Here is a 57,671-nt window from a genome sequence, read left to right as displayed (position 1 = left end):
CGCCGACCCAGATAGGAACAGAGCCCTGCCGTATCGTCAGATTGTGCCGCTCGATGAAGGATGTGTTGATGGTCCAGGAATCCTCGGAATTGAACAGGGCTTCTTCCAGTTGAGGTTTCGTTCCAACAATCAGTTTCCGCTCGATCTTCACCACACGGTCTTTTCGGCGTGTTTTGACCTGTGGCTCGCCAAAACTAGATCGTGGGTGATTTCAACCTCGGTTTTGCGCGTTCATCTCGACAGAATAGGGATGATTTCGGCGTGGCCACAACTTGTTGATTTCATTGACGGATCAGTTTTGGCGAGGGACAGGTGGCAACACCGGTTATGAATGGCCTGCATCACAGCTATCGGCTCGTGGCGTAGGTAGCATTCGAATTAATCCGGATTCCCGATAAGGAACCGGTACAAATTAAGGTGCCGACCTTGCGTGATGGGTTTGCCAGTCGTGAAACGACGGAGAAATTTGTTGAAGGTAGCTACCGCCTTATGGAAGGTCTAGCCCAGCCGACCCGCGAAGCAGAGAAACAGATCGAGGACCGCCACCGGGCTTTATTACAAGAAGCCTCAAAAAGCATCCCGACCCCCGATGATGACGATTTTTAGTAGCCGTCTGGCCGTCCGGACGGCTTGCCTGAATGGAATGAGATCAAATTAATTACCGCCCTCGCGAAACATGCGATGGGAAGTCTACTTATTCGTCACGTAATCGATATGATAGATTCTTTCGGGCTCTTCTTGAGCTTTATAACCGTAGACCATGTGGATGTAGTCTTCGGAATCAAGCGCCATGTCGAATCGTCCGTCCATAAGGTTTCCTTCCATGTCGTACATTCTTTCAACAACCCAGTTGCCGTATTTGTTTGTGGCGTAAATGCCGTAAAAGCTTTTTCTCATGACGATGTGCGGAAAACCGTCCGAGTCAATTGCTATCGAAGACGCCAGCGCCGTACTGCTGATAAATTCAGGATCTAAATCGACCGATTCCCATGTACCACTCGCGTTGGTCGAGTAATAAGGGCCTTCCTCATATATTTCTTCTCCTGTATCGTAAAAGCTGACATGCGCCTTGTTGTAAGAATCCATCGCGATCGACAAACCTTGCGTATTCCTTAGAAAACCTTGCCCATCCCCTTCCCTTATCGTCTCATCTGACCAGGAGCCACTTTTATTGTTCGTGTACACGAGCCGTATCATCTCCGAGTAACAAATATGCACGTCGTTGTCCTTATCAATGGCGATGGCATGCTCATGCCCAATGTCCGAGATTAAGGTGACATCCCAGGAACCGGTTTTATTAGTAAAATACTCAACTCCAGTTCCCAAGAACCCGTGTGTGATGTGGTAATCGTCGTTGCTATCTAAAGCGAAGTCGATCTGGAAAATATTACCGGACTCTTTGATGGCTTCGGTTGCCCACGAGCCGGAGGCGTTGGTCGCGCGAAGCAACGTTGGAACGGTATCAACTTTCGAAACGTAGACGATGTGAACATGGCCGTCGGTGTCTAACTGAATGACGGGCTTATATAATATGTCCATACTGGTTAAGTCGAGGTCTGCTACTTTTTCTTTTTGCCAGGTCTTGGTTTTGTTGTTGGCGTACATCAAGCCTTCATAGTCGCTGTCGTAAAAGGCAACGTGAACAGCGCCCTGGCTGTCACAATCGATCGAGGCAAGATAGCCGCTGTCGTTATCGATCGTTTCCACTTTCCAGCTGATATCCGTGTCGTCATCATCATCCCCTGAATCATCATCGTCATCATCGCCGCTATCGTCATCATCATCCCCTGAATCATCATCGTCATCATCGCCGCTATCGTCATCATCATCCCCTGAATCATCATCATCGTCGCCACAGGCCACAACGAACAGGAACCCGACCAACAAAGCAAGGACCACGAGCAAGATCGCCCACCGAATATTCATGGCTTTTCTCCAAGAACGAGTTTGAACCAGAAGTTTAGCACTCCGGGCTTTTTATCGGCAAGGGAAATCTGATTACAGTTTTGCAAGCCGACGGTCATAAAACGAGCATGTCAACGCAGGCGTCCAGATGGCTGAATTGTCCTTATTGAGAATGACCAGGCCAAAATAGGGCCGTGGGTTCCGAAAATTTCGTCCATGTTGATTTCATTAACGGACGAGTTTTGGCGAGGGACAGGCTGGTCCGCTCCCAGTTTTAGGTTCGTCGTGCATGCGAGTTTCCCCGGGTATTTTTCCGGCATCCCAGGTCCAATAAAGGTAGTTTCATTTCTCGATTGACAAACAAATCGGTCTTTGTTACTCGTGCTCACAACCTATCTATTGTCGGCGCAGATTTTCAAAACAGGACACTTATTGGTGTTGAATAGATGGAGTTTATGGCGAAATCGATTTAACACTTGAAAGGGGGAGCAGATGGCAAACAGGTGGTTTTTTTGGCTGTTGATCGTTATTCTTTTTGGCGCGGTACCTTTCGTCGTCGGGTGTGCAGATGGCGGCGGCGATGATGGCGGCAACGCAGGTGATGACGACAACAACGACGACGACACGGGCAACAACGACGGCGATGACGATTCGATCAATCCGGGCGACGATGATGACAGCGGTGCAATCGTGCCGATCATCGAATTCATCATCGGAAATTCGCCCACCCACCAAGGGCGAATTGCTGATGGCGTGATCATCAAAGGAGAGAACCTCCAAAACGGTCGGGTCTTCGTTTTTCCGGCGAACCATCCCGAACTTGAAATGGAGTTGCCGGTTGTTGAAGCGAATTCGACTGACAAACAAATCGAAGCATTGCTTATTACAGAGAATTGGGATGTTGAGGAATGGTACTTCGACCAGGGCTATGACGACCTGAAGTTCTACATCGTGTCTCCGAACGGTGACGAATCTGATAAAGCCGACGCCAATTTGCTTCAAGGTGAGCCTGGTCCTAGTGGTCCCCAGGGCGATGATGGCGCATCCGGTCCTCAAGGCCCAAGTGGCCCAACAGGATCGCGTGGTCCTTCTGGTCCTCAAGGTTCTGCCGGTGCAACTGGTCCCCAAGGCCCGAGTGGTCCGAGCTCATCTTTCTCCACATACTTGACCAGTGAGGTATTGGCTTCCGTTTCGCCCGACGACTGGTCAGCAGTGCAATCCCCAGCATGTAATTCTGGAGATAGTGTGGTGGGGTGCAAATGCTGGTCTAATTCATCGAAATGGGTTCATCTAGGTAGTGTCCGTCCTAAGTACGCCGGTGAGAATTGCCGATGTACGTTTTACAATCGTTACTCGTCTTCGAATACGATATATGTACAGGCACTCTGTTTAACTGCGAATTAGTAGTCCATGCGAAAGGACGTAGTTCTCGAAAAATCGATCCGGCCCGAAATTGGGTATGGTGGAGAAATAAGTGAAGCGAATTAAGAGCATCCTGTTGATCTTGCCCTGCTGCTTCAGGATGCGGCAGGGCAATAAAGGAAAGTGAAAAATCAGCTTGACGAGGATTGCTTTACTTTTTTAAAGTGGGGGTGTATCGCATAGGACGATTTAACTTCCATACTGGCAAAGCTCGCAATACTAAGGGGGGGGGTAAAATGCAAACCGTTCGTTTTCTGATGTTGGCGGCAGTGGTTTTTGGGCTGTTGTTCGGATTTTCCGTCATCGTGGGTTGTGGCGAGGAAGGCAGCGCAGGCGATGACGACGCCAGTCATAACGCCGATGATGACGATTCCGACGACGACGACGATAGCATGGGAACGGGCCCAACCATCGAATACATCATCGGCGACTCTCCCACGCACCAGGGACGCATTGCCGACGGCGTGATCATCAAGGGTGACAACCTCGAAGGCGGTCGAATATTTGTTTACCCGGCGAACCTGTCCCTCGCCAAAACTCATCCGTCAATGAAATCAATACGTTGCGAGTGTGTCTGAAGCGGGCTACGCTGTCAATATGAATGCAAAATTGACCTCGTGGGTTCCGAAAATTTCGTCCATGTTGATTTCACTTGTTTTTTCGTGATTGCCTTGAAATGCTTTTGGCAAGAAAATCTTGCTCGAAATCATGATATTGACGGTCGCTGGTTTCGCGTCTTCATCCCGACAGAATAGGGAGATTTCGGCGTGGCCACAACTTGTTGATTTCATTAACGGACGAGCTTTGGCGAGGGACAGGCAATAAAAACGGCGCCTGAGACTTGTTCCCAAGCGCCGCTGTCTTTCGCTACCGGTCCGGCACAACTTTGCGGTCGAGCCGTCAAACCTGGATTGGACTATTCGACGGGATATTCCGCCTTTTCCCATGCTTCCCAACCGCCGTCCAGGTTGGTGACGGCGGAGTAACCCATTTTCATGAGTTGCACGCAACACAGGCAGCCCCGGCCACCCTTTTTGCAGTACACAAGGATCGGCGTGGCGGTGTCGGCGATTTTGTCAGCGATCTTGAACTCGAGCACGCCGCGCGGAATGTTGATCGCACCGGGAATGTGCCCCGCCTTGAATTCTTTGGCCTCGCGCACATCGAGAATCACAGCGAACTTGCCGGCGTCGACGGCGGCCTTGGTCGCGGCGACTTCCATGCAGTTCGTCAGGGCCTTTGCCTCGGCGGCGAGCTCGTCGGCTGTGTAGACCTTGGCAGCCTCTTCGGCGTGGACAATACTGGCCATCGCGAATCCAACGAATACGGCAAGCAACAACGTGGTTTTCAGGAATCGGTTCATGCTCTCTACTCCTTCGGTTGGAAAGGGGTTTCGTCGGTTACGGTTCTATTCTTGACGTGCGGGCACCTCGTCATCGCTCAAGATGACTTTCTTGTTGGCCTTGCGTAGCTCGGGGTCAACATCCTCCGAGCGCAAGAACAACTCTGGATGACCATGACAGGCATCGCAGCTTGCCGCTTGCGGCGTGTTTCTCTGGATGGTGTGCGGCGCGGCCAGTTTCCAGGTCGGCGCCGCGTCGAAATTCGTCAGGCCGTTTTTGACATAGTAGTCGAACAATTCCGGCGAGACCGGCACGTGGCGCACGACCGCGAAACGATACGGCCGCCGCGGGCTGATCCGCGTGTTTTTGCCGATTTTGAAGGCCATCCACGTTTTATCTAGCTTGAAATACGTCAGGCCGTGCTTGTCTTTGCCAACATGGCAACCGGCGCAGTTCTTGTACGGCAGGCTATGGCAGACCTGGCACTGCAAATTCCGGCCGTGCACCTGGTGCATTTCCACCGCGTTGTCGGGAGAGACGACGTCCTCATGGCAGTCCAGACAACTGGCGGCGTGGGAGGCGTCATGGCGGTCGCGGCCGTGTTCTGTCGCCGCGTGCATTTCGTCACCAGTGTGGCACTTGGAGCATTTCATCCACTTCTTCTTCTTGTGGACGTCGGCCGGGATGCCTTCGTTTTTGCCCTCGTATTCTTTTTGCAGGCGAGAGCCGTGACAGGCGGTGCATGTTTGGCTTTGCGGGGGCTTTTTCTGGAAGAGGTGTGCTTCCAAAAAACCGCCACCCAAAGCGTCGGGGCGACTAATGTGGCACTGCCCGCAACTGGCGTGGCATTGTGTGCAGTGGTTGGTGAAACCTGCCATGACACCGTGGATCGTCGTCGAGTCGGTCGGGTCGGTGCGGGCCATCACCTTGTTGAAAAACGGACGCAGCGAGAAATGGAGACTGTCGTGGCTGGTTTTGGCCTCATCTTCGTGACACTCGCCGCAGGCTTCTGCGAGGCGGCTGGCGGAGGGATCGCGATGCACACCGCGGTGAGCTTTGCGCCAATCGGCGAGGGTGTTGTCGCCGCCGTGGCACTGGGCGCAACCGATCTCGCCGTGGGTGGTATCAAGAAACTCGGAATCGACAAAGATCTTTTCGTGTAGCTCCAACGGAGCCAGCTCTCCACCTCACCCCTCTCCTTTGGATTCGGTTGACTTCGCCGGTTCGGGGCAGGCCTTGCGAATCTCGCGCGCGATCTTGATCAGTGTGCGGGAACTCGTGTGGCACTTGACGCATTGATCCACTGGTTCTTCGGCCGCCGGCGCCGACACCGCCGAAAAAAACGTCATCGGCAAAAAGACGAAAAAAGCGATGAAGAAAACGGCAAATCTTGCGCTGTGTCGTTTCATTGAATGACCTCCTATCGGAATCATGGGTCGGTCAGCGGAGCTCTTGGGCGAGGCGACCGGATTTTTCCAATGTTGAAATCAAAAAACCGCGAACGATCGAAAAAACTTGTCTGATCTCGTCTGCGGTCAGCCGGTGATAAACGAAATGGCCCGACCGTGTGCTGACCACCATGTTGCGGTTGCGCATCAAAGAAATGTGCTGCGAGATGTTCACGGCGCTGGCGCCGATGATCTCGGCCAATTCCTTGGTCGTGTGCTCCCTCTCGATCAGAGCTTCGACGATCTCGATCCGCACCGGATTGGCGAAGACCTGGCAGATGTTCGCATGAAGCTCGGAAATCTTTTTCATGAAAAACCCGATATTTACAAGATTACGTAATTACGAAATTAAGCGCGGCTAAGTTATCCGATTCGCGCTCGGATGTCAATTCGCCATTTATTGGCGTAAATGGTGCGTTTTTGTTTCGCCTGTCCCGGCTGACCGCCCCCGGTTACGGTATCATGCTCTGCTCCCACCTTCCGGTCCATTGTGCATGTGAGTTTTCCGGGGAGAACGCATCGCAACGGAGAGAAATACGGGTCAAGCGATTCGTGACCAAGTAGCGTGCCCAAACCGTGCCCAAAATGATGGGCCGTAGCGGGAAATGAAAGGAAATTACCGGAACTATCCGGCGTTCTGGATCCTCGTGCAACGGGTGAAGAAGATTGGAAAAGTACCGTCATGTCGTATGGTTAGCGGGTTGTTACCGGACGCCTTCGAGTCCCGTCCACCCTGTTCTAGTTAGAGGCCAGTAAGTCGTTGGATTTACCGGCTTTTTCGTTTGTACTTGTTTGCGAAAAGCCTCCAAATCGACCACCGGTTCACCCCCACGAAGACTCCCGCCTTTGGTTCGATCAGCCACTTCTCGAAGTTCGCCTGCAGCCAATGCGAAGCTGGTCATGTCGATTTGCCAGCCCCGATTGGGCGCGCTGGGCCGCATCTTCACCTCCCGCTTGGGACGCTGCATTTTGAAACGAAACTTCGGGCCTAGCCATCCCAGTCGAAGCGGCTATCGCCGAGCGAGTCACTGGGGGCGAGTCAGGGCGCTACTAACAATCGCCCGGCTTTTTTAAAGGGATATCCCACTTTTTCATGTACTTCCACACGGCGGTGCGGCTCACGCCCAACCGGCGCGCGACTTCGGCCTTGTTCCACCACGCCTCTTCCAGCAGCCGCACCAATTCCTGCCGCGTCAACTGCTTTCGCGAAAGCGGTGAAGAAGGCGGTAGCGCGCGCGCGGCGACGCCCGGGCGGTACTCGAATTGCCGTAACTCGACCGGCAGGTCAAACACGTCGATGTAGTGGTCGTCCACCAACACAAACGCGTGTTCAATGGCGTTTTCCAACTCCCGTACGTTGCCCGGCCAGGGGTAGTCGAAAAGGATGCGCATCGCCGCCGGCGTGACGTCGGTGACCTGCCGGCCGGTCTTTTCGTTTTGGCGCGCAATGAAATGGCTGATCAACAGTTGCAGGTCCTCTTTGCGTTTGCGCAACGGCGGCAGCGTGATCGGAAACACCTTGAGCCGGTAGAACAGATCCTGCCGAAACTTCCCGATCTCGACCAAGTGAAAAAGGTCCTTGTTGGAGGCTGCGATGATTCTGATGTCGATTTTCCGCTTTTTGGATTCGCCGACGCGCTCGATTTCGCGCTCTTGGAGAACCCGCAGCAGTTTGAGTTGGATCAGCGGGCTGATCTCGCCCACTTCGTCCAAAAACAGCGTGCCGCCATCGGCTTGTTCGACGCGGCCGATACGGTCGCGAATGGCGCCGGTGAACGCTCCCTGGATGTGTCCGAACAACTCGCTTTCCAGCAGTGACTCAGACAATGCCGAACAATTGACCGGGACAAAGGGCATTTCCGACCGCGACCCGTTGAAGTGAAGCGCAATGGCGGCCAGTTCTTTGCCCGTGCCGCTTTCGCCCTGGATCAACACGGTGGCCTCGCTGGCGGCGGCGGCTTCCAATGCGGTGAAGAAATCGCCCATCGCGCTGCTTTTGCCGATGATGTTGTCGAAGCTGTGCATCTCTTTCAACCGGCGAGAGGCTTGTTCGAGCTCGCGCCGCGCCGCGTACAAATCGGCCAGATCGGTCACGGTTTCGACCACACCGGTCACCGTGCCGTTTCTGTCGAGCAACAACCGCGCACTTTTGAGGACCGAGACATCGTGTCCGTCTTTGTGCCGCAAAAAGCATTCTTTCCCGTCGAAGTTGCCGTGGTCGAGGATTCCACATTCAGCGAAACCGGCAGGGCAGTTCTGGCCGAGGCAGCGGTTGAACGACAAGATGGTGCACGGTTTCCCAAGCGCCTCGTTTTCGGCGTAACCGGAGATTCTCTCCATAGCGGGGTTCCAGCGGGTGATGTGCCCCTGTTTGTCGAGGGTGAAGACACCATCAGCCATCGAATCCAAGAGAAGTTCCGCGAAATCAGGGGTTTGCGGGTCTTGTGGTGTTTGTGCCACGGTTGTCTCCCTGCGTTACGAGAACGTTACCGTAACGTTACCGTAACGCCTGCTGAGCGTAATTCGTTACCCCGGTCACTGTCAAGCTGACACCGGTTCATGAAATTTCTCCACTAAAACAACAGCTTTTATGAACGAAGTCTGCCGCGCCTCTCGTTCAACCCCTCGGCACGGTCTTTGTATACCTCAAGGCTAAGGAGAAACGAGGCGAATCCCGCGGAGGCCACGCCGCTGATCATGTGGACCATTTCGTCGAGCGAAGAATTCGAAAACGCGATGCACAAGGGTGCCGTCTTGGTCTTCTTCACGTCGCCATGGTGCGCGGCCTGTCACCTGCAGGAACCAATCATCGAGCGACTCGAAAGCCGATTCGCGGGAAAGGTGGTGATGGTCAGCGTCAACGTGGATCAACACGAGCAACTCGCCCAGCGGTTCGGTATCCATGCGTTGCCCACCCTGGCGGTGTTTCGCAACGGCAAAGAAGCACAACGGTGGATCGGCATGCAGCGTGAATCCACCTTGCGCACAGGGATTGAAACCACGTTTTTCGACAGACGGCCGGAACGGCCGGTAACGAAAACCAACAATTAGAAGGCAACCGAGGAGAATTCATGGAAGTGAAATTCGTCGAAGCACCGGCAACGCGGCACGTCGAGCATTTGATTATCGGCGGCGGCCCAGTCGGCATCCAAGCCGCCCGCTTGATCAAACACCACCAGCCCGACGCCGACGTACTGGTCGTACGTCCCGAACCGCATTCGCTGGTTTATTGCGCGATTCCGTATGCGATTGAAGGACTTTTCCCATTGTCCAAGACTCTAAAAAGCGACACTTTGATTACCGAGGTCGGCGCAAAGCTGGTGCGGGGAAAAGCGGTCGCGTTGGACGTAAAAAAACGTGTGGTCACCCTCGAAAACGGGGACGCGATCGAATTCAAAAAACTGCTGTTGGCCACTGGAGCCACGCCGTTTGTTCTGCCGGTGCCGGGCGTCGAACTCGACCACATCTTTACCGTCAAGACCGCTGCGGACGCCACGAAGGTCATCGAAGCGCTGACCGGCGATGCCGAATGCTATGACGATCAACCCACCGACATGCACACCGGCGCGAAAAAAGCGGTGGTCATTGGCGCGGGGGCCATCGGGCTCGAACAAGCATTGGCCTACCGCACTCACAACGTCGAAGTGCACCTCGTCGACATCATGGACCATCCGTTGCCCATGTTGATTGACCCGGACATGAGCGACCCGATCACAAAGGAATTGCGCGACGCCGGCGTTCATCTGCATCTCGGAACCGGGCTCAAGGCCTTCCACGGCGATACCGCGGTCGCTGCCGTTGAATTGAGTAACGGCACCGTGATCGATTTGGAAGAGGGCGTGGATTTCGTCATCATTTCCGCCGGTATGCGACCGGACATCGCGTTGGTCGCCGGTTCTGGCATCGAGACCGACAAAGACGGAATTGTCGTCGACTCGCGCATGGAAACCAACATCCCCGGGATTTGGGCCGCGGGAGATTGCACGCAGTTTCACTCGGCGATCGATGGCGGCACGATCGGCGGCAAACTCGCCACTAACGCCGTGCCGATGGCCAAAGTTGCCGCTCTGAACATGGTCGGCAAGCAGGCGGCCTACGACGGGTTTTTCAATGGTGCAATCACGATCGCCGGCAAGGTACGTGTCGGTGGCACCGGCTTTTCCGAAACGATGGCTGCCAAGCGCGGCATGGATGTCTACGCAACCTATGGCGCTTCGAAGACTCGTTTTCCGATGATGCCCGGCTCCGGCGACGTGCGCGTGAAACTGATTTTTCGGAAAGGCAACCACCGAATCGTGGGCGGCCAGGTCGTCGGTTCTGAAGGTGTTGCGGAGCGAATAGACCTGATCACCCTGGCCATCCAAACCAAATTGACCGCTGCCGATCTGGCGAAATTCAGCTACTCGGCGCAGCCGTGGCAAACGTTTTTCCCGGCCAAAAACGCCATCGTTGAAGCGGCGGAAAAAGCGGTTGGCGTGGTGTGAACAGCGTCACACGATCGCGAAGAGAGGAACGCGAAACGAACCGACCAAGGACCGCGAAAGCCATTTCGGATGGGCACCGCGCGGGCACCGGTTGGTGGGACTGATATTTTGATGAAGCCGGGTTTTCCGTGACCGGCGACGAAAGAAGAAAGGAACCCGAGGAAATGCAAATCATCGTGAACGAAAGCCAATGCACCGGTTGCGGAGCATGCGCGCGGGTCTGCCCGGTCGAGGCCATCACCGTCGACACCATCGCGCACATTAGCCACCAGGATTGCCTGTTTTGTGCCGCATGCGTCGCCGAATGTCGCGCCCAGGCACTGTCCATCGACGAGACCCCGCAAGCGGTGGTGTCGCCCCCGGCACCCACTTCCGATTCCGGAACCACCACCGGGTACAGGAAGGGAACGGAAAAGCATGGCGAACAACACCGCGGTCGCACTCGCAGTCGGTTCATGTCTTGGTGGAAATGAGGGCAGCGGCGGATGTTCGGTTTCTCCCTTGTTTTTTTAGGCGTCATCTTTCAACTCGGTGAAGGTCGGGAAAATGAAACCGTTGGAGGAAAAATTCGGAGGTCGTTGGTTCGGTATTTCGATATTCGGACTCGACGTAGCGTGCAAGGACGATTTCAATTGTCCGCAGGTTTCCAATGTCTGTGAGGCGCTAAAAACCGCCTCCATCGGGAAGGTCCTGCTCAAGCCCCGCGAACTGTCCTGCGTCGGGGCGCGTTTCGCCTTTGGTTGCGGCGGTGAAAACAAACAGGGCATCGTCGAGCAGACGATCAAGCAACACGGTTTCTCGCGCACCTATGCCGAGCAAGTTGTCGAACGGACCCCGCATTGCGAGGTAGAAGCCGGATCCATCGGCATCGGGATTCAAGACAACCCGGAAGTTTGGGTCGCGCGCCTGCAACCGGACCAGGTTATGGCCGTCGTGCGTGCATACCAGACTCGCTTCGAAAAGAGCTTCCAACCCGAGATTTCGAGCGTCGTTTCTATCTGCGGCACCGTGATCGTTGGCGCGTTGCAAAAGCAAGACATGACGATAGCGCTGGGTTGCGACACATCGCGCGACGGCGGTTGCCTGACGCGTGACCGTATGTTTGTCGGCCTTCCGGCGGCCATGGCGAATCAACTGGTGTCGTGAAAAACGGTGCGCTGTAGGCAACCAAAAACGAGCGAGGCAAAAACCATAATTCAACAGCAATCACGGCGGGCGCGCCGCAAATCCGAAAGTGATCGGCCAACCCCCGGTCGCCTCGTCGGCAAGCTCCAAGTGATCGGCGACGCCTTCGATCCCGCCAACATCGAAACCGCGTTTGCGCAGGGTCTCGCGGTGAGACAGGAAATATGAGCAACCGTCGGATGCCGCCACCATCGGAGGATTCACCTGGGCGCGGCCCGACGCCCCGGCGTCGACTCTGGATCGAGCCGAGCATGGGCATGGCCGGCGACATGTTCGCGGCGGCGCTGCTGGCGCTGGGGGCGCCGGAAAAAGATACGATCGCGGCCATGGAGACGGCGGCGACGTTTTTGGGCGACGCCCGAGTCAAAGTCGCACATGGGGACGTGGACGACGGCGCACGAGCGAGACAAATCACCGTGGACGCGGTGTCGACTTCGCCGATGCCCATTGCCGAGGCGCCCGATCATTTGGAAGAGGCGTTGCGGCAAACCGACATACGCGGCGGGTACGCGGGGTTCGCGCATCGCGCGCTGGCGATCCTTTGCCGGGCCGAACGCGTTGCCCACGACATTCTCGGTCCGGTGCAGAACAATGACTCGAATACGATCGGGTTGACGGCCGTCGGCACCGCGCACACTCCCTATCACGAGCAGGCGCCGTATCAACCATCCACGGAGAACCAATCGGGGGCGGAGAATTTCTTTATCGAAATCGAGCCCGATTTTGCCGCCGGTCTCGCCGGACTCGATTCCTTTTCGCACGTGTTTGTTTTGTCTTACCTGGAACGCTCGCCCGGTTACAGCATGTCGCTGCGGCCGCCATGGAAGAACGACGCTCGCCGCTACGGCTTGTTCGCCACGCGTTCCCCCAACCGCCCGAGCCCCATCGGCTTGACCCGCGTCCGGTTGAGGCGAATCGAAGGTGCGCGCCTTTACACCGATTCGCTCGATCTGTTCGACGGCACACCAATTCTCGACATCAAGCCCTATATCCAATCGCTCGATGGCGATCCGGGTGATTCGTTCGAAAATGTCGGGCGGGGCAACGACGGCTGGCTCGCCGGTAGTGACCATCTTGAATTGCACCGGCGTGGAGAGCCACACGCGCACCCGGGTGGCGGGCAACTTCACGAAGCGCAGGACATCCTGGTCGACGTGGTCGGCGCTGCGTGGGCGTTGCAGTATCTGGCCGTGGATCTCGAACGCGTCACCTGTGTCGCCCCGGTTCGGGTGGGGGGCGGACAAACACCGCCGACTTCGCACGGCCGCCTTCCGGTTCCGGCACCGGCCACGCGCGCGATCCTGGAACAGTATGAGATTCCGCACGCCGCCGGACCGGTGAGTGCGGAATTGTTTACGCCAACCGGCGCAGCGATATTGGCGGCACTGTCGCCGGTTTACGTCACCCAAATGCCCGAAGCGACCAACGCGATGGATGCGGGCGTCGGGTTGGGTCAAAAGGTGTTTTCGACGGCTTATCCCAATGCGTTGAGGCTATTTCTCGACCCTAAATCAGACCGAGTTTCTTGAGGAGAGAGATAATGAACGCACTGCGTGTATGTATTGGTAGTAACGATGGTGTCCACATCGCGCCGACCCACATGGGGGATACCGGAGAGTTTTTTATTTACGACGTGTTTGCGCAGCGTGACGCGAAATTCATCGACGCCCGAACCAACGTAGCCATCGACATGGAACACGCCAGTGGCGAAAAGATGAAGATGATCATTGGCATCTTGAGCGACGTTGACGTCTTTATCGCCAACAAAGACAGCCCCAATTTTCGACGTATCGCAGCCAACACCAAGCACGAGCCGATTGTCGTCAAGGCGCAAACGGTCGTCGAGGCGCTCCGGCTGATCCAGAAGTCATTTCGCGAGATTGAGCGCATGGTTGCCCAACGACAAAGCGCCGCACGATCGGTCGAAACCCGGGAATTAAGCCTCGATGCATGAGCGATTCCCATTAGAGCTCGGCTTTTGGGGGGGCAGGAAACTTTGCAATCTCGCTGCTCCAAACCAGAGTCGTACGTTGTCCCGGTGACCTGCCCCCAGTTACGGTACCAGTCATTGTGAGAATCCGCCCCCGATTTACTGCCGGGGAAGGGGCGTCGCACCGCCCCTCGTTAAAGCCAAACTTCCCGAACCCGACTCCACATAATCATGGTTGCACGAGCGAATCGTACTTTTGTCTCGCGTTGAAACCAATGATTCTCGGCCTACGCTTCGGGCCTCCCGATAGCTTGCGGCATTCTACGCCGTCACCACGCCCATCGACTGATCCGAGCCGGGAATGTAGCGAAGAGTTCCTGGGAGACCGCCGGCTCCGCAACGAAAGTGGGGCAGTGTTCGGGCGAAATGATTCGCCAAGAGCGGAGTTCATTTCCTGGTTTACATCGGCTCCGTCTGTTACGATACGTTCAATCCAACAACCATTGCGGCAAAGGAGATGACAAGGCATGAAGAACGTAGAAATGAAACTGGAAGGCGATATCCTGACCATCACGGTGGACGTGAGCAAAGAATTCGGGCCGTCTGCCTCCGGCAAGACGATCATCATTGCCACCACGGGGGGCAACGTGTCCATCGAGGGGGCTGAAGACAAAAAGGTTGGGCTCAACGTCTACAGGAAAAAGGACTAGGAATAGACCGATCGATCACTAACGCGGCCCGAACAGGCTCTTGAGCCACGTTTTCCGGGATGATGCAAGAAAGCGCGCGGGTCGCCGGTTGGGGTCCAGCAGAAAATCCGTCAGGTCCGTGGCGAAGCGCTCCGGCGCGTCCAGGTGGCAACTGTGACCGCACCCCTTGTAAACGGTGAGGGTGATGCCCTCCGACTGGGCGGTGGCATCCTTGCCGTGGCGAACCGGGATGACGGGGTCCTTCGCTCCCCAAAAGATGGCGACCGGCGGCATTTCCTCAACTTCGTCGACCCGTTGGATGGTCTGCATGTACTGCCCGAAGAAGTTGATGACCTCTCCGACCGTTCGCCGAAACGCCATGTCGGAACCTGGGATACGCCTCATCGCGATGTACCGTTCCTGCTCCTCGGGTTCCATGTAGCCGAACAGGGCGGGCGTGAGCCGCAGAAAAGTGGGAAGGGCGAGGCGCATCACCGAGGGTGTGAGTAGCGGCCCCAGCATCGGAAAGGTGGCGAACCTCATGCCCGGCGCAACCCCGCGCCCCAGACCGCCCGCCGACACCAGCGCCAAACGGTCGATCCGTTCCCGCTGTTCCAACACCATCCACTGGGCGACGCCGCCGCCGTAGGAGTGACCGCAGATATGCGCCTTCTCGACGCCGACGGCCTCCATCCAGGCAGCTATCACATCGGCGTACCAGGTCAATGTGTACGGCGCGTCGGGCCGCCCGGAGTAGCCGTGACCGGGCAGGTCGGGCATTAAGACGCGGAAGTGCCGGGCGAGTTGGGGCGCCACCCGCCTCCAGGCGCGGTGAGAGTCCAGGATGCCGTGCAGGAGCACGAGCGGATAGCCATCGCCCATCTCTCCCCAGGTGATCGTGGTGTCGCGGACCGTGGTCTCATGAGCCTTGCCGATCATTTCCATCGATTCACCTCGGTCTCCTTCAAGAACAAGTCGCCCTTCTAAAGGAAGAGACTGTCGACCCTCACGTATACAACCGCCACCGTGCCGCTGTTAGAATACACAAGATGCAGGCCGAACATCGAGGATTCTTCTGCAGGTAAATCCCGGGCTCAATACCGATGGCGTTGTTTGTCGCCGGCGTTAGAAACCCTTGTCAATGAACTTGTGGTACGAGGCCAGCCAATACGCGACGAGGTAGTCGACGCCCGGCCGGGTTACGCTGGGATCATCGGAGCCGCACGGCTCGATCCGGAACGGGTTGCGCTGCCACAAGAAGTCGGTTGAGCATTGCTCCAAGACGGGGTGCGCCTCAAGCGATTGCGGATCGACATTGCCCATGATCTCGGCCAGGAACGGGAACTGTGTCATCAGGTCGTCAAGAAACACGGACACCGGGTCCAGTTCGTTGTCGGGCGGATCGACGAAATACACCCAGTTGGGTGCGTCGCGGAAATCAGTTAGATCCAGCTCAAGCTGATCCTGATAAGGATCGTCACCGGGGTCGGGTTCGTAAATGCCTTGGCCCATGTGGATGCCGTTGAAAAAGGCGTTGTGCGAAAGCCGGGTGAAGGAATGGATCTGCGAGTCGAACAGGCCTCGGAAAAAGTCCATGTCTTCGGGGCCGAAGTACGCTTGGGCCAGGCGCAGCAGCGAATAGAAATTCTGGTGTCCGAGGTTGTTGCCGTAATACTGGCCGTAACGGTTCATGAAGGTGATGTTGCCCAGGCGCAGCGCGAGGCGTTTGTCGTCGGCGATCCAGTTCTCCACTTCGGCTTTGAAACGAGCCTCGCCGGTCAGATGGTAGCCGATAAGCGACCAGGTGAGCTGCTGCGTGCTCAAGACGTTCGGTGCGCGGGTCGTCGGTCGGCCGTCGACGTCCGTGATCCACCAATTGGTCGAAATCAGTTCGTCGAGCACTTCGGTGACGTCGTCGCGGATCATCTCGCGGGTGGGCTGGTCGTCGATCAGGTCGTAAGCGGTCGCCATGGCGAAGAACCACCCGGTGTACTGGTCACGGCTTGTGTTGCCGTCCCACCAGTCGCCGGTGAAGGCGCCGGTTTCGACGTGGTGGCAGTTTTCATCGGCGTCGCACCATTCGTCGCCGCCGTAGAAGTTGTACATATACTCATCTCGGGTGGCGACATACCGCGCGATGAATCCCGGCCGCCCGGTGACGTGCAAGTGCCTGTCCAGTGAGGTGACGGCGCGGATCGCGTTGGTTTTGGCCTGCGCGTCACCGGTTACGTGGTAGCGCAACGACTGGCTGACAACGTACGTGCCCGTCCAAATGCAGCTATCGCCGAAGTCGCCGTAGTAGAGCACTTCAGCGCGCGTTTCGTCGGTGAATCTTACGGTGCCGACGGTGCTGCCGTAGTACGGCTGATGCCAATCGAGGTGAAACTCGTCGTAGGCTTCGGCTTTGAGACGGCCATCGCCGGCCGGGACGGTTTCGTCGTAGTCGGCCGGCTCGATGTTTTCCTGCGGCCAGGGCGCCAGATACAGGTCGTCGAAAGTCGTATCGTCGTCATCGTTATCATCGTCGTTATCATCGTCATCATCATCGTTGTCATCATCATCGTTGTCGTCGTCGTCGTCGTCGTCATCGACTGCGGTATCGTTGTTGTCGTCATCATCATCGTCGCCGCACGCGGCAAGCCCGATTAGGCAAAGCAACAGGATGAGCAACAGGACGCGAAAAGTGAATTTGCGGGAATGGGTCATCGGTTCTTTCTCCTGGAATCAGTGGAAGAAATATTTCCAAAAAACAGGTTGCTCTTTGCTTATGGCTTCTCCTCCAACAACCATGTGTCCTTGAAAATAACGGGAATAAATTCAGTACTGAACCATCCGGCGAAAATCACGAATTGGTCGGCTTGCGTATGAAATGCGCCGCAGGTCTGGTTTCTTTTGCGCGGAGCGGTGTCGGTTTCGACCAGCCGCCATCCGGCCTGGTCCCACTGCCATGTTTCATCGAGGAAGGTCATATAGCCGCCCTCGCCTCCGAAAATCAGCCCTCTTTGTCGAACAGGATCGTAGGCGGCGGCGCCGGCGCTTCTGGGCGTGGGGCTATCGGTAGAACCATCCAATAAAAGTTCCCAATCCTGCCCGTCGTAAGCCCATGTGTCGGATTTCTCCCCACCCCCGTAACCTCCGAACAGAATCGTTTTTTCCATAACCCGGTCGTAGAACATGTAGGGAGAAATTCTGGGATCGGGTATGGTGGCGGGCGTGGCCTGCTGCCAATCGACGCCGTCGAACTCCCAGGTGTCGTCCAGGGGTGTTGCGCAGGGATTCCCCGTGCAGCCCCCGAAAATCACGGTTCTTTCCCTCAAGCGATCGTAGGCCATGCCAAAATTGGCCCGCCCTGGAGGCGTATGATTTGTGTCGATTTTCGTCCAATCGGCGCCATCCCAGGTCCAGGTGTCGTTGGGGTATAAGAGAAGGCCGATTCCGCAAAAAAGCACCACTTGGTGGCTTTTGGAATCGTAGACCATTCCATGGCCGATCCGAGCGCTTGGGGATTTGGAGGGATCGGCCTTGCTCCACGCAGATCCGTCCCAGAGCCATGTATCCCGATTCAGCCCTGTTCCGCCTGAAAAAAGCACAACCTGCTGATAAATTTCATCGTAGGCCATGGCCGCCATAATCGCCGAATCCGGGGCGGGTGTCCCGTCGAATTTTATCCAGTCAAGGTCCAGGGCGGGAGTATCGTCGTCGTCATTGTCGTCGTCGTTATTGTCGTCATCATCGTTGTCGTTGTCGTTATTGTCGTCATCATTGTCGTCATCATTATCGTTGTCGTCGTCGTCATCGACGGCGGTATCGTTGTTGTCGTCATCATCATCGTCGCCGCACGCGGCAAGCCCGATCAGGCAAAGCAACAGGATGAGCAACAGGACGCGAAAAGTGAATTTGCGGGAACGGGTCATCGGTTCTTTCTCCCGGAATCAAAGGCTCGGGAAGCCTTTTGCGTCGCCGGCTTCGGCCGGCAAACGGATTTTTACGGTCGTCATCGTACGTGAAATTCTCGCCCTTGTCTTTCCCGGTAATCCTGTCGCTGCATATTGCGATCAGATTTCGTCGCACGTGTGGGTTACTTCCTGGAGGCCTGGATTCGGCGCAGGGAACGCTAACGCAACTTGACCAACAGCTTCGTGTTCATTGGTTTTTCTGCTCAACACTCACGTCGATCGCATAGTCGCCATCCACCGCCACGAACACACGCCAGCCACCAACCACTTTCACGGCGTCGAAAGCACCGATGCCCGTTCCGGTGACGACGGGCTCGTCTTCCGACTGTGAGGGTACCCACAAGTCGGCTTCGCCCGGTTGCCCGGTCGTTCCAGCCACGCTTACGGGCCCATCGCAGGGAACGGCATTCAAACTTGTCAAACGACCGGGTGCGGCGCGAGGGTAACCGCGATTCATGCACACGCGAATATCGAAACGCGCATCGCCGCATCGCTCGACTTGCTCTTCAAGCCATTCCGGCGTCGGCGGCCACATTGTGTTGTGCGGGTCGCCGCATTCTTGCTCCCATTGCCACCAGGTACCGCCGTCTTGCAGCCATTGATCTTCCAACTGGGCGTAACGGGTGAGCCAGGCGTCGTTGCTTTCTTGGTCGCTGAACTTGTTGTACTCACCGATCCACAGCGGGGCGGCGTAGAGTCTGCTCATCACGTTGTAGTAAAGGAACATCAATTCGAGCAGGCCGTCGAAAGAGGGGCCGATGGACTCGGCATAGTTGTGCGGCGCGAAGACGAGATTGTCGTCTCCCAAGTCGAAAGCCACCGGCATTCCGGCATAACCCTGCTCAAAAAATATGATATGGCCCGGCGCGCCGGCCGTCGCCTCGGCCTGACGAATGGCGGCAATTGCGTCTCGCGTCAATTGGGTCAAACCGGTGAAGGTGTTGATCAGACTGTCGCCGCTGCCGGGTTCGTTGAGCAGGTCGAAACCGGCCACTCCCGAGTCGAAAGCGAATTCGGCGGCAATAAAGCCCCACAGTTCCACGAGTTCATCGCGAACACCCTCACGGTTGGCGTAGAAATTTTCCCAGGCGCGCTTTACGGCGGGGCATGCTTCGCGACCGCCGGCGGAATTGCACGTCGGTTGGTCGTCGGTAAAAGTGGCCCAAAGAGGAGCACCATCCCAGCCTTTTTGATGTCCGCTACCCGGCGGGCACACCTCGTCGGCCGGGGTAAACACGAATTTGGACTAGGCATCCTGGTGCATGTCGATGACCACGTACATGTCGCGGGCCTTGGCTTCTTCGACGGCGGCGCGAACGCGGTCCAAATAGGCCATGTCGATCTGGTCGCGGTCCGGCTCCCAGGCCGACCAGGTCGTGACCAGTCGCACGACGTTGTGGCCCAGCGCGGCCGCATCGTCCCAATCTTCGGCGCTCAGCTCGGATACGGTCGGCAGGGAAGGATCGGTTTCGAAGTAGTCGCCCAGGTGGTTAAAGTTGACGCCCCGCAACAGAACCTGCCGGCCCAGTTCATCAAAAATACCGGCTTGATCACCCATGCGCGCCTGCAGCCAGGGTGGATCGAACGGTCCCGGCGGGGTTGTGTCATCGTCGTCATCATTGTCATCATCATCGTCGGCCGCGAAATCGTCATCGTCATCCTCGTCGCCGCATCCGGCAAGCGCGATCAGGCAAAGCACAAGGATGAGCAAAAGGACAGGCAACGTGATTTTGCGAGCAAGGGCCATCGTGTTTGTCTCCTGGAATCATAGGCTTCGGATGCCTTTTGGCCGCATCCGCCTCAGCGAAGTTGCGTGCCGCCGAGGTAGTCGGTTGCCATGAAATCGCGGTGGCAGTCGATGCAGCTTTGTGTGCGGCCGGGCGGCGGCGACAGGCGCAGCGTGCCGTCGGGGTCGCGTGTTTCGTAATACCAGTTGTTGTTTTCCGGATCGTAGCCGTCGTCCATTTTCACCATCACGCCGACAACATTGACCGTATTGTCATTATTGGTGTCGACTTCCTGAATCGCGGTGGTGCCAAGGGGCGTAGTGAAGCTGTTCAAACCGATGAGGGGCTCGATGTTGGCCGAATACCAAATTTGTACTTTGATGCCTTCCGCGCCGAGCAATAGGCCGTCCATTTGAGTAAAAAAAGCGGGTGATGAGCGATAGTCGGGATCGAATCCGCCGGGTCCTTCCGGCAGCGCACCGGTGTCGTTGCCCGTGTCGTCGTCATTACCGGTGTCGTCGTCGACACTATCGTCGTCGCCGATTTCGTCGTTATCGCCGTTATTTCTGTCGCAAGACGCCGAAAAGACAAACAAAAACAGGCAAACGAGCGCCAAACCAGTTAACCATTTCGCCCCGTTCATGGTTTCCTCCGCGGTGGATTCGTGGTTTTCTGTAATGCTTTTATCGACCACAGCCTACCATTAAATCCGTCGGCGGGATCAACGCCCAGCGCCAAGCACCGACACATCGAATCGAAATCGCGCTTGTAGAAACCGTCCGAAAAACGAAGCTCTTGGCGTGGTCGTCGGGGAAGCGGCGAAACCGATTACTGTGACCAGCGCCCCAGCCAGTATGCATAGCGGAAATCCGCACCGGGTATCAGGCGGCTGCCGTTTCCGCCGCCGTTTGGTTCGTACGGATTGGTTCGCCAGAAGTAATTGGACGGCGGCCTCGTGCGCATGGGGATCGGCTCGCGCGATACGAGTTTGTCACCGCGCCCCACGTAGCCCAGAAGGGTCACTTCGGTTCCATCCTCCAGCGTGCAATGGCCGCTTTGAATTTCGTCTTCGTCGCAGTTGATGAGCTCGCGCTCCCAAAACGGCGGTGTCGGAAATTCTTTGAGCGTATTGATACCGTTGGCCATCGCTTCGGGGTCGGGCAACTGTGACATCGAGTCCCAGGCGGTCGACCCGGCGACTGCGGAAGCCGTGATGAAATCGTAGAGGCTTTGGCCCTGTTCGGCGGGCTGTCGCAGCCAACCGGGCTTGTCGTATAGCCGTTTCTCGGTCGCATACCGAACATTGTCCAACGCCGCCTCATCCTCGATGTAACGGGCGGCCAGGATCGCCCCCATGAAGGCCATATTGACGGACGAATAATTGGTTTGAATCCAAAGGTCGATCCCTATCTGGTTGTGTCGAGCGATCAGGTCCAGTTTCCGGTCGCCAATCAACGTGTCATACAAATAGCTTTGCAGTTCGGGATCGTCGGTGACGTACGCCAGGGCCGCCACACTGCCCAACGCCATGAGACTGTACATGCCGTTTTTGATCGGAATGAAAGGCAAATAGAGGCGGTCGTAATTGTTTTCGTTCATGTAACCGTGATAGGTCGTGCGGCCGTCCGCGTCGATGATTTCCAGATCGTAACCGCTGGGACGTACGACCTTGAGTTCCAGGCCGATCCTTAAGGCATCCTCCTGCAGCCGATCCTTGATCTCCTCGTCGATCGAATCATCGTCCTTAATGACTTCCCAGGCCGCGCCGAACGCCGCCATCCAGCCGATGTACATATCGCGACTGCACGAGTCGGTCCATTGCCAGTCGGGATAAAGGCCGTCGGAATTATCCGCGCGGCAGGTGCCGTTGTCTTTCACCTCAGGCAGTGGATTGCCGTACGGGTCGAACAAGGGCACGGGTTCGCATGGATTCATGGGGACGTCCATGCGCTGCACAGCGCGGGCGATCACCCCGGGCACGCCGGTTATTGCCGTGGCCAGATGCATGGTCTCCAACGCGGCGACCAGGTGTTCGCGCGCTAGATCCAATTCGTCTTCCGGGTAGTCCTGGTCGCGCAGAACCCCGTATCGGTAGGCGTCCGCGGCGATTCCGACACCGCCGTACAAGCCAACCGAACTTTGAAAATCGGTCACGACGTCAAACACCGCGCTGCCGCTGTAGGTCTCGAAATCCCAACCGTCTGAATCCTGAAGAAAGGCTCGAACCAGCTCGCGGTCTTCGACGTTATCCACGGGAACCACGACATCGGCGTTCATGGCGGCACTGTATGCGTTGATCGCGTGGAACTGGCGATCGTACATCCGCGCCAAGGCTTCGAGGTCCGCGTCGTATCCTTCCTCGCTCGGACCGGGAATCAAGTGTCCGAAGGAGTCATCATCGTCGTTGTCATCGTCGTCATCGTTATCGTCGTTGTCATTGTCGTCGTTATTGTCGTCGTCGTTGTCGTTATCATCGTCATCGTCGTCGTCGCCACCCGCGGAATCCGGCGATGAATCGTCATCGTCATCGTCGCCACAGGAGAGGCAGAAGAACGAGAGAAACACGACCAAGAATAACGCCAGGAAAACAGGAACCGACTTCATTGGAGGACCCCTTCGGCTCGCGCGCGGCACGTATAAGAATGGGAAACCAGCCACATTGACAAGCGATCCGCACGTTGGAAGTATGCCGTCGAGCAAGTGTTAACCGCAACTAAAAAAGTATATCATGAAATGGCTGCCCGTGATTTTCGTCGTGATTTTCGCCATCGTCCTGGCGGGGGCGTCATGCGTTGACAGCGATGACGACGAACACGACAGCCCGGCCGACGACGATGACGACGACGATAACAACAATGACGACAACGACGATTTCTCGCCGCCGTTTTGTGAGGTCGATGAGGCCGCGATTTCCGCGCTGCTCGAAGAGATGACTCTTGAGGAAAAGGCCGCCCAAATGCTCGTCCTGGGCGAACAGGCTTTTCCTTTCTGGATACCCGCGAAAACCACAAACCTCGTACGCGATTTGGGAATCGGGGGCGTGTTTCTGCAGACCGTGAACGCCTTGTTTCCCGGCCCGGCGACGATGTCGGAGTTGGTGAACGAACTCAACGAGACGGCACTGAGCGGCAAGCACGCGATCCCGCTGCTCTTTTCGGTGGATCAAGAGGGCGGTACCACACAGGCCTGGCAAAGCCTGACGGGCGGCACCGACGGCCCCGGAAATATGGCCTTGGGCGCGCTCGATGACCCCGACGCCACCTTCGACATCTACGCCATGATGGGGCGGGAGGCGCGAGCCTTCGGCGCGAACGTGGCGTATTCTCCCGAATTCGATCTGGTCGTCGACCCTGCCGCCGCCTGGCTTTTCACCAAGGCGTTCGGCGAAAGCGCCGAGTTGACCAGCCGCCACGCGCCGTCGGCCGTTCGAGGTTTTCAAAGTGAGTTGATGCTGGGGGCGATGAAACATTTCCCGGGCGGCGGCTGCGTCTGGGAAGACACGCATGCTGAATCGCCTACGTGTACGTTGACCAAATCCGAATTGGTGGAAACTCATTTGGCGCCCTTTATCGCGGCAATCGAGGCGGGCGCGGACATGGTCATGGTGTCTCCGGTTATCTTCGCCGGGCTGGACCCGGAACTGCCGGCCGCTCTTTCCAGCCAGGTGAAACTGGACTATCTACGCGGCGAACTCGGTTTTGACGGCTTGATTTCCACCGGCGACATGGGCATGCCGCCCTTCCAACACGAATGGGGCATGCCCAAGGAAGTGCTGGCGGTAAAATCCGGCGCCGATCTGCTGCTTTACGTGTTTGAGGTTGCCACGTATCAGGACGCGGAGCGGATCGTCGGCAACATCGCCGACGCGGTTCGGGCGGGCGAAATTCCGGCGGACCAATTTGACGAATCCATTGCCCGAATTCTTCGTCACAAGCAAAAGTACTGCCTGTTCGAAAGGCCGTTCACCGATCCGGAGCGTGCCGAAGCCTTGAACGCAACGGCGGAAAACCGGCAACTGGCGACGCAAACCATCGCCGACTCGATCACCCTGGTTCGAAACGATGAGGGCCTTTGGCCGCTTGAGGCGACCGACGGGAACGGGTTGCTGGTGATTTCGCCGATGCGCGCCATGCTGGCGGACCCGGCTTCCGGTTTCGCCATGTTTGCCGGCACGACGCTCGCCGAGCAGGTTTCGGCCATCGCCCCGTTGACCCAACGCACGGAGTTTGTACCCGGCAGTTTGCCCTCGTTGTTGGATGACGCGGTTCTCCGTGCCGCCGACCCCGCCGTCGAAACGGTCGTCATCGGCACCTACAACGCTCATTACGAACCGGCGCAGTCGCAAATGGTCCGCGACGTTCTCGCGCTGGGAAAACCGACGGTGATACTGGCGTTCGGCACACCCTTCGACCTGCTTTCCTTCCCGGACGCGTCCACGTTCTTAGCCGTCTACAATTTCCGCGACCTCGCCCAGGAATTGGCGGCGGAAACGCTCTTCGGCGGGCATGAACCGTTGGGCAGATTACCCGTTACGCTGCCGGGACTTCACGAAGCGGGGCACAGCGCGTACTACGATTGACCGCCGGAGCGGAAAAAGTGAATTGGCTACTTTTTATTGGCTAATAGACGGCTACTCGCCGCTTGTCCAAAGTGGCCCTGTGGGCCCGGATTGGTGAGCTTAATTTTCATCGTGATCGGGCCAGAATCGACGCTCCATAACGAACTTCGCCGCGCCGTCGAACGTGGGGTATATCGACCCGGCGTGGATACCAATATCATACAAGTCACGAAGAAGCTCTCCTGCAACGCCTTTGTCCAACGTGATTTTCCACAAGACTACATTTCCCTTATCTTTATTGGAATTGCATTTTCTCTTGAGCAATTTCTTAAAAAAGTCATTCTCGCGGAATAACGTAAGAACTCCGCGTTGCGCGGCGAGGTTGGGGTTCGTTCCCATCGTTGGGCGAATCACTTTGATTGGATATCCCAGATCGCGCCATTTTAACGCCCATATAACAACTTTTATCTTTTCGTTTTCTTTCTGATCCCAACTGTTTACAACACTCGATGCCGCGAAGTAGGCGGCAATGTGCGCTCGCTCGCTCCAATCCAACAAACGGGTTGGAACACCGTAATGTTGCGCCAGAGCGAGTAATTCAAGAAGGTTATCACTCGGCCACTTCACCGGCCTCTTCATGAACTCGTCTCTTTTTTCGGGCTTCAAAAAGGAGTCTCTGAACTCCATCGTGTAACCAATGAGCTGTCTTCCTTGCCAATCCGCCGCTTTTAAAAAATCCCGCAGAAAATCGTATTCAGCTCCGACGTGAAACGCTTCATCGCTGAACTTTTCTTCTTTGTCGAGCGGTCGTTTTCTGGTTTTTTCTAGATACGCCGCGGCCCGTTCTAGACAAAAATATATCAGTTTACCGTATGAATTGCGCCGCAAAGCAGATGGGACTGGAGGCACATCAAGCCCTTGGCCGCGAAAAAGCCATTTCTCCGGTTCCGGAATATTTTTATTATTCCCTCTCCACTCCTCCCGCGATGGCAAAAGAAATTTGAGAAAATCTTCCACGTTTTTCCCAAAGTGCTTTTCGCGGAAGCACTGTTTTTCGTTGTCTTCTGTCATTGGCCGATTCCCCAATAAAATCTTATTCGTTGATTTATTTATACCATTAATAAAGGGCTATTGTCCCATGAGAACAACAGCCCCTGATAAGCATCTGGCGAAAGCGGATGGAAATCGAACCCGCGACCGAGAACTCTAATTTGGCGATGCACGGAAGAGAGAACTCGCGCCACCGTGCGCCACAACAGCGTTGGCTAGGGCGCGTTGATCTCCTCGGCTACGTCGGCCAGCCCGAGGTCGGCCAGGGCGGCTTTGGTCGGCTTGGCGGTTTGCGGATCCCACCTCATGCCCTTCAGGAAATCGGTGCGCAGACGGTCCATGTCAAGCGTGACGCCCTTCATCGGCCCGGTAGTCAGCGGTTCGGCCCCGGTCGCGCGCGGGGGCAGGGCGTAATCGGTGATCGGTTGAATGCCGTGTTTGAAGTTGAACGCTTGCCGCAGCGCCTGGATGCGTTCACCGATTTGGAGGTAATGGTCCGGTTCGTGGTTCCAACCTCCGGCCGCGTTGAGGTAGCCGATGATCGGTAGATGTCCGCCCAATTGCGCGCCGAATAGGCAGCCGCCGGCCGCGTTGAACAGTTGTATGTACTTGCTGGCCGCGACCTGCAGAATCCACCGGTCGGTGGGGTCGTATTTGGATTTGACCAACGATACGTGCTTGATTTTGGGCAGGCCCGGAAACACTTCGTGCAGCCCGAGCAGGTCGATCACCTGATACCCGTGGTTGGTGTGGCGGCCCGGCGTGGGTTCGACCGTGTAGCAGACGCCGTATCCGGGGTCGAAGCGTGAATCGTGCATCGGCAGTTCCTGGCCGCCCGCGTGCATGGCGAAGCGTCCGGCGTTTTTGCCGATTTTTTCCGCCGCGATTTTGACTCCATCGGCCAGCAGATCGCCGATACCCTCGCGCGCGATCATCTTTTTGATCAGCGCCAGGACAGCCTCCGAGTTGCCCCAGTCGAGGTCGAGGCCGTCCACGTCGTTCTTGGTCAGCACGCCCTGTTCGAGGCACTCGATCGTAAACGCGACCGCGCCGCCGGCCGAAATCGAATCCATCCCGGCGCGGTTGAGCAATTCGTTGACTTCAAAGAGCGCTTCGATGTCGTTGTTGAGCAGCAGCGAACCGAAGGCGGCGGTGGTTTCGTATTCCGGTTTGTGGCCGGTGCCGCCGCCCTTGAGCGTTACCTCGCCGCCGCAGCCGAGGGGGCACGAGTAACATTTGTACTTTTTCGTTTCACGGTCGATGATTTTTTGCGGATTCAGTTTCCCGGCGTGCGTGCCGATGGGGAAATCCGCGGTGCCCGATCCTTTCCAGTTCTTGACCGGCGAGTCGCCGTTTTGCGACGACAACACGTTGGCACTGATCGTGCCGAATTTCTTCAGCACGGTTTTGAACAGTTCGGGCGCTACCGCCATGCTCACCGGCAAAACCCGCTGCAACCTGCCGAATTGGCTTAGGAAGCCCGCCGACAGTACGCTTTCAAGCGCCGCGCCTTTGCGGAACCATTTGAGGAATTCCTTGTTCAGGCTCTTGATCTTCGCCGGGTCCGCGCCCTTGATCGGGGCGGTGCCCGCCAAGACCACGCCCTTGAGGCGCTTGCTGCCCATCACCGCGCCCAGGCCGGAGCGCGCCGCGATGCGGCCGCCGTCATTTACGATGCCCGAGATCAGGCTGAGTTTTTCGCCCGCCGGCCCGATAGCGATGGCCTTGGCTTTTGGGCCGACTTCGGCGATCAACTTGGCCTCGGCTTCGATGGTGTCCATGCCCCATAAGTGCGACGCGTCGACCAGCGAGATGTCATCGCCGACGATTTTCAGATAGACCGGCTTGGCGCTGATGCCCGTGAAGAAAATCGCGTCGAAGCCGGCTTTTTTAATCGCCGGGGCAAAGTTGCCGCCGCAGTTGGAGTCGCCCCAGCCGCCGGTCAGCGGACTCTTGGCCATGACCATCCAGCGCCCGGAAAACAGTGCGCCGGTTCCGCACAAAATGCCGCTGGTCAGCCCCAGCACGTTATCGGGGCCGAGCGGATCGGCTCCGGCCGGGATACGGTCGTACATCAATCGCACGCCGAGGCCGACGCCGGTGAGATACGACTCGTAGATTTCGTCCTCGATCTGTTGGACGGTGAACGTGCCGGTGGTCAGATCCACCCAAAGGACTTTGCCCATGGCTCCGTGAGTCATTGTCGCGCTCCTTGGGGCTCGCCCGCAGCAAACCCGTTTACGAACAATCTCGTTATCGCCTTATTGCTCATTGCCCGATCCTCGTTTCCATGCTTCCAGCTACATTTCAGCGAGGCAGGCGCGTCGTCAACCACCCGCTTTTTGGTTGAAACGCCGTGCGAACAGAATAGACGCCATCGTGATGCGCAGCATCTGCACGGTACCCCCGGCCACTCGCCATGCCAAGGCGTCGCGGTGCATGCGCTCCAGGGGGAACTCGCGGCTGTAACCGTAGCCGCCCAGCACCAGCATCGCTTCGTTGGTGACGTCGGCCACCATCTCGTTGGCGAAGCATTTGCCCATCGCCGATTCGTACATCGAGGGGAAGCCGCGCCCCGCGCCGATGGCGGCCCGATAGACCAGCAAGCGCGCGGCATCGAGCTTCATCGCCATGTTGACGATTTTGAATTGGATATCCTGAAATTCGCAGATCGGCCGCCCGAACGCTTCGCGTTCCGTCGCGTATTTTCGCGCTTCCTCCAGGGCGGCTCCGGCCACGCCCAAGCACATCGCGGCGTTGCCGCAACGCTCCAGGTCGAAGGTGGTCATCAGTTCGCGGAATTGGCCGGCTTGGATAACGACATTCTCTTTCGGCACCGGCACGTCTTCAAAAATCAGGTCGCACGAAGGCATGCCGCGCAGCCCCATGAACTCTTCTTGCCGGCCGAAGGTGAAGCCCGGCGCGTCTTTCTCGACAATCACGCCGCCGATGCCGCCGTAGCCCGCCTTGTCGCCGAAGCGGCAGTAAATGAAGTAATGGCTGGCTTCCTCGCCGCCGGTGATGAAGGTCTTGCGCCCATTGAGTCGGAAGTTGTCGCCATCGGGCGTGAGCCGGGAGGATAGTGACACCAAGTCCGACCCGGAGCCCGGCTCGGTCATCGATACCGACACACTCAACTCACCTTTGCACACGCCGGGAATGATTTTTTGTTTTTGTTCCTCGGTGCCGAAATTGTTGATCACCTTCACCGGCCCCACGTTCGACTCGAACACCGGCGCGGCGATCATCGGGCTGAACTTGGCCAGTTCCTCGATGGCCAACACCGCGTTGATGCCCGGCTGCCCACCGCCGCCGTACTCGGGCGACAAGGTCATGCCGACCAAGCCCAATTCGGCGAACTTGGTCATGAGGTGGCGAGGGAACTCGCCGGTTCGGTCGATCTCGGCGGCCAGTTCCTTGAAGTTCTCACGCCGGCCCATGTTGCGCAGCATATCGATCATCTGCTGTTGTTCGTCGCTCAATGAAAAATCCATGGAAGTTCCCCTCTAGATCATCCCGGTAAAGGTTTGAATATCATCGCAGGCGTCCAGCGCGAGGGCGGCGGCGGCGACCTGATCGGCACGGCCCCGTTTATCCACCGGCGCGAAACGCCGCAGTTTTTCCGTCAGGTCGGCGGCCGTCATCGGGTCGCGCGGGTCGCCCTTGGGCGCGTCGATCTGGCGCGCGATCGTCCGGCCGTCGGTCAGCGTGATTTCGACGCGGCTGGCCGTGAACTGCGGGTACATGTCGTTCAGTTCTTCATCGGGCTGCACGTGGACTTTCCGCGTCAACGCCAGAAGCTCCGGATCGGCTAGTCGTGCTTGGCGAAACTGTGCGGGACCCATGTCGCCGTCGAGCAGGCACGCCGCCGTGACGTACGGGATCGAAAATTGCGCGCCGACAAACGAGCTGTTTTCGTCCACGCCTTTGCCGACCGCGATCCCGGCGATCATGTACGTCTTCACGTCGATGCTCTCGATGTCCGCGGGCGCGAACGATTCTTCGGCCGCCAATAACAACGCCGCTTGCGCGCTGCCGTGCGTGTGGCGGCAGGCGGTGTACGGCTTGAAGTAAATGTCGCTGATGGAAAACGATTCGCCGAGACCCGCGGTGATGCGGTCCAGCGTGCGCGTGTTGCCCGTCGTGATTTGCGTGAAGCCGCCGTTGAGGTGGGAGCCCTCGAGTACGTACGGCGCGCCCGTGACACCGGCGCCGGCCAATCCCGCCGCCATGAGGCCCGCGCCCGCCGCCTGCCCGCCCTGCAGAATCTTGGACGTGAAGCCGCCCATCAGGTGCTAGGCCATCGAGAGCGGCGCGAGATACCCGGCGTTGCCCAACGCGTTCAGCATGAGATCGGCGTCGTGTCCCAGCAGTTTCGCAGCCGCGGCGGCGGCGCCGAAAGCGCCGCACGTGCCGGTGGGCAGAAACCCGGCCAGCGTGTGCTGCGGATGGATGGCCGCGGCGATTCGTCCGGCGACTTCGTACCCCACGACAATCGCCTCCAGCAGTCGCCGGCCGTCCAGGTGCAACGACTCGGCCAACGCAAGCGCCGCCGGGATGACAGCGACACCCGGGTGATTGCCGCCGAAGCGCAGGCCGTCCTGAGCCTCGAGCGCCTCGCCCAGGGTGCCGTTGAGAAACGCGGCTTGATGCTGACCGGTGGCGAACCCGGCCCCGAGCACCGTTGCGGTCGGCGGCCCGCCCAGCGCGCGGATGTACTCGATGACCTGTTGCACGGCCTCGATTTGCAGGGAGCCGTAGACATTGGCGCAGAAATCCAAGACGCAGTGCTTCGTCTTTTCCACCACCGCGGGCGGCAGGTCATCAAACGAGATCGACGCGGCGAACTCGGCCAGCTTTTTTGTTTCGTCCATGGCGCGTCCTTTTCTCGGGCGGGGCGTTATACGTAACCGCGGCCGATGTAGAGGCGGATCATGCGATGCGGATCGAGGACTTCCCGCAACGCTCGGATTTCGTCGGTGCGCGGCGGTTCGGTTTCGTGCACGTCGTCGGAGACATTGAGCTTCCAGGGCGTGGCGGCCACGACCTCCTCGACGGTCGTGTCGGGATGGTAGGTGTCCAAATACGCTTCGCCGGTGGCCTTATCGAAGCGCATCACGGCCTTGTTGGTGATGATGGCCGACGGGCCCGTGTCGGGCGGGAGGCCCCATTTTTCGCGGGCTCCCGGCCCATCGATGTAACCGGGCGTGGTGATGAAATCGACCTTCTCCGTCAGCCGGCGCTTGTCATGCAGCGCAATGATCAAGATTTTTTTCGCCAGCGAGCCGATGGGATTGGCGCCGCCGCTGCCGGGCAGTCGGCTTTTGGGGTTGTCGTAGTCGCCGATCACGGTCGTGTTGATGTTGCCGAACTTGTCGACCTGGCTACCGGACAAGAACCCGACATCCACCCAGCCCGCTTGCAGGAACATGCCCATGATTTCCACGAGGCCGCCGATCATGGCGGCGCCGGGGTTGAGGCAGGGGTCGCCGACCGACAGGGCGGGGCGCTTGGGCTGCGCGTCGTAGACGCCCGACTCCTGCATCAGTCGCGCGTGGGGCGCATGCGTGTGCCGGGCGATGTTGGCCGACATCGTGGGGAAGCCGGTGCCGACGAGCACGAGGTTGTCGTCGACGATCTCCCGCGCGCCGCAACAGGCCATCAGTTCGGGTTTGATGTAATCGTCCGCGTGTTCAACCATGCTTTTCGCTCCCGCGTGTGGGCATCCCGACGATGCTTAGTACGAGTAACTGACCGGGTAACCGTAATCGAACTCGGCTTGCAGATTCTTGAAAGCGCCGTACCCCATTTTCCGGATGTAATGCTCGATGTACTTCGTGCGATTGGGCAGGCCGTAAACCCATTCGTCGAGAAACTCCGCGAAGCCCTCGACGGTGTTGGACGCCTCTTTGTAGAGGTTGCCGAACGTGAAATCGACATCGTAAAAGCCCGGCGTGTAACCTGGATGCGCGCAAAAAGGCTCTTCCACGACCGCGACCACTTTGAAGTCGGGCACGATCGTGCGCGACGGGTCCTTGCCGATGACCGCGCGGTCGACCAGCCGCTCGCACGTGACGATGACCTTCTTGGCCGCGTTGGCCCCGACCTGGCAGTCGCCGCCGATGCCCCACATTTGCGCGTTGCCGTTTTCGTCGGCTTGTTGCACGTGAATGATCGCGAGGTCCGGGTTCAGCGCCGGCACGAGCACGGTTCGGGTGCCGTCAAAAGGCGAATCGATCACCTTGTATTTGTCGTCGCCCATAAACGACTTGACGTTGAGCAGGTCCGAGCCCGCCATGTCTTTGACCGGCACGAAGGGCATGCCCATCGAGCCGGCCATGAGCATCATCGGCAACGATAAGTTGGTGTATTCCTCGACCTCGATCTTGTGCGGAATGCCTTGTTCCAGGCTGCGCCGGTAACACCGCCCCAGGCCGTAGAAACCCAGCGACAGGAACGTGGCGATAAAGCGCTTGACCACGCCCGCGCCGATCATCATGTCGAAGTCGTCGGCCGCGTTGGACCGCGTGATGGTTAGATCTTTCTTTTGCTGCCGGATGATCTCGTGGATCGCGGCGAAGGGCGTGCGGCAGATGTAACCGCCGATGAATAGAAAGGCGCCGTCCTCAACGTGCTTGCCGACGGCCTGCTTCATGGTCATGACTTTTGACATGGAATCCCTCCGGCGACTCGGCGCCCGGCGGTTGGTGTTTGAACCCGGCCCATCACGCCTCGTATTCCGAGCGTGCGATGATCTCGTCCTGCGCGATCCGGCTCATCCCGGTAAACAGCGCCGAATACCCGCTGACGCGCACGACCAGATCGCGGTACTCGTCGGGGCTATCCTGTGCGCTGCGCAACACATCTGAATCCACCATATTGAATTGCACTTGCACGCCGCCCCGAGCGAAGTAGGTCTGGACCAGCGACTGCAGTGTTTCGGCCTTCAGGCGGTCTCCGTGGAAACGCATGTTGAGGTTCACGCCGTTGTGAACGCGTTCCAGCGGCAGCTTGACCACCGAATTGAACACCGCCGTCGGCCCCTTGATCGCCCGGCCGTTGGACGGGGAGAGGCCGTTGCCTAAGATGTCGCCCGCGTGACGCCCGTCGGGGCTCGCCCCGGCGAATGCGCCCATCGCCACGTGAAATCCGACCGAAAAAATTCCCGGCCAAAAGTGTCCGCCGCGGAAATTCTCGTGCGCCAGGACCTCGTCGCAGAAATGCTCGACAACCAAGGCGCCCATGGCGTCGACGGCGTCGTGGTCGTTGCCGAATTTCGGGATCTTGTGGGCCAGGTAGGCGCGCATTTCCTCGGCGTCGTCCCAGTCTTCGGCGAGGTGTTCGACCAAATCGGCGGGCGAGAGCACGCCGTCTTCAAACACGGCTTTCTTGATGGCGTAAAGGCTGTCGACCACGTTGGAGAAGCCGATGAGTTCCACGCCCGTCGAGTTGTACACCGCGCCGCCGCGTGTCACATCCAGGCCTTTCTCGAGCGGCCCGTCGATCATCGCCGAGGCGAAGGGCGAAGGCGCGAGTTCCGCAACGGCTTGGTCAAGCGCCGCCATGCCGCACACCATCTGCTTCATGAAATGCGCCGATTGCGCGCGGTAGGCCGTCCACACATCCTCAAACGACGTAAAGTCCGCGGGGTCGCCGGTCTCGGGGCCGGACGCATAGCCGAAGATGTTGTCCACCCCGTTGCTCAGTGCAAGTTCGAGACACTTGATGCCGCTGAATTGCACCGCGAAGGTCGAGCCGAAGGTTTTACCTTGGGCGTTGGGTTCCAGGCAGCCGACGACACCGTAATTGCGTGCGTCGGCCGTGGTGTGCCCCGCCTCCTGAAGAGAGTCGATGATGACCGGATCGTTGAACAGGTGCAGCAAAACGCCGTCTTTGGCATACCGAACCACGCGGCGCACAAAATCCGCCGGCGTATCCGGCGCGAAGCGCACGCCGAAATTGGGTTGCACGGTCTGCACGGCGGCGTAGGCGTCCAGACCGATCGTGCTCAACTCGTTGGTAGCGTCGCGTCCGTCCGGGCCGACCCCGCCGACCACCACGTTTTGCGTCGTCTTACCCTCGGTGCCTTCGCCGCCGGGGATAAACGCTTCCTCCAGTATGTTCCAGATTTCGTTAGTCTTGAGAAACAGCAGTGACAGCAATTCTTCAGCGTGATCCGGCGTGATGGTTCCGGCATCGGCGTTGCGGCGGTAGTAGGGATTCAGGAACTGGTCGATCCGCCCCGGGGAAATCGAGTTACCGCCCGACTCGATTTGCGCCACCAGGTGCACGAAATAAGCTGCCTGCACGGCCTCGTGAAAGGTTTGCGGCGGGTGCTCCGGTACGCGGCGGCATACGCGCGCGATGGTTTGCAACTCGGCGGCGCGGTTCGCGTCGGTTTCGGCGGCGGCCAACTGCTCGGCGTGGTCGGCGTAGCGATTGGCAAAGCGCACCACGGCTTGGCAGGATCGAATCATCGCCTGGTAAAAGAGACCTTTGTTGCCGTCGCGTTCATCGGCGGGCAGGTCCTGCAGGCGTTGCTCGGCCCGGTCGATGACGCCCGACAACCCGAGCGCCAGCACGCGTTCGTAATCCATCGTGAAGTGCCCGACGCCGTAGGTGATTTCGAGGATCATGGTGAAGATGTACTTGTCCATGTCCTCGAGCACGTCGGGCGGCGCCAACTGCTCGAAGCGGTCTTGCACGGTTTTGCCGCGCCAGAACGGCAGGATGTCCTCACGCAGTTCGCGTTGTTGTTCGGGCGTGATCAGGACGCGCTGCAACTCGCGGTCGTTGAAGGTCTCGACGTCGTTTTCGATCCACCCGATTTTGTTTTCGGGAAACAGCGGCCCGCCTTTGAGTTTGCTGGTGCGGCAGCCGACGATCAATTCGTCATCGCGGATGGTGACGCTGATGTTCTCCAGAATGTGCGCGAACGCCTTGCTCATGCGTGTCAGGGCGGGTTCGCGCCAATGTTGTTTCATCGATTCGGTCAGGTAGCGAGCCCGCTCGACGCACACTTCGCGCGGGGCGTCGATGATCCGTTGACGCAGGCGGTGAACACGGGCTGAGCCTCGGGCTAGGGCAATTGCGGGCATCAGAGTTCTCCTGATCTTTTCGATCACCGCACTAATTGATATCCATCGTGCCGAGCAGGATCATATCGCGCACCCGGGTCGGCAAGACACGGTTTATCCGCATGAAGAACGCGCTCTTAAAGTCGATTTGGTTGTGCAGACTCGGGTTCGGGTTCTTCACAACAGCCGCGATGGCCTTGGCCGCGGCCTCGGGCGTCGGCGCGGTTTTGATCAGCTCTTCATCCTTGTTGATGAAGCGGCGGACGCGATCGTAGTAAGGGGAATCCTCGGCCGGGAGCGTGTGAATCTTGGCCGCGAAACTCGTGGAAACCTGCGCGGGTTGAATCAGCGCGGTCTTGATGCCGAAGGGCGCCAGTTCCAGGCGCATCGAAAGGACCAACCCCTCGACGGCGAACTTGCTGGCCGAGTAGATCGATTCGAAGGGGAAGGGGATCTGCCCGACGAGTGACGAAATCGCGACCAGCTTGCCGGCGCGGCGCTCGCGCATGTGCGGCACGAAGGCTTGGAACACTGCGGCTGTGCCGATGACGTTGATCTCAAGGCACTTGGCGGCCTTGGCCAAATCCACTTCTTCAAAGGGGCCGAAAAAGCCGATGCCGACGTTGGAAAGCACGGTGTCGACGTGGCCGAATTTTTCCAGGACTTGGTCGCGGAATGTGGCGATGCCGCCCAAATCGGTTACGTCGAGCGTCGCCAATAAAGAGTCGCCCGGCAGTTCGGCGCGCAATGACTCGATTCCCTCGGCGTCGATATCGAAACCGGCGATCGAATATCCGTCGGCGGCCAACAGTTTTGCCGTCTCGCGACCCATACCCTGAGCGATGCCCGTGATCACAACCACCTGCATTTTCGCCTCCTTGTTCAGTGATTCACCCTTGCACACCTTGCTCGCGCCACCACTGCCCGATCTGCCGCATCGACGCGCCAAAATCCGGGTATTGCGGCTCGAAGCCCGTGGCCGACAATGCCGACACATCCACTACGTAATCGCGGTCGAGATAAGCCACCGCGTCGTATTCCAAATCCGGGATCTTCCCCCGCACCGCCGCCACGGCACCATCGATCCTGGCCATCACCTTGACCAACGGCACCGGCAGGTGAAGTGTAGGCGACTTTTCGCCGAAGGTCTCGGCGGCCAACGTAAGCGCCTCGCCCAGCGTCGGGTAGCAGCCGTCGCCGATGTTGAAGGCCCGCCCGAAAGCGTCTTGGCAGCGCGAGAGATGTTCGACCGCGGCGGCCACATCCTCGGCCCGCACGTTCGACAACCGTTGCCGCCCGTTGCCCGGGATCGCCGCGATCGACGTGGGCCGCGAAAACGCCTTGCCCGCCCCGTCGTTGCAGCCGGGACCGTACACCGTGCACGGCCGCGTGATGATCCCCGGCAAACCTTGTTTGATCCGCTTCCAGACGACGTCTTCGCCGTCGCGCTTGCTGCGGCCGTAATTGTCCTGCGGTTGGCGTGAAGCGTTCTCCACAAAGGGTACACCGCGATACGGGCCGTAGACGCTGGTGGAGCCGACGTGCACGTAGCATTTAACCTTGGCGTCCAGCGCCAATTGGGTGATGCGTTCGACGCCCACGACGTTGGTCGGGCGCAGCTTTTCGTAGGGCGTGGAAAAATTACAGATCGCGCCGAGATGAAACATGCGGTCCACGCCGCCCTCGAAAAGGTGGGGCAGGGTTTCGGGCTTGGTCAGGTCGGCGGGCACGAATTCGACGCCCAACCGGTCGAAAAACGAGGTGTCCTTTTTGGGCCGGGCGGTGGCCCGTACGCGCCCGCCCAGGGCAGCCAGATGCGCGACGACGTACCGCCCCATGAAACCCGCCGCGCCGGTGACCAAGGTGATGCCCGGGTAATCCATGCTCAATCTCCGTCGAGGTTGACGGCGCGCAAGGTGCGGGCGTCGCCGTGTTGTTCGATCTCGCCGCGCGCGTGCCGCAGCCAATCCAGGAACATCTCGTTGAAGCGGATGCCCAGTTCGGTGGCGAGCCGGACGTAGATGTCGCGTCGCTGCCGTTCGGCGGTGAAGGCTTTTCGGAGCGCCAGTTGCGTTTCGTAGAACTCGATTTGCCCGTCGATCATCTCCAGCGCGCGGACTTTGTCGCCTAAGTCGAAAAACGTAAAGCGCAGCAAGAAGGGATCGCGTACGAACAGCCGTCGCTCGGGTTCGGCGCCAAGCCACGACAAGAATTCCTGCCGGCCTTTTTCGGTGATCGAATACAGTTTGCGGTCGGGTGAGTTGGACTTGGCCTCGACCGACATCGTGACCCATTTATCTTCGAGCATGCTTTTGAGGGCGGGGTAGATCTGGCCGTAATTGACGGTCCACATGAAACCGAAGTCGCGCTCGATGAGTTTCTTGATGCGGTACCCGTGCATTTCCTTGAATTGCAGCAGCCCCAATATCGCGTACTTGATCGACATTCGCGTCGCCTTCGCCGCTTAACCTTTGGTGAGCACCAAATCCTCGTAACCCATCTCACGCAGGACTACGGGGAACATCTTAAACGCCGCGCGAACCACCGGCAGCAGCTTGAGCATTGCTACCACGTTCCCGCCCTGCTTGACCTTGCCGCGCGCCACCGCCGCCACGGGATTTTCGTGGCCGTGCCAGAAGCTGTGGGAATGATCGGCCGCCTGCTTGGTCCACACGTCGGGCTTGAGATCGCACGGCCCTAAATAGAACGTGCCGTAGAAACCCGGCTGCGCGGACGGATTCTTCAAATCGATGGTGACTTCGGCGTCGGGGTCGGTGTAGATGAAGCGCACGATGATCCCGGCTTTGCGCATCTTCGCGCCGATTTTATCGTCCTGCAAAATGCGGCTTAGAAAGTGACCGTAGATTTCGTACAAGTGGTCCGCGTCGCGATAATATTCCCCCATGTCCCCTCCAGGTCTCGGCCGCATGTGCCTTGATCCTTTTCACCACTATAACAAAAGTATATAGCCGTCAAGGCGAAAACAAACCAGGGCGAGAAAGGGTGTCCGCGGCGGCGGCTTCCAGTTGAATCATTCGGTAGATGTAGAGCGTTTGCAGGTTGCACCCCGAGCAAAAATCGTAGAGGTCCTCCTCGTTGGCGGTGCGACCGTTGACCCAGTGGTGCTTGAGCACTTCGTCAACAAACAGGTGTGTTTCGATCCATCCCAGGATCAAGTCGATGTCGTTGAGATAGCGCTGCTCGCCGGTTGTCGCATACGCCAGCCAGAGACCGATCATCAAATAATTTTGGCTCGACAGCGTGGCGTAATCCTCGTCAACGGCCCCGGTTTCCTCGCGGCTGTAGGGCGAGTAGTAGTGATCGCCGGCATCGTCGCGCAGCGGCTGAATGCCCTCGTAGATATCGGCAAGGCGATCGGCGAACGTCGGGTCGCCGCCCAGCAGCAGCGCCCGGCCGTACGCCAGCATCATCGTTGCGTTGGGGTAAAGCATCAGCCGGTCGTCTCCCGGCGCGAAGCGGTACGCACCTAATTCGTCACTCCAGGCGCGGGCGTGGATATGCGCCAGCACTTCTTCGGCGCGGGCGAGGTGGGACGCGGCGTCCTCGGCCGGCCCGGCAATGACCAAGCCCAACTGCAACATGGCGATCATCGACGAAATCGCCGTCGGGCCGTACGTTGCACCGGCGAACTCCCCGGGTTGCGGCGGCAAATAGTCGTTAAACAGGGCTGCGAGGCGATCCAGGATATCAATCAACGTGCCCGCTGAATCGGCATATTGCGGCACGAGGACGAATTCAGGTAGCGATAGTATTGGATCGCGCGTTGAAAATCAAAACTTACGCCGGGAGACGAAGGCGGATTTCCCGCGTGCGCGCGCGACCGTTTGCTCAACTTGTATGTTGAGTGCTACCATTTTTTGGGGTCGGGCTAACGCCAACCGTCGGCAGGCGCAGGTGGCGCCGGGTGGTGCTGTACGGCGGAAGGGCAGGAAAGAAGGTGCTATGGCCTTGCTGATTATCACCAAGGCGAGCGGGAGCGAACAGTGCGTACCCTTGGTGAACGACACGCTGGTGATCGGTCGTGAACCGGCGTGCGATGTGATCTTGTCCGACACCAGCGTCTCGCGTCGACATGCGGTGATTGCGCGGCGCGAAGGGCATTTGTGGCTCGAAGATCTGGGCAGTAAAAACGGCACATTGTTGGACGGACGACCCGTCGACCGTATTGAATTGACGACCGATGCAGCGATCGAATTCGGCGACGTCCACGCAATGTTCGCCCTCGCCGACAACGCCCGCGACGCCGTGGATCAACCCGTCCGAGAGGAAACTATCGTCGGCCGGCGCGGCAATCACCAAGTGAACTCGGTCGACTTGGGCTTCCTAACCGAATTAGCTGAGGCGGCGGCTACGCGCGAGGATCCCCGCGACATGGCCGAGACCGTCATGGCCGTAATTCAAAGGCAGCTAAATTGCGAGAATGTCTACCTGGGTTTGTGTGACGCGCAATCCGGCGATATTCGACGCCACTTCCAACGGCGCGCTCCGGAAGTGCGCGACGATTTTGCCTACTCCCAAGCGATTGTCGATAAAGCCATCGCGCAGCGGGCAGCGGTGCTGGTGCGCGACGCCGCCGACAGTCGCCATTGGCGCCGGCGAGAAAGCGTGCTGAGCGGCGGCATTCGATCGGTGCTTTGCGTACCCTTGATTGCCGCGGGCAGGGTGGAGGGCGTGCTGTACGCCGACACCCGCAGTCACGTTCGCGAATTCACCGGTGAGGATTTGGCTTTGGCCGGCGCGGTTGCGCCCTTGTTGGGGGCGATATTCCGCAACTTGCAGGCGGTTCGCGCATTGCGGAATCACCGCGACGGGCCTGGCGCTGCGTTGAACGACGCACAACTGATTGGCCGTCACGAGGCGATCACCGAGGTCCGTCGCACGTTGGCGAAATTCGCATCCAAGGGAGACGCGCCGGTGTTGATCGAAGGAGAAAGCGGCACCGGCAAAGAGTTGGCGGCGCGCACGGTCCACCAGCTTTCGGACCGAGCGGCGAAACCCTTTTTAGAAGTGAATTGCGCGGCTGTTCCAAGGGAGTTGATGGAAAGCGAATTGTTCGGCCACGTCAAAGGCGCATTCACCTCCGCCGTGGGTAACCGCCGGGGCTTATTCGAATTGGCGTCGGGAGGCACGTTGCTGCTCGACGAACTGGGCGAGCTGCCCTTCGAACTGCAAGCCAAATTGCTGCGCGTGCTTGAAACCGGATCGTTTCGACCGATCGGCGCCGAGGCAGGCAAGCGCGTCAACGTGCGCATCGTTGCAGCCACGAATCGCAATCTGCATCAGATGGTCGAGGACGGGTCGTTCCGCCGCGACCTGTATTTTCGACTCAACGTCCTTTTCATTCGCCTGCCGGCGCTGCGCGAACATCCGGAAGACATTCCCGAATTGGCCGGCCACTTCCTCAAATTGTTGAGCGACAAAATCTCCACCCGCGTTACCGGGTTCGACGAAGCCGCGATGGCGAAGCTCGTCGCACACCCTTGGCCCGGTAACGGGCGCGAGCTTAAAAACGTCATTGAACGCGCGTTATACGCCTGCGAAGGGCGGACGATTCAAACCGAAGATCTCGTCGGCCTGACCGACGGCGCTTCGGGGCCCACAGCGGAGCAGGCCACGCCGGCGGACCGCATTGCCGCATTGGAAAACGAATTGCGCGACGCCGAAAGGGACCGGATACGCGAAGCGCTCGAGCGGCACCGGTGGAACCGAACCCAAGCCGCGAAGGAACTGGGGATTTCGCGCAAGACGTTGATCGCCAAAATCAAACTATTCGACTTGCGGTAATCCGATGACGCCGCACCCGCCAACTCATTTCGGAGCGTACAAGCTGCGGCGCAAGCTCGCCGATGGCGGCATGGGCCAACTCTTTTTGGCGCAGCGTGAGATGGCGGACGGCTTGGTCATGGAATGCGTGGTCAAAACGATTCGCCCGAGCCTGGCGCCGGATCCACGATACGCCGAAATGTTTTTGCGGGAAGCCAGAATATCGGCCTGCCTACGGCACCAAAACATCGTCCAAATATTTGACTGCGGCCGCGACGAAGCGGGCACCCTGTTTCTGGTCATGGAATACGTCGCCGGGCGTAATTTACAGGAAATATTCGATCGCACGTTCGCGATGGGGCAACGCCTCTCGGCGGTCGAAGCTCTGCGATTGGCCGTAGAAATACTAAAAGGGTTGGAGCACGCGCACGACCGGTGCGATGAAAACGGCACGCCTCTTGGAATCGTTCACCGGGACCTGACGCCGAACAACATCCTGATTTCCAACGCCGGCGAAGTGAAGATCGCGGATTTCGGTATCGCCAAAGTGGCCTTCGGTGACACAACGGAGCGCCACGACCTGCGCGGCAAGTTTCACTACATGGCGCCCGAGCAAATCGAGGGACGCAACATCGACGCCCGCGCAGATTTGTTCTTGGTGGGGATCGTGCTTTACGAGGCGCTGACAGGTGTCAAACCTTTCGAGGCCGATTCAATTCGCACCTTGCTGGGTCGCATCACCCGCGGTGAATATCGTGACGCGACTGAACTGGTGGACCTCCCCGAGCGTTTGGGCGGTTTTTTGCGGCGCGCGCTGCAACGTGACGCGGCGGTGCGTTTTCAGTCGGCGCGCGAGATGCTTGCCGCAGCCGAGCGCATCCTGTTGGATATCGGGTCGGGAACCAGCTCGGTAACGCGCGACGTGTACGTTCGCCTTTTCGGCGCGACGGACGCGGCCGAGGTTGGTGAGCCTTACAAGGACGGCCCCATCGAAACGCGAACCGTCCATCACAAGCCGACCCCCGTTTTCACGCGACGATGGTGGGTGGCAGGTGTCGTGATCGCCGCGGCGATCGTGGGCCTGTCGTTGATGGCGTGGTGGCCGCCCGGCGCGCCGGACCTCGTGCCGGAAGAAGCGCCGACCGTAGCCGACGTACCGGTTGCGCCGACGACGGAACCGCCGACGACGCCGGCAACCGAACCGCCCGCTACGGCCAAACATTCGTCTACCGTGGCGGCGGCGGTACCGGTTAGCGCCGATCCGGGTCGCGTTATCATCGGCGATTTGATGCCTTACGCCCGGGTATACGTCGACGGCGCGTACTACGACGATACGCCGACCGGTGCGATATCGTTGCAACCGGGCGTCCATGAGATCAAATTGGTCAATCCGAATCTTAAAAAGACATCCACGGTCCAGGTGAAGATCGAGCCCGGCAAAACCCGCCCCATCTACATCTGGCCGTGAGTGCGTGTTACCCGGGCGTGACGATTCGTTACCTGCGTTACACAGATAAGGGTGGGCGGAGCGCCCATCGCCGACTCGCGAGTCCGTGCGTGCGATGGCTCGAAACCCTCGAAAACAAAGGCGTATGGCGTCTATTGCAGTCGACGAACAGTTGTTGGCACAACGCTTGCTCTTTGTTTGGATCGAACGTCGTTCTACTCGCCGCAGACTGCCAAGGAAGGATCGACTATGAGGTGGCGGAAACCGTTTCTACGTTGGCTGCTCGTGATCCCGCTTTTCGTCGCGGCGACGGCCTGGCCGTGTCACGCGGAACCGACTTGCTCCTCGTTGTTTGACCAAGCGTGTCGAGCTTACGAGAAGCTGGATTACGCGGAGGCGCAGCGCTTGTTCAACTTGGCGTTGGAACTGCCCGACACTTGTTCCCGTAACGAGTTGACCAGGCTGCACGTCCTGCAAGCGAAAATTCACCTTGTCAATCAACAGCAGCGGGCGGCTGTCGAACAAATGAAGCGCGCCCTCGAAATCGACCCCTACCTCGTCGTCGATCCATTCAGTCACTCGCCGAAGGTGCTGAAAGTCTTGGACCAGGCGCGCGAAGAGTTGAAACAGGAACATCGCTTTCCCACGGCCGACAAAGTACCCGTATCTACGGATGTCGAACCTGACGACGGACACGCCGAGGACAACAACGGACCGGTCGCTTGGACCCTTTTCGGCATGGGATCGGCTTTCGCGGTCGGCTCGGGCGTGACGTTGGCCTTGGCGTACTACGAAGAAGCGGAGCAGTTCGACGCCGCCGATCGTAAAGATCGCGACGCCCGCGACGAGCATTACCGAAACGCCAAATCCTACGCGTTGGCTGCTGGCATTAGCGGCACGGTTTCGGCCGCCACCTTGGGCGCGGCGTTCTATTGGCTATGGAAAGACAATCGCGATCGACACGGCAACTTGCACGGGCTTTCCGAAAACGTGTGGATCGCTCCCATACTCACGCCTGACGGTACCGGTGTTGCCGTCGGCATCGAGTTCTAAGCCGTGAACTTTGAATTACGGCGCACGAACGGAGGAAGAACCGTGAAAATAGTCAAAACCGCTTTCTGGCTTGCTGTTTTATTGTCGTTGTTCGTCGCGGCCGGTTGCGTTCGATACGCTTCCATTGACGACGAGAAAGAAACACTCAACGTGAACGTACCGGCCGATAGTGTGCAATGGACCGCGACCGGCGTGTCCGTTCAAGCCGGCGATTCTTTGCGAATCGTTGCGTCCGGCACCGTCGACCTGGGCGCCGGCGGCAGCGACGTGCCACCCAACGGCGTCGATCAGGTCTGCCCCGACCCGTGCCCGCTGCCCTCAGCCAACCGCGGCGCTTTGTTGGCGCGCATCGGCCAAGCGAGCGCGAAGGCCGCAGGTAGCGGCGAGGATTGCCTCTTTGTCGCGGGCGCTTCCTTCAACGACAATGCGCCTTGCGTTGGGGGGCTATTTTTCATCGTGAATGACTCGGACTACTCGGATAACAGTGGCGCGTATTCCGTCTCCGTGACGCGTGAACCGACCGAAGATGATGATGATGACGACGACAATGACGACGACGATGACGATAATGACGATGACGATAATGATGACGACGATGACGACAACAATGATGACGACAATGATGACGACGACGACAATGATGACGATGATGATCTGACGAATTACCAAGACGCCGACGTCCTTTGGCGCAACGGGCCGTCAAGCGATAACCGGGTCCTATTCAATCTGCTGGCGGGCGGAGCGCCGGGGGAAACCGGTATCGCGCTGGCCCGCGAGGCCGGAGGCGATCTGATCCTCGCCGCCGACCGCGAAAAATTCGTGTTGCTCTACACTCTGGGAGCCGACACCGCGACCGAAATAGATTTCTTCTCGCTACACGGTCGGACCGCCCCCGCTGTGGCGATCGATTCGAACGGCGAATGGCACGTGTTGCTCTTCGAACAAGTCAGCGTCGCGGCTGACGCACCGCGCGCGGTGTACCACTACTTCACCGATCAGGACCAATGGCGGCTGGAGACCCGGTACCAGAACGATCCGATTATGTCGCTGCACAACCGCTTGCGCTTTGTCCTGGATTCCGCGGACGTTGTGCATCTGGTCGGCACGCATTTTACCGACAACAGACCGGTCTACTACACCAACGGAGGCGGAGGTTCGACGTATTGGTCGGACGCCTACGCGGGCGAACACGCCGCATATTTGCCGGATGTCGCCGTTGATAGTGCCGACAAAGCGTACGTATGCTACGTCGCCGCCGACGGTGGAGGGCTCCACTACTCGACCTTCGTCGACGAGGAGTGGGAAGACGAGTTGATCGCTCCCGTCGGCGCGGGCGCCGCGATCAGCCGGATATTAATTGATGACACCGACACGGTTCACGTTTTCGTCGCCGAGGACGGCGGCGTGACGCATTGGACACAGGGCGAACCGTGGACCGAAGAGACCATCGCGGTTTCGACGACGATTACCGAATTCCACACCGTGGAAGTTGTAACGGACGATGCCGCGAACTTCCGGTTCACCGCGACGGTCACCGAATCCGACACCGTCACGACATGGAACAGTTTGTACTACGCCGCGCAAGACGGCGGAACCTGGAACGTCGAACAGGTACTCACGGATAACGGGGCCGCGACACCTTTCGTGGGCAATACTCACGCGATGGTGCTGGACGTGCAGGGCGAACCGCAAATCGTTTACCACAACACGGCCGATCAAGATCTGCATTGGCTTCGCGTCGACCAAACGAAGGCGTGGTTGGACGATGTGATTTCCCATGCCGGCCGAGTAGGCGCCGGCACCGATGTGGCACTGGATACCGACGCGCAACCGCACGTGGTTTATGCCGCAGACAAAAAGGCGAAGCACTTGATGCGCACGGCGGACAAATGGCTGGGTGCCGAAGTGGGGACGGCCGACGGCGAATTCGTCGATACCACGATTTCGCTCAATACTGCCGGGGCTTTGGTATTGGGGCTCTATGACGATGGCGCCGACGAGTTATCGATCGCGCGCCGGGTGGCGGGTAATTGGAACCTATCGGCCATCGCGTCCGGCGGCGCGGGCGAGGGCCACGACATGGCCGTGGATTCCAACGGCGCGGCCCACGTGTGCTACCGCGACGACGAAGACTCGCTGGTTTATGCCACGGATGCCTCGGGATCGTGGACGGCCCTGGTGATCGACAGCCAGTTGCCCGACGGCCCGACGGGGATATCGCTGGTCGTGGATGCGCTGGACTTCGTCTACGTGAGCTACGTCGACCCGGCCAACTTGGTGTTGAAGTACGCAGACAACGTCACCGGTTCGTGGGCGACGGAAGTCGCGTACAGCCACAGCGGAATGAGACCGCACTCGGCGCTGGGCATTTCGCCCTCCGGCGTGGCGGCGATCGGCTTTGCGATACAAGTCGAGCCGGAATTCGCGGGCTTCTATCTGATCGAAAACGAATTGGGAAGTTGGCAAATGCACGGGACCGAGCAGATCGACCACGAATCCCAGAGCGCCGGAATGGCCGGTGTGTTTGTCGACGCCGATAATCAGGCGCACGCCATCTTCAACGCCGGCGATACCGAGATGTTCTATCACGCAACCTGCGACGAGGGCGAAATCGCGCAAATCATGTACGGCGCTGTCGATGGCCGCGATATCTCGGTATCCTTCGACGAACAGGGTAATTGGGTCCATTTCACTTTCATCAGCAACGGCGCCTTGCTGCACGCGAAAACCACGCCACTGTGCCGGGCGGAAAGCCATTGGCGATTCATCTGCAACTTGACGGCGAGCCAAGTGTCCAGCATCGGCTGCAACTGGCAATTCAACGATGCCCAAGGTCACGTGTTGGATAACTTCGGCGTGATCGATTGGTGCGAACGAACGGAGAGCGAGTACGAAGGCCAAGGGCTCAATTCCCTCTTCTGGTCGACGATGTCCGCCGCCGCGATGCCGTGGCAGCCGCCGGATTGCGACTGGGATTACTTCGTAGAAAACGCCCTCGATCTACCGGCGCCGGCGGCGGGCCGACCGACCACTGTGGCTACCTTATACGCGTGCAATGTGCCGTTCCTGTTGGGCGAGGGCCCTTACTATGCCTTACCCGAAATCGACGCCCGTGCCTTGTGCGTGGACTGGGACGAACGTGATTGGGAATGCCTGCAGGGCTGCGTTACCGCGAATCCATGCAACGATCCGCCGACCCCGGAAGAGACGGAATCTCTCCGCACTTGTGTCGACATGTGTAGCTGAAAAAGCTCTCTGTCTCGTTTCGTTAGGCCGCTCTTTTTGGGAGCGGCCCTTTTTTTCCTCCGCCGTCGCCACCGATAAGGCACGCGTGAACCGTAATGGCCAATGCGCCGATCAGGTGGACATTTCCCCGAGTTGACACGGCCGACAGCCCGGTTATAGGATATCGGAAATTGGTCGAACCAATATACCAATCGCCTTTGAAAGTACGGAAGGAGTGTCGAGAATGGCCAAGGCAGCGAGGAAACAGGCAGACCCGGTTCCGAACGGCAAAGAAAAAATGTGGGACTCCCTGGGGCCGATCAAACGCGGGCGAATTTCCGACACGATCCTCGTTCAATTGGTGCACTTGATTCTAGACGGTGAACTGGAGCCGGGCGACAAATTCCCGCCCGAACGCGAGTTGGCCATGCAATTCGACGTCAACCGCGCCAGCCTGCGGGAAGCCCTACGCCGGATGGAGGCCATGGGGTTGGTGCGGGTCCGCCAGGGGGGCGGCTTCTACGTTCAGGATTACAACAGCCATGGAGGCTTGGAGTTCGTGTTGTTCCTCGTTGAACACGGAATACACCTCGACCGCAAGATGATCGCGGACCTAGCCGACATGCGAATCCGGTTTGCGAAGATGCTTCTCTCGGCAGCCGTCGAGCGAATCGACGAGGAGTCCCTGGGCGATTTGGAGCGAACGGTAGGCGATATCGAAGGGGCGACGGTGGAGGACCGTTACAGCGGACAGCCGGACTTCGCGTTTTATCGCGAGTTGGCCCGGGCCACCCGCAACCAGATATTCGCCTTTTCGCTAAACACCGTCCGCGATGTCATGGCCAAAATCATCGGCCTTTATTTCCGGGTGGGCGGGGATATGGACGCCGCGCTGGACCTTTACCGCGGGCTGATTGAATCGCTCCGTCAGCGGGACGAGAAAAGGGCGCACGAGTTGCTCGAGATACAGGCGAAAGTGGACGACGCGCGTCTTTTCGCCTTTTTAGAAGAGATGGAATGATGAGTAACGACCCGAAGGAGGGAAGGATGAAGTACGGCATTCGGATCGCGATCATTTTGGCGGCGCTTTTGTTTTTCATCTCGTTTGTCACGGCGTGTGGCGACGATGACGACGACAACGACAACGATGACGTCGGCGACGATGATGACGACGTGGCTGACGATGACGACGATAACGATGACGATGACGACAACGACGATGATGACGACGACGATGATGACGACGACGACGATGATGATGACGACAACGATGACAACGATGATGACGACGATTCCGTCATGACGCACGAATTCAGCATCAAGACCTACTCACCTTCCGCGGTTTTGTCGTATTTGCCGGAATTCGCGGCACGCGGTTTTCGCCTCTATCTCGGGATACACCCCAGCAACATCGGTTCGCAGGCGTACATCGACACGCTGACCGAGGCCGAAAACTTGGGAGTTCCCGTCACGCTTTGCCCGGCTCCTTCTTCGGGGTCGTTCGCTAACGAAGATACCGTCGACCTCTTTGAGGTGGATGCAAACGCCATCCTGGACTGGACGGAAACCATCACCACCGCCATCGACACGGTGTCGGTCAACATGGAACTCGGCCCGCCGCACGACGCCGAAATTCAGGAAGCCTGGGCCAACGGAGACTTCGCGCTGCTGGTGGAAATCTTCCTGGAACTTCTGGACCGCGAGCGGTTTGCGACATCGGTGGAGAAATTCCAGACGATTGTCGAGGATTTTCAGGGCCGTGGGTACGAGGTTCAGATCACGACCTTCCCGTTCCACATGGATGACCTTGCCGACGGGGACACGGACATCCAGGACGTCTGCAACTCGCCCATGTCCGGCATCGATTGGGATCGTGTCGCCCCGTGTGCCTATTCAACCGAATACGCGCATTACCTGGGGACCTTTGAAGCGTCGCCGTACTTCGTATACGCGTACGCGAGCAAGGCCCGCGAGTATTTCGGCGACGCCGCCGTGGTGGATATTGGCCTCGTGCGAACCAGCGGCAACAACGGATACGATACGCCCGAACAACTCGAGGCGGATATCGCCGCGGCCAAGGCGGCGCGCATTCGGCGGATCGAGATTTTCAAATTTTCCGGCATGCTGGAGTATCCCGACTACGATTTCGCTGATTGGGCCGACGCGACGCTCGTGGAACCGGCGGTTCCCCCAAATGAACCGGCGATCGACTTGATGCTGCTCGGGGCGCGCTTGGTCGATCTAGTGCTGAATTTCATGCAGTAACGTGCGCGGTTCGAATCGCAGGGCAAACGATTTCGGCATTTCCGCCTAGCTGGGCATGTCGCCGCGCTTGATGCGAGGGTGGCGGGGCCCGGTCACTTCCGAGAGCGTGAATAGGTTTTTTAAAAACCAGAGAAAGCTTGGGCGAAGAATCATTCCCGCCATGCGCCGCAGATGCCAGAAGACGCCTTTGGAGAGAATGCTGCCGTATTCTTTTTCGAATGCGGTGCCGGGATAGGGGAAGAAAGGATAAATGTACGTCGGCTGACCAATGCGGTTGATGGCGTGCAAATGGCGGAACGTCGTCCATTCGTCGCGCAGCGTCTCGCCCGGTAGCTGATAGGCGAAATAGAAAAGCCCCTCGATGTCGCGGCGCTTGAGCAACCGCCCGACCCGCAGAGCTTCATGGAACTCAACGCCGTGTCCGATCCGATCCGCGATGCTTTTGACTCCCGAGACGACATCGATATGAAAGCGCACGGCTTTCGAACGGGCATATTCATCCACCGCGGCTTCGTCGACCGAAGGCAGCGGCTTGAGAAATCCTTCCCAACTCGCCGGAAAATCCAGGCGCTGAAAAAGCGACATCAATTCCCGGCTGCGTTCCGGCGGGTCGTTGCCGACGCCGTCGATTAAGATGAAATGGCGCACGCCTTTATCGCGCAGGAACAGAAGGTCTTGCTCGACGTGCGCGAGCGGCCGCAACCGTTGCCCCGACCCGCGCAAAAACGAGCTGGGACAATACGAGCATTGCCAATTGCAGCCGCGGTAACTCTGCAAACCGACTAAATACGCCGAATCGTCAAAACGAAGGCCCTCGATGTCGCAATAGGCCGGGATCGCCTCGCCGTCCAAGAACTTCGGGGGATAGTTGCACGCCACGCCGCTCGCCGTGCGGTAGCAGAGGCCGGGGATGTCCGCGAGCGCGTGCCCTTCCACAAAGCGCTCCATGGTGATCTCGCCTTCACCGATGGCGCCGACGTTGAGTTCGGGGACCCAGCGGAAAATCGCCGGTTGAAACAGCGAGAAACCGGGCCCGCCGACTATCGGGTCCACACCCAGCCGGTTGAGTTGCACGACAAGCTCGCGCAGCGACCGAAAACGTTCCAGCCAAAACATCGGGAGCACGTTGCGGTAACTGATCCCCACGACGTCGAAGCGCCGGCGCGCCAGCAAGGCGAACAAATCCTCGCGACGCTCCAAATTGAGATCCACGACGCGTACGTGGTGACCGCGGGACGCCAGGTGACTGCCGATCGCGGCGAACTGAATCGGCAGGATTCGCGGCATGCCCTTGGCGTGGAAGGGGAAATTGATCAGCAACACATCCGCCATCGTGCTCTCGTTCCTTTACGTGATGTGGTCCCGCAACCACGCCACGGTTTCGGGTAGGCCTTCTTGAATTGACGGATATCGGAGCCGCAGATTCAAGTCCGTTTTCAAACGCCGATTCGAAAACACGGCGTCGTGAGTCAAGAAATCGTAAACACCCCCCGCCAGCGGGGGCTCTGCACGCCATGTCTGCATGGCGTCCAATACGGCGGCCGCCGCGCGCTGCAACACCAAGGGCGTCTGTCGCAGGCGCATCGGCATGTCGCAGAGTTCGGCCAGACGCCGGACAAAATCGGCGGGCGTGGTGCCGCAATCGTCAGCGGCATTGTAGACCGTCACATCGTCGCCTTCGAGATCGACCGCGGTTGCCAGGATTTGGGCGACATCGGCAACGTGGACGGTGGGCAGGCGAACGTCGATCCGACCGGGGAAGGGCAGGCCGAGCCGACCCATGCGCCGGGCCCAACGAACAAACCACACCAGATAGTGCGCGCCCGGTCCGTAAATTGTCGAGCCGCGGATGATCGTCGCCGGCTGCCCCGCTTCGAATACCGCCTGCTCGCACCCTCGCTTGTAACGGGTGTAAGCGTCGTCGACCAAGTGGTTGGCGAGAGGCTCGGTGTCTTCGTCGGCGGGACAGGCGCTCGGCGGCGCGACGGTCGTCACGCTGCTTACCAGCACGAAACGCCGCAACCCCGAACTTCGCGCGGCGGCCAGCATCTCCCGAACGAGCGATACGTTTCGCGCGGTGGCATCGGGCAGCGAAAGGCCGATTTCTCCGACATGAATCACCGCATCGGCGGCGGCGACGGCTTCGCGAACCCCGGCAAAATCGGTGAGGTCGCCGACGAACACCTCACAACCCAACTCACGAGCCTCGGTGATGTCGCTCGACGAGCGCGCGAACAACAGCACGTCGCGGTTTCGCCCGCGCAGTTCGCGTAACAGATGGCGGCCGACGAATCCGGTGCCGCCGGTGACCAGGATGCGCATTCTCAGTTCCTCCGGGCCGGCGGTCGCGGGCCGCGCACGATTTCCCACGCGATGCGATGACCGTGCGGCAACGCGGCGCGAATCAGGCCGGCCATCGACCGGTCCGCCGCCAGGCCGCGCGATACGGCGGCCACCAAATGGGGGCTTCGCGCCAAGAGAGTCGCGGCAATGTTGAGGCGACGTGTGGACGCGGCGATGTCGGCCTGCCGGGCGCCCTTGATGAGCCGCTCGCCGAATTGGTCGCGCCAGCGGCTCTCGTAGTCCTCCGGTCTGCCTTCGACGATAGCGTCCGCCGCTGCGACGGCACCGCGAATGGCGTAGATGATTCCCTCGCCGTTGGCCGCGTCCGTGTGTCCGGCGGCGTCGCCGATCAAACAGAAACCCGGTCCGCTTGCCGGGCGATCAAAGAATCCTGGTGAACTCGGCGAGGGTTGCAGTCCAAACCAAGGCACAAAATCGGACGGCCATTCGGTCGCATACTTTGCCGCGAAGGCCGCCAACCGCTTTGTTAGCCCGACGGCGCGATCCGCGCGGCGCGCGAGGACGAGTTGCGCGAAATCTCTGCCCGGCAAGCGAAATACGATGCCGCCTTCGGGCAGAAAGATCGTGTCCAATTCGGCAGGGCGAACATCCGGGTACCGGCGACCCGCTCCCGCAATGAGATCGCGGGGATTGAACTTTCCCAGAAGTTCGCGTCGTACGACGCTGCCGGCGCCGTCGGCTCCGATAAGGAAGTCGGCCCGCTGCTCGCCTTCTTCGGAGGTGACAATCCACTGCTTGCCGTCGCGCCGGAGGCTTTTGACACGCTGCTTGACCCACCGGGCGCCCGCGGCGATGGCCCGCTGTAACAAAAACCAATCGAATTGCGCGCGATCCACCAAGTCAAACTGAGTTGCCGCGAGCTTGCCCGGCACGACGAAGGACTTGCCGTTTGGCGCCGTGTAACGGCGGTCACCGACAAACTCCTCCCGATCGGTGAATTCCGCGACAACCGGTTCGAATGGCGCAACGTCATGGCTGAGGAAACCGGAACACGGTTTGAAGCGCGGATGGCTGTGATCGAAGAGGGCGACGGCGATGCCACGTTCGGCAAGCCGGCGTGCGACCACCGCGCCGGCGGGACCGCCACCCACGACAATCACGTCCCAGGTTTTCGCTTGGACGCTCATGTCGGAGACTTCCACGGTGATGCGAGTTTTGCGCGAAACCAAGCCCACGCGGCGCTCGCGAGATCGCGGAGCAGGAATCCGAAACCGGTGCGCATGTGACTCATCCGCAACGAACGACGGCGCAAGTGCCGGGCGATCATCCGCGGCCGTAAATAGTAGGCGAACATCATCAACCGTTGCCACAACAACAAGGTGGTCGCGCTCATGCCGCCGGGCACGACGGTGACGCGGCGCTGTTTGTCCGAAGATCGAAACCAAGCGCAATAGGTTTCGGGGTCGAAGTCGCGCATCAGTTCTTCCCGATGGCGTTCGAATAATTCGCAGCCGGGGTACGGAATGGCGACGTTGAATTTCGCCATGTCGCAATCCAGTCGTTTCGCCACTCGAAACGTGCGGCGCAGGTGACTCGTGTTCTCGCCCGGCAAACCGATCATGAACAGCCCGAAGACGTGAATCCCGGCTTCGCGGGCCCAGCGCGCGACGTGGTAAGCCTGTTCGAGCGTCGTGCCCTTGCGCGTTTCCTTCAAAACTTTCGCGTCGCCGACTTCGAAACCGAATTCCAGGTTGGTGCACCCCGCGCTCGCCATTTCGAAGATCAGTTCGCGGTCCGCCAGGCTGACGGCCAACTCGGCCGACCAATGCAAATCGCGATGCAATCCCGACTCGCGCATGGCGTTGCAGAAGGCGATGCCGTCGGCGCGACGTGTGGGAAAGTTGGCGTCGAGAAAAACGAAATTGCGAATTCGGAACTCTGACTGGAGAAACCGAACTTCCTCCAGCACATGTTCCACCGGCCGGGTTCGCACGCCCTTATGAAAAATCTCCTGACCGCAAAAGGTACATCGCATGGGGCACCCGCGCGATGCGAGAATCGGCAACGTGCGCCCGAACAAACCGAGCGTCGGCGCCTCGGCGTAAACGTCCAACCCGTCGGTCAAACATTCCCAGGCCGGGAAGGGCAGGCTCGTCAAATCGGCGACCTGTTCGTGGTCCGGATTCACCACGATTTCGTCGCCGTCGCGAAAACTCAATCCGGCGACGTTCGTGAGTGGCGACTTAGTTTCCACGGCAGCGAGCAGTTCGGCGAAAGGCGTTTCGCCCTCGCGTCGCACGATACCATCAGCGGCCTTTTCAGCGAGGATCTCGCGGTGAAAAATCGTGGGGTGAACACCGCCGAGGACGGTCATGCCGCGGCCGCCGCCGTCCCGGTATTGCTTCAGAATGCGACGGGCCGTCGGGTATGCGGGGGTCAGGGAGGTGATGCCGACCATGTCGGCCGCCGCCGCCGTCAACCGGCTTACCAGGGAGCGCTCGTCCTCGCGCGTGGCGAACTGGTCCCACACCTCGACCTCGTGTCCGCGACCTTTGGCGATCGCGGCCAACGCGGCCAGCGAGAACGGCGGGATCGGTTCCATCAATGGATGTCGGCCGCCGTTGTTTGGGTTGATCAGGACTATTTTCATTGTGCAGATCGTTTTCCGAAGTTCATTCGGCGGATGATTCGCCGGTGACGGTCCATCTTAGGTAAGGGCCGGAGCAACCGCAAGTGAAACAGCCGGACGGGAGGCGCGAAGCGGTCGTCTGATTCGCAAAAATCAGATCGTCGTTAACTTTACCGGCCGCCGTCGCCCTCGTCTCTTGCCTCGTCGCGCGGTGAATCCAAGAAGTTGAATGTTGCTTTCAATGCCGAAATGGGTTGAAATGCGAAACGTCGAATTGCTAGGGTTTTGTCCCGTCCGCACCGGATTGACGACTTCGAACAAGGGTACGACTCAAGATGAAAATCGTCCTGATCAACGCGTTGGCCAACAAGGAATTCTTGCTTTACAGCGAGGTCTTTCAGCTCGAATTGGTGAACCTCGGCTACCTGTCGGCGGTGCTGTTGCGGGACGGACACGAAGTGGAAATCATCGATCAGATGCTCCACCGGATGGCCGACGCCGAGGTAGTCGACCGGGTCGAACGTTTCCGGCCGGAGGTCGTCGGCCTGACCATCACGACGGCGAATATCAGCAAATCGCTGGAATTATCCACCGCGATCAAGGCGCGAACCGGGGCCACGATCGTTTGCGGCGGGTATTACCCGACCCCGTTTCCCGAGATCGTCAAGCACGACGAAATCGACCTGGCCGTCCTTGGCGAAGGGGAGAACACGCTGCGCGAGATCGTCGACCGGCTCGGACGAGGCGAAGACTTGCGCGGGATCGCCGGCACCGCTTGGTTGGATGAGGGCGCGGTTCGCGAAGGCCCGAAGCGCGAGAGAATCAGCGATCTGGATTCGCTGCCCTTCCCGGATCGCCGTTTTTCGCGGCCGGACATGATGCGTGTCGGTTTTCTTTCCAGCAATCAGGCCAAGGACCGTTCGCTGCCGGTTGTCACGTCGCGGGGCTGCAATATGAGTTGCGGTTTCTGCGCTAGCCCCGTCATGTGGCACGGCGTCTGGCACGGCCGTTCGCCCGAAAACGTCATCGAAGAAATCCGCGAATTGCGCAACAAGCTCCGCGTCAATTTCCTCTTCTTCCAAGACGAAGAACTCAACACCGACCGCGACCGCGCCATGACGATTTACCGCCGCATGCGCGAAGAAAAATTCGGCATGAAGTGGACGACGCAAACCTCCATTCACTTCATGGACATCGAGTTAGCCGACGCGATGATCGACTGCGGCCTGAATACCCTTTACCTGGGCTACGAATCCGGCGCGCGTGAAATTCTCGACAAGATGCCGAAGCGTTACAGTCTGGACAAAGCCCTGATGTTGAACGAGCACCTGCAAAAGCGCGGCGTGTTCACGACCGGCAATTTCATGCTGGGCTTCCCGTGGGAAAGCCGGGAGACGTTAAAACAAACCTTCGCTTTCGTGCGCAAGTTGAACCTCGATATTTCGATCGTCATCTATTACCGGCCGCAACCGAAAACTACTTTCGCCGACTTGGTGACCCGGGAAGGATTCTTTGACCCGGCCACCTTCCAGGAAACCAACCACAACCCCTTCGCGCCGCCGATGCCGACCTATCACCTGACCAGCAAAGAGGTGGAGCGCGCGGCCATGACCTTCATGGTCTCGACCTATCTGCGGCCGACCTACTGGTTCCGCGTTTTGTATCGAATCATTCGACAACCGGTTCGCTTGCGCGCCTATTGGGGATTCGCGTCGGTCGTGCTCTCCAGCACGATAAGGGCGCTGACGTGGAAGTATCTGCGGCGCTCGCCGGCGGATTCAGCCGCGAAGTGACAAGCGTTCGGTCCGGTCGGGTACGCTAATCCAGGGAAGAAAAAACCTCGCGCGCCAAGCGCCGTCGATTTCGTTCGAATCGGTCGATCATCACACCGCGATGGAAAAGCGACTCCCAAACGGTGATCGCCAGGTGGGCAAGGGCGTTCTTCGGCCCGAGCCACCAGAGTTTCCAGAGCAAAAGGTTTTTCACAAAATACCAATTCGCTCTTCGCTTCAGGCGATTGCGCATCACGAGTGTTTTCAGGTCGTTGATGTGCTCGAGGGAAAAATCGCCGCGGCGGTAATCGGCGTGAGGGTTGCCGAGTTCCAAATCCGCCGGGAGTTCACCCAACATGGCTCGCAGTTCGGTCCCTTCGTAGGGGCTGACCGATTGAATCGAGACGAAATCGACATCCAACTGCTCCGCGTACGCTACTGTCGTTTCCATCTCCTCTTCGGTTTCGGTGGGAAAGCCGAGCAGGAAAAACGCCCAGGTATGCAATCCGTAGCGCCGCGCCAGATTCGCCGCCCGCTCCGCCTTTTTCAAATCGAGGTTCTTGCGAATCAACTTCTGCAGGCGCGGAACGGCGGTCTCGACAGGAATGGCCAGGAAGTAGCAGTTCACTTCGGCGAGCAGCTTGACGAAAGGTTCGTCCAGCAAGTCGGCCCGGATACCCGAACCGAAACCGACCGACGCCGCGGGCAGTTCGTCACGGACGCGAGTGAGGATCTCCGTGGCACGATCGTAATCCCAGTTGAACAAGTCCTCGTTGATTTCGAAACGGCGAATGCCGTCGCGGTCGTACAGCAGGTGCATTTCTTCCAAGACGCGGTCGGGCGAGCGAAAGCGATACTGACGACCGAAATGATTGTGGCAGAAGATGCATTGAAACGGGCATCCGCGGCTCGTGAACACCGCGGCATACGGCGAACGTTGAAAGCACATCGACATGAATTTGCCGTAGCGCGCGAAATCAATGCGGTCCCAGGCAATGAAGGGCAGCTCGTCCAACGAATAGGAAATCGGGGCGGACGGATTGAGGTGCAGGCCGCCGTCTTCCCGATAAGCAAGGCGCGGAATGCTGCGGTAATCTTCGCCCGCGGCCAGCGCCCGCACCAAGGCCGGCAGTGCGTCTTCGCCCTCGCCATGAACGCCGAAATCTACCGAGGGGCAATCCATCGCGTTTTCATGATTGGCGCTGACGAAGGGGCCACCGACGACAACGGGCACGTGGGGCAATCTCTTTTTGAAAAAGTCAGCCACCCGGTGGGCGAAGCGCAATTGGTGGGATGCGGAGCTAAGCCCGATGACGTCGGGTTGCCGCGCGACGATACGCTCGAGTTCGCGGCGAATGTCCCGCGGCTTGACGATCAACAGATCAAGCGCGGCGCACACCTCGACGCCCTGCTTCTCCAACACGCTCGTGAGTTGATAGATTCCCATCGGCATCGTGACGCAAGGATTAACCTCCGAGACGTATTCCGTGCGGATCAGCGCGACCCCGGACATCAATCCTCCTCGCGGCCGGCTGCGAGACTAGCCACGGTCGCACGCCAGTGCTTCGAGGGTTTTGCGCAAGACTTCGGCCCGCTCTTTCTCCAGGCTGGGTACGGTGTATTTGCGTCGACCCAGCAGCCCTTCGCGCAGGAGGTTGAACGCATGGCTGATTACCTGCCGGGGGCCCATCCACCAGAGTTTCCAGAACGCAATGTTGAAGAGGAAATACCAGTTGGCCGGATTGCGCAGTTGCCGGCGCATCACGCGCAATTTGCGGTCGTTGAGGGAGTTGACCACGCCGTCGGTATAGTCGGCGTGAACGTTGCCCAATTCACTGCCGACCGCGTGGGAGCCGAGCATCTCCCGCAGTTGTGTGCCTTCAAAAGGATTGGAAGTCTGAATGGCGCGGTAGTCGATGTCCATCGCTTCGGCGAAGTCGATCGTCGCTTCCATTTCCTCGCGCGTTTCACCCGGGAAGCCGATCATGAAAAAGCCCCACGTGTGAATGCCGTATTTGCGCGCTAGGCGGGCTGCTTCAACTGCCTTGGAGATGTCGAGATTCTTACCGATGACCTTCTGCATGTGCGGCACGGCGGTTTCCACCGGGATCGGCAGGAAATGACACCGCACGTCGCGCATCAGTTTGAAGATTTCCTCGTCGAGGCGGTCGGCACGCAGACCGTTGCCGAAACCGACGCGAACCCCGGGCAGTTCGTCGCGCATGCGGGTGAGGATTTCCACGGTGCGCGCGTGGTCGAAATTGAAAATGTCGTCGACGAACTCAAAACGCCGCAGGCCGTATTCGCGCCACAGCAGGTGCATCTCTTCCAGTACGTGGTCGGGCGAGCGGCCGCGAAAGCGGTTGCCGAAAATCTTGTGGCAGTAAATGCAATTGTACGGACATCCGCGGCTGGTCA

51 protein-coding genes (1 of these 51 only partly in view) are annotated in these 57,671 nt (G+C 58.8%); 18 read left to right on the top strand and 33 right to left on the bottom strand.

The window, feature by feature from the left end; genetic code table 11:
• Positions 1-426: 426 nt before the first annotated feature.
• Positions 427-606 carry a hypothetical protein gene (locus P9L99_00530; GenBank protein ID MDP8221816.1) on the top strand — a complete coding sequence of 60 codons (180 nt, stop codon included), beginning with the start codon at positions 427-429 and terminating at the stop codon, positions 604-606.
• A gap of 84 nt (positions 607-690) precedes the next feature.
• On the opposite strand, the gene P9L99_00525 is transcribed toward P9L99_00530, so the two are convergent.
• On the bottom strand, positions 691-1,926 hold the full coding sequence (locus P9L99_00525; protein MDP8221815.1) for a hypothetical protein: 1,236 nt from the start codon (positions 1,924-1,926) through the stop codon (positions 691-693).
• Between the two features lie 471 nt (positions 1,927-2,397).
• Between P9L99_00525 and P9L99_00520 the strand changes: the two genes are divergently transcribed.
• Positions 2,398-3,309 carry a collagen-like protein gene (locus tag P9L99_00520; GenBank protein ID MDP8221814.1) on the top strand — a complete coding sequence of 304 codons (912 nt, stop codon included), beginning with the start codon at positions 2,398-2,400 and terminating at the stop codon, positions 3,307-3,309.
• Between the two features lie 254 nt (positions 3,310-3,563).
• Positions 3,564-3,905, top strand: a complete 342-nt coding sequence (locus P9L99_00515; protein MDP8221813.1) for a hypothetical protein — start codon at positions 3,564-3,566, stop codon at positions 3,903-3,905.
• Positions 3,906-4,243: 338 nt separating this feature from the next.
• Here the strand turns inward: P9L99_00515 and P9L99_00510 are convergent, their stop codons facing one another.
• From P9L99_00510 to P9L99_00490, 5 genes are all read right to left on the bottom strand, one after another.
• Positions 4,244-4,690 carry a rhodanese-like domain-containing protein gene (locus tag P9L99_00510; protein ID MDP8221812.1) on the bottom strand — a complete coding sequence of 149 codons (447 nt, stop codon included), beginning with the start codon at positions 4,688-4,690 and terminating at the stop codon, positions 4,244-4,246.
• A gap of 45 nt (positions 4,691-4,735) precedes the next feature.
• Complete coding sequence (locus P9L99_00505) at positions 4,736-5,839, bottom strand: hypothetical protein (protein MDP8221811.1); 1,104 nt, start codon at positions 5,837-5,839, stop codon at positions 4,736-4,738.
• 18 nt (positions 5,840-5,857) lie between these two features.
• On the bottom strand, positions 5,858-6,079 hold the full coding sequence (locus tag P9L99_00500; protein MDP8221810.1) for a hypothetical protein: 222 nt from the start codon (positions 6,077-6,079) through the stop codon (positions 5,858-5,860).
• Positions 6,080-6,110: 31 nt separating this feature from the next.
• On the bottom strand, positions 6,111-6,428 hold the full coding sequence (locus P9L99_00495) for a metalloregulator ArsR/SmtB family transcription factor (protein ID MDP8221809.1): 318 nt from the start codon (positions 6,426-6,428) through the stop codon (positions 6,111-6,113).
• 740 nt (positions 6,429-7,168) lie between these two features.
• Positions 7,169-8,578, bottom strand: coding sequence for a sigma 54-interacting transcriptional regulator (locus P9L99_00490; protein ID MDP8221808.1), 1,410 nt, complete (start codon positions 8,576-8,578; stop codon positions 7,169-7,171).
• Positions 8,579-8,815: 237 nt separating this feature from the next.
• Between P9L99_00490 and P9L99_00485 the strand changes: the two genes are divergently transcribed.
• The 4 genes from P9L99_00485 (at position 8,816) to P9L99_00470 (ending at position 11,748) form a co-directional block, all read left to right on the top strand.
• Positions 8,816-9,169, top strand: coding sequence for a thioredoxin family protein (locus P9L99_00485; GenBank protein ID MDP8221807.1), 354 nt, complete (start codon positions 8,816-8,818; stop codon positions 9,167-9,169).
• A gap of 20 nt (positions 9,170-9,189) precedes the next feature.
• The gene (locus P9L99_00480) at positions 9,190-10,602 is read left to right on the top strand and encodes an FAD-dependent oxidoreductase (protein MDP8221806.1); all 1,413 of its coding nucleotides are present in this window, start codon (positions 9,190-9,192) and stop codon (positions 10,600-10,602) included.
• A 164-nt stretch (positions 10,603-10,766) separates the two neighbouring features.
• Positions 10,767-11,075 (top strand): 4Fe-4S binding protein, encoded by a 309-nt coding sequence (locus P9L99_00475; protein ID MDP8221805.1) that lies wholly within the window; start codon positions 10,767-10,769, stop codon positions 11,073-11,075.
• A 73-nt stretch (positions 11,076-11,148) separates the two neighbouring features.
• A complete protein-coding gene (locus tag P9L99_00470) occupies positions 11,149-11,748 on the top strand; it encodes a DUF169 domain-containing protein (protein MDP8221804.1) in 600 nt (199 codons plus the stop codon).
• A gap of 60 nt (positions 11,749-11,808) precedes the next feature.
• On the opposite strand, the gene P9L99_00465 is transcribed toward P9L99_00470, so the two are convergent.
• Positions 11,809-11,979 (bottom strand): hypothetical protein, encoded by a 171-nt coding sequence (locus P9L99_00465; protein MDP8221803.1) that lies wholly within the window; start codon positions 11,977-11,979, stop codon positions 11,809-11,811.
• On the opposite strand from P9L99_00465, the gene tsaA reads away from it, so the two are divergent.
• From tsaA to P9L99_00450, 3 genes are all read left to right on the top strand, one after another.
• Positions 11,967-13,316 (top strand): tRNA (N6-threonylcarbamoyladenosine(37)-N6)-methyltransferase TrmO, encoded by a 1,350-nt coding sequence (gene tsaA, locus P9L99_00460; GenBank protein MDP8221802.1) that lies wholly within the window; start codon positions 11,967-11,969, stop codon positions 13,314-13,316. The two genes, P9L99_00465 and tsaA, sit on opposite strands and share 13 nt — an antisense overlap.
• Positions 13,317-13,327: 11 nt before the next feature.
• Positions 13,328-13,741 carry a NifB/NifX family molybdenum-iron cluster-binding protein gene (locus P9L99_00455; GenBank protein MDP8221801.1) on the top strand — a complete coding sequence of 138 codons (414 nt, stop codon included), beginning with the start codon at positions 13,328-13,330 and terminating at the stop codon, positions 13,739-13,741.
• A 503-nt stretch (positions 13,742-14,244) separates the two neighbouring features.
• Positions 14,245-14,427 carry a hypothetical protein gene (locus P9L99_00450; GenBank protein MDP8221800.1) on the top strand — a complete coding sequence of 61 codons (183 nt, stop codon included), beginning with the start codon at positions 14,245-14,247 and terminating at the stop codon, positions 14,425-14,427.
• A gap of 18 nt (positions 14,428-14,445) precedes the next feature.
• On the opposite strand, the gene P9L99_00445 is transcribed toward P9L99_00450, so the two are convergent.
• The 7 genes from P9L99_00445 to P9L99_00415 form a co-directional block, all read right to left on the bottom strand.
• Positions 14,446-15,345, bottom strand: coding sequence for an alpha/beta fold hydrolase (locus P9L99_00445; protein ID MDP8221799.1), 900 nt, complete (start codon positions 15,343-15,345; stop codon positions 14,446-14,448).
• Between the two features lie 186 nt (positions 15,346-15,531).
• Positions 15,532-17,112: a hypothetical protein gene (locus P9L99_00440; protein ID MDP8221798.1), complete on the bottom strand. Its 1,581-nt coding sequence runs from the start codon at positions 17,110-17,112 to the stop codon at positions 15,532-15,534.
• A 59-nt stretch (positions 17,113-17,171) separates the two neighbouring features.
• A complete protein-coding gene (locus P9L99_00435; protein ID MDP8221797.1) occupies positions 17,172-18,320 on the bottom strand; it encodes a hypothetical protein in 1,149 nt (382 codons plus the stop codon).
• Between the two features lie 229 nt (positions 18,321-18,549).
• Entirely contained in the window at positions 18,550-19,599 is a 1,050-nt protein-coding gene (locus P9L99_00430) for a cellulase family glycosylhydrolase (GenBank protein MDP8221796.1), read from the bottom strand.
• A gap of 9 nt (positions 19,600-19,608) precedes the next feature.
• Complete coding sequence (locus tag P9L99_00425) at positions 19,609-20,109, bottom strand: cellulase family glycosylhydrolase (protein MDP8221795.1); 501 nt, start codon at positions 20,107-20,109, stop codon at positions 19,609-19,611.
• A gap of 53 nt (positions 20,110-20,162) precedes the next feature.
• The gene (locus P9L99_00420) at positions 20,163-20,732 is read right to left on the bottom strand and encodes a hypothetical protein (GenBank protein MDP8221794.1); all 570 of its coding nucleotides are present in this window, start codon (positions 20,730-20,732) and stop codon (positions 20,163-20,165) included.
• Between the two features lie 185 nt (positions 20,733-20,917).
• Positions 20,918-22,693 (bottom strand): hypothetical protein, encoded by a 1,776-nt coding sequence (locus P9L99_00415; protein MDP8221793.1) that lies wholly within the window; start codon positions 22,691-22,693, stop codon positions 20,918-20,920.
• A gap of 124 nt (positions 22,694-22,817) precedes the next feature.
• Between P9L99_00415 and P9L99_00410 the strand changes: the two genes are divergently transcribed.
• Entirely contained in the window at positions 22,818-24,668 is a 1,851-nt protein-coding gene (locus P9L99_00410; GenBank protein ID MDP8221792.1) for a glycoside hydrolase family 3 N-terminal domain-containing protein, read from the top strand.
• 99 nt (positions 24,669-24,767) lie between these two features.
• Here the strand turns inward: P9L99_00410 and P9L99_00405 are convergent, their stop codons facing one another.
• From P9L99_00405 to P9L99_00345, 13 genes are all read right to left on the bottom strand, one after another.
• Positions 24,768-25,718: an FRG domain-containing protein gene (locus P9L99_00405; GenBank protein MDP8221791.1), complete on the bottom strand. Its 951-nt coding sequence runs from the start codon at positions 25,716-25,718 to the stop codon at positions 24,768-24,770.
• Between the two features lie 194 nt (positions 25,719-25,912).
• Positions 25,913-27,898, bottom strand: coding sequence for an aldehyde ferredoxin oxidoreductase family protein (locus P9L99_00400; GenBank protein MDP8221790.1), 1,986 nt, complete (start codon positions 27,896-27,898; stop codon positions 25,913-25,915).
• A 126-nt stretch (positions 27,899-28,024) separates the two neighbouring features.
• A complete protein-coding gene (locus P9L99_00395; protein MDP8221789.1) occupies positions 28,025-29,191 on the bottom strand; it encodes an acyl-CoA dehydrogenase family protein in 1,167 nt (388 codons plus the stop codon).
• Between the two features lie 12 nt (positions 29,192-29,203).
• Positions 29,204-29,986: a hypothetical protein gene (locus P9L99_00390; GenBank protein MDP8221788.1), complete on the bottom strand. Its 783-nt coding sequence runs from the start codon at positions 29,984-29,986 to the stop codon at positions 29,204-29,206.
• Positions 29,987-29,992: 6 nt separating this feature from the next.
• Positions 29,993-30,571 (bottom strand): MmgE/PrpD family protein, encoded by a 579-nt coding sequence (locus tag P9L99_00385; protein MDP8221787.1) that lies wholly within the window; start codon positions 30,569-30,571, stop codon positions 29,993-29,995.
• 26 nt (positions 30,572-30,597) lie between these two features.
• On the bottom strand, positions 30,598-31,398 hold the full coding sequence (locus tag P9L99_00380; protein MDP8221786.1) for a CoA-transferase: 801 nt from the start codon (positions 31,396-31,398) through the stop codon (positions 30,598-30,600).
• A gap of 36 nt (positions 31,399-31,434) precedes the next feature.
• On the bottom strand, positions 31,435-32,370 hold the full coding sequence (locus P9L99_00375) for a CoA-transferase (GenBank protein ID MDP8221785.1): 936 nt from the start codon (positions 32,368-32,370) through the stop codon (positions 31,435-31,437).
• A gap of 52 nt (positions 32,371-32,422) precedes the next feature.
• Positions 32,423-34,795, bottom strand: a complete 2,373-nt coding sequence (locus P9L99_00370) for a formate C-acetyltransferase/glycerol dehydratase family glycyl radical enzyme (GenBank protein ID MDP8221784.1) — start codon at positions 34,793-34,795, stop codon at positions 32,423-32,425.
• A gap of 31 nt (positions 34,796-34,826) precedes the next feature.
• The gene (locus P9L99_00365; GenBank protein ID MDP8221783.1) at positions 34,827-35,642 is read right to left on the bottom strand and encodes an SDR family NAD(P)-dependent oxidoreductase; all 816 of its coding nucleotides are present in this window, start codon (positions 35,640-35,642) and stop codon (positions 34,827-34,829) included.
• A 22-nt stretch (positions 35,643-35,664) separates the two neighbouring features.
• Positions 35,665-36,657 carry an NAD(P)-dependent oxidoreductase gene (locus P9L99_00360; protein ID MDP8221782.1) on the bottom strand — a complete coding sequence of 331 codons (993 nt, stop codon included), beginning with the start codon at positions 36,655-36,657 and terminating at the stop codon, positions 35,665-35,667.
• Between the two features lie 2 nt (positions 36,658-36,659).
• A complete protein-coding gene (locus P9L99_00355) occupies positions 36,660-37,220 on the bottom strand; it encodes a PadR family transcriptional regulator (protein MDP8221781.1) in 561 nt (186 codons plus the stop codon).
• Positions 37,221-37,238: 18 nt separating this feature from the next.
• Positions 37,239-37,679 carry a hypothetical protein gene (locus P9L99_00350; protein MDP8221780.1) on the bottom strand — a complete coding sequence of 147 codons (441 nt, stop codon included), beginning with the start codon at positions 37,677-37,679 and terminating at the stop codon, positions 37,239-37,241.
• Between the two features lie 67 nt (positions 37,680-37,746).
• Positions 37,747-38,520, bottom strand: coding sequence for a hypothetical protein (locus P9L99_00345; GenBank protein ID MDP8221779.1), 774 nt, complete (start codon positions 38,518-38,520; stop codon positions 37,747-37,749).
• Positions 38,521-38,737: 217 nt separating this feature from the next.
• On the opposite strand from P9L99_00345, the gene P9L99_00340 reads away from it, so the two are divergent.
• The 6 genes from P9L99_00340 (at position 38,738) to P9L99_00315 (ending at position 48,548) form a co-directional block, all read left to right on the top strand.
• Positions 38,738-40,579 carry a sigma 54-interacting transcriptional regulator gene (locus tag P9L99_00340; GenBank protein MDP8221778.1) on the top strand — a complete coding sequence of 614 codons (1,842 nt, stop codon included), beginning with the start codon at positions 38,738-38,740 and terminating at the stop codon, positions 40,577-40,579.
• A gap of 4 nt (positions 40,580-40,583) precedes the next feature.
• Positions 40,584-42,026, top strand: coding sequence for a serine/threonine-protein kinase (locus P9L99_00335; GenBank protein MDP8221777.1), 1,443 nt, complete (start codon positions 40,584-40,586; stop codon positions 42,024-42,026).
• Positions 42,027-42,254: 228 nt separating this feature from the next.
• Positions 42,255-43,058: a hypothetical protein gene (locus P9L99_00330; GenBank protein ID MDP8221776.1), complete on the top strand. Its 804-nt coding sequence runs from the start codon at positions 42,255-42,257 to the stop codon at positions 43,056-43,058.
• A gap of 42 nt (positions 43,059-43,100) precedes the next feature.
• Positions 43,101-46,304, top strand: a complete 3,204-nt coding sequence (locus P9L99_00325; GenBank protein ID MDP8221775.1) for a hypothetical protein — start codon at positions 43,101-43,103, stop codon at positions 46,302-46,304.
• A 223-nt stretch (positions 46,305-46,527) separates the two neighbouring features.
• Positions 46,528-47,304 carry a GntR family transcriptional regulator gene (locus tag P9L99_00320; protein MDP8221774.1) on the top strand — a complete coding sequence of 259 codons (777 nt, stop codon included), beginning with the start codon at positions 46,528-46,530 and terminating at the stop codon, positions 47,302-47,304.
• 26 nt (positions 47,305-47,330) lie between these two features.
• Complete coding sequence (locus tag P9L99_00315; protein MDP8221773.1) at positions 47,331-48,548, top strand: hypothetical protein; 1,218 nt, start codon at positions 47,331-47,333, stop codon at positions 48,546-48,548.
• Positions 48,549-48,593: 45 nt separating this feature from the next.
• Here the strand turns inward: P9L99_00315 and P9L99_00310 are convergent, their stop codons facing one another.
• Genes P9L99_00310 through P9L99_00295 form a run of 4 tightly spaced genes read right to left on the bottom strand, consistent with a single transcriptional unit; the run spans position 48,594 to position 53,502 of the window.
• Positions 48,594-49,880, bottom strand: a complete 1,287-nt coding sequence (locus P9L99_00310; protein MDP8221772.1) for a radical SAM protein — start codon at positions 49,878-49,880, stop codon at positions 48,594-48,596.
• A 15-nt stretch (positions 49,881-49,895) separates the two neighbouring features.
• The gene (locus P9L99_00305) at positions 49,896-50,870 is read right to left on the bottom strand and encodes an NAD-dependent epimerase/dehydratase family protein (GenBank protein ID MDP8221771.1); all 975 of its coding nucleotides are present in this window, start codon (positions 50,868-50,870) and stop codon (positions 49,896-49,898) included.
• 2 nt (positions 50,871-50,872) lie between these two features.
• Entirely contained in the window at positions 50,873-52,039 is a 1,167-nt protein-coding gene (locus P9L99_00300) for an NAD(P)/FAD-dependent oxidoreductase (protein ID MDP8221770.1), read from the bottom strand.
• On the bottom strand, positions 52,036-53,502 hold the full coding sequence (locus P9L99_00295; GenBank protein MDP8221769.1) for a radical SAM protein: 1,467 nt from the start codon (positions 53,500-53,502) through the stop codon (positions 52,036-52,038). Before P9L99_00295 ends, P9L99_00300 begins: the two co-directional genes overlap by 4 nt.
• Before the next feature lie 314 nt (positions 53,503-53,816).
• Between P9L99_00295 and P9L99_00290 the strand changes: the two genes are divergently transcribed.
• Positions 53,817-55,274 (top strand): radical SAM protein, encoded by a 1,458-nt coding sequence (locus P9L99_00290; protein MDP8221768.1) that lies wholly within the window; start codon positions 53,817-53,819, stop codon positions 55,272-55,274.
• Between the two features lie 25 nt (positions 55,275-55,299).
• Here the strand turns inward: P9L99_00290 and P9L99_00285 are convergent, their stop codons facing one another.
• Entirely contained in the window at positions 55,300-56,766 is a 1,467-nt protein-coding gene (locus P9L99_00285; GenBank protein ID MDP8221767.1) for a cobalamin-dependent protein, read from the bottom strand.
• 27 nt (positions 56,767-56,793) lie between these two features.
• On the bottom strand, positions 56,794-57,671 hold the 3' portion of the coding sequence (locus P9L99_00280) for a radical SAM protein (protein ID MDP8221766.1). The gene runs 598 nt beyond the window's last position; only the last 878 of its 1,476 coding nucleotides appear in the window; its start codon lies off the right edge, out of view; it ends in the stop codon at positions 56,794-56,796.

Origin of the sequence: Candidatus Lernaella stagnicola (genome assembly GCA_030765525.1) — a bacterium.
GTDB lineage: Bacteria > Lernaellota > Lernaellaia > Lernaellales > Lernaellaceae > Lernaella > Lernaella stagnicola.
The sequence above is the reverse complement of the archived record's forward strand: the minus strand, read 5'-3'. Positions and strand labels throughout refer to the sequence as shown.

Coding starts and splice junctions, on each gene's coding strand:
- P9L99_00525 (MDP8221815.1), bottom strand. CDS start 1,926: ATGAATATTCGGTGGGCGATCTTGCTCGTGGTCCTTGCTTTGTTGGTC.
- P9L99_00380 (MDP8221786.1), bottom strand. CDS start 31,398: ATGGTTGAACACGCGGACGATTACATCAAACCCGAACTGATGGCCTGT.
- P9L99_00420 (MDP8221794.1), bottom strand. CDS start 20,732: ATGAACGGGGCGAAATGGTTAACTGGTTTGGCGCTCGTTTGCCTGTTT.
- P9L99_00455 (MDP8221801.1), top strand. CDS start 13,328: ATGAACGCACTGCGTGTATGTATTGGTAGTAACGATGGTGTCCACATC.
- P9L99_00425 (MDP8221795.1), bottom strand. CDS start 20,109: ATGGCCCTTGCTCGCAAAATCACGTTGCCTGTCCTTTTGCTCATCCTT.
- P9L99_00465 (MDP8221803.1), bottom strand. CDS start 11,979: ATGGTGGCGGCATCCGACGGTTGCTCATATTTCCTGTCTCACCGCGAG.
- P9L99_00320 (MDP8221774.1), top strand. CDS start 46,528: ATGGCCAAGGCAGCGAGGAAACAGGCAGACCCGGTTCCGAACGGCAAA.
- P9L99_00370 (MDP8221784.1), bottom strand. CDS start 34,795: ATGCCCGCAATTGCCCTAGCCCGAGGCTCAGCCCGTGTTCACCGCCTG.
- P9L99_00395 (MDP8221789.1), bottom strand. CDS start 29,191: ATGGATTTTTCATTGAGCGACGAACAACAGCAGATGATCGATATGCTG.
- P9L99_00330 (MDP8221776.1), top strand. CDS start 42,255: ATGAGGTGGCGGAAACCGTTTCTACGTTGGCTGCTCGTGATCCCGCTT.
- P9L99_00300 (MDP8221770.1), bottom strand. CDS start 52,039: ATGAGCGTCCAAGCGAAAACCTGGGACGTGATTGTCGTGGGTGGCGGT.
- P9L99_00315 (MDP8221773.1), top strand. CDS start 47,331: ATGAAGTACGGCATTCGGATCGCGATCATTTTGGCGGCGCTTTTGTTT.
- P9L99_00415 (MDP8221793.1), bottom strand. CDS start 22,693: ATGAAGTCGGTTCCTGTTTTCCTGGCGTTATTCTTGGTCGTGTTTCTC.
- tsaA (MDP8221802.1), top strand. CDS start 11,967: ATGCCGCCACCATCGGAGGATTCACCTGGGCGCGGCCCGACGCCCCGG.
- P9L99_00515 (MDP8221813.1), top strand. CDS start 3,564: ATGCAAACCGTTCGTTTTCTGATGTTGGCGGCAGTGGTTTTTGGGCTG.
- P9L99_00520 (MDP8221814.1), top strand. CDS start 2,398: ATGGCAAACAGGTGGTTTTTTTGGCTGTTGATCGTTATTCTTTTTGGC.
- P9L99_00340 (MDP8221778.1), top strand. CDS start 38,738: ATGGCCTTGCTGATTATCACCAAGGCGAGCGGGAGCGAACAGTGCGTA.
- P9L99_00390 (MDP8221788.1), bottom strand. CDS start 29,986: ATGGGCGGCTTCACGTCCAAGATTCTGCAGGGCGGGCAGGCGGCGGGC.
- P9L99_00385 (MDP8221787.1), bottom strand. CDS start 30,571: ATGGACGAAACAAAAAAGCTGGCCGAGTTCGCCGCGTCGATCTCGTTT.
- P9L99_00360 (MDP8221782.1), bottom strand. CDS start 36,657: ATGGATTACCCGGGCATCACCTTGGTCACCGGCGCGGCGGGTTTCATG.
- P9L99_00485 (MDP8221807.1), top strand. CDS start 8,816: ATGTGGACCATTTCGTCGAGCGAAGAATTCGAAAACGCGATGCACAAG.
- P9L99_00495 (MDP8221809.1), bottom strand. CDS start 6,428: ATGAAAAAGATTTCCGAGCTTCATGCGAACATCTGCCAGGTCTTCGCC.
- P9L99_00285 (MDP8221767.1), bottom strand. CDS start 56,766: ATGTCCGGGGTCGCGCTGATCCGCACGGAATACGTCTCGGAGGTTAAT.
- P9L99_00305 (MDP8221771.1), bottom strand. CDS start 50,870: ATGCGCATCCTGGTCACCGGCGGCACCGGATTCGTCGGCCGCCATCTG.
- P9L99_00350 (MDP8221780.1), bottom strand. CDS start 37,679: ATGGGGGAATATTATCGCGACGCGGACCACTTGTACGAAATCTACGGT.
- P9L99_00405 (MDP8221791.1), bottom strand. CDS start 25,718: ATGACAGAAGACAACGAAAAACAGTGCTTCCGCGAAAAGCACTTTGGG.
- P9L99_00440 (MDP8221798.1), bottom strand. CDS start 17,112: ATGACCCATTCCCGCAAATTCACTTTTCGCGTCCTGTTGCTCATCCTG.
- P9L99_00290 (MDP8221768.1), top strand. CDS start 53,817: ATGAAAATCGTCCTGATCAACGCGTTGGCCAACAAGGAATTCTTGCTT.
- P9L99_00470 (MDP8221804.1), top strand. CDS start 11,149: ATGAAACCGTTGGAGGAAAAATTCGGAGGTCGTTGGTTCGGTATTTCG.
- P9L99_00375 (MDP8221785.1), bottom strand. CDS start 32,370: ATGTCAAAAGTCATGACCATGAAGCAGGCCGTCGGCAAGCACGTTGAG.
- P9L99_00355 (MDP8221781.1), bottom strand. CDS start 37,220: ATGTCGATCAAGTACGCGATATTGGGGCTGCTGCAATTCAAGGAAATG.
- P9L99_00400 (MDP8221790.1), bottom strand. CDS start 27,898: ATGACTCACGGAGCCATGGGCAAAGTCCTTTGGGTGGATCTGACCACC.
- P9L99_00410 (MDP8221792.1), top strand. CDS start 22,818: ATGAAATGGCTGCCCGTGATTTTCGTCGTGATTTTCGCCATCGTCCTG.
- P9L99_00365 (MDP8221783.1), bottom strand. CDS start 35,642: ATGCAGGTGGTTGTGATCACGGGCATCGCTCAGGGTATGGGTCGCGAG.
- P9L99_00435 (MDP8221797.1), bottom strand. CDS start 18,320: ATGACCCGTTCCCGCAAATTCACTTTTCGCGTCCTGTTGCTCATCCTG.
- P9L99_00450 (MDP8221800.1), top strand. CDS start 14,245: ATGAAGAACGTAGAAATGAAACTGGAAGGCGATATCCTGACCATCACG.
- P9L99_00510 (MDP8221812.1), bottom strand. CDS start 4,690: ATGAACCGATTCCTGAAAACCACGTTGTTGCTTGCCGTATTCGTTGGA.
- P9L99_00310 (MDP8221772.1), bottom strand. CDS start 49,880: ATGGCGGATGTGTTGCTGATCAATTTCCCCTTCCACGCCAAGGGCATG.
- P9L99_00295 (MDP8221769.1), bottom strand. CDS start 53,502: ATGAAAATAGTCCTGATCAACCCAAACAACGGCGGCCGACATCCATTG.
- P9L99_00500 (MDP8221810.1), bottom strand. CDS start 6,079: ATGAAACGACACAGCGCAAGATTTGCCGTTTTCTTCATCGCTTTTTTC.
- P9L99_00335 (MDP8221777.1), top strand. CDS start 40,584: ATGACGCCGCACCCGCCAACTCATTTCGGAGCGTACAAGCTGCGGCGC.
- P9L99_00475 (MDP8221805.1), top strand. CDS start 10,767: ATGCAAATCATCGTGAACGAAAGCCAATGCACCGGTTGCGGAGCATGC.
- P9L99_00445 (MDP8221799.1), bottom strand. CDS start 15,345: ATGATCGGCAAGGCTCATGAGACCACGGTCCGCGACACCACGATCACC.
- P9L99_00480 (MDP8221806.1), top strand. CDS start 9,190: ATGGAAGTGAAATTCGTCGAAGCACCGGCAACGCGGCACGTCGAGCAT.